This window comes from Microcoleus sp. w2-18bC1 (assembly GCF_036700365.1).
GTDB lineage: Bacteria > Cyanobacteriota > Cyanobacteriia > Cyanobacteriales > Microcoleaceae > Microcoleus.
Map to the genome: position 1 here is coordinate 1 of NZ_JAUBOS010000019.1, position 57671 is coordinate 57671.

Annotated in this window: 43 protein-coding genes, 1 tRNA gene and 1 CRISPR repeat array; of the genes, 14 read left to right on the forward strand and 30 right to left on the reverse strand. The window is 46.0% G+C overall.

The window, feature by feature from the left end:
* The first annotated feature begins 88 nt into the window (after window positions 1–88).
* Window positions 89–2891: a CRISPR direct-repeat array (repeat unit 37 nt; unit sequence GTTTCAATCCCTGATAGGGAGTTTGGTTAATTGCGGC).
* A gap of 279 nt (window positions 2892–3170) precedes the next feature.
* The 5 genes from QT979_RS12845 to QT979_RS12865 form a co-directional block, all read right to left on the reverse strand.
* Window positions 3171–5288, reverse strand: coding sequence for a DNA-binding protein (locus tag QT979_RS12845; protein ID WP_333310342.1), 2118 nt, complete (start codon window positions 5286–5288; stop codon window positions 3171–3173).
* 264 nt (window positions 5289–5552) lie between these two features.
* A complete protein-coding gene (locus QT979_RS12850) occupies window positions 5553–7322 on the reverse strand; it encodes an NACHT C-terminal helical domain 2-containing protein (RefSeq protein ID WP_333209345.1) in 1770 nt (589 codons plus the stop codon).
* A 349-nt stretch (window positions 7323–7671) separates the two neighbouring features.
* Window positions 7672–8364, reverse strand: coding sequence for a hypothetical protein (locus QT979_RS12855; RefSeq protein WP_333209346.1), 693 nt, complete (start codon window positions 8362–8364; stop codon window positions 7672–7674).
* A 203-nt stretch (window positions 8365–8567) separates the two neighbouring features.
* Window positions 8568–9353 carry a PP2C family serine/threonine-protein phosphatase gene (locus QT979_RS12860; RefSeq protein WP_333209349.1) on the reverse strand — a complete coding sequence of 262 codons (786 nt, stop codon included), beginning with the start codon at window positions 9351–9353 and terminating at the stop codon, window positions 8568–8570.
* A 218-nt stretch (window positions 9354–9571) separates the two neighbouring features.
* Window positions 9572–10234, reverse strand: coding sequence for a VWA domain-containing protein (locus QT979_RS12865; protein ID WP_333080292.1), 663 nt, complete (start codon window positions 10232–10234; stop codon window positions 9572–9574).
* A gap of 244 nt (window positions 10235–10478) precedes the next feature.
* Between QT979_RS12865 and QT979_RS12870 the strand changes: the two genes are divergently transcribed.
* Both QT979_RS12870 and QT979_RS12875 read left to right on the forward strand, forming a co-directional pair.
* Window positions 10479–11081 (forward strand): Uma2 family endonuclease, encoded by a 603-nt coding sequence (locus QT979_RS12870; protein ID WP_333209351.1) that lies wholly within the window; start codon window positions 10479–10481, stop codon window positions 11079–11081.
* 52 nt (window positions 11082–11133) lie between these two features.
* On the forward strand, window positions 11134–11388 hold the full coding sequence (locus tag QT979_RS12875; RefSeq protein ID WP_333209353.1) for a DUF6737 family protein: 255 nt from the start codon (window positions 11134–11136) through the stop codon (window positions 11386–11388).
* Window positions 11389–11570: 182 nt separating this feature from the next.
* Here QT979_RS12875 and carB read toward each other — a convergent pair whose 3' ends face one another.
* Window positions 11571–14882, reverse strand: a complete 3312-nt coding sequence (carB, locus tag QT979_RS12880) for a carbamoyl-phosphate synthase large subunit (RefSeq protein ID WP_333310402.1) — start codon at window positions 14880–14882, stop codon at window positions 11571–11573.
* A gap of 593 nt (window positions 14883–15475) precedes the next feature.
* Complete coding sequence (locus QT979_RS12885; protein ID WP_333228519.1) at window positions 15476–15715, reverse strand: hypothetical protein; 240 nt, start codon at window positions 15713–15715, stop codon at window positions 15476–15478.
* A gap of 591 nt (window positions 15716–16306) precedes the next feature.
* Between QT979_RS12885 and QT979_RS12890 the strand changes: the two genes are divergently transcribed.
* From QT979_RS12890 to QT979_RS12905, 4 genes are all read left to right on the forward strand, one after another.
* On the forward strand, window positions 16307–16561 hold the full coding sequence (locus QT979_RS12890) for a hypothetical protein (RefSeq protein ID WP_333046692.1): 255 nt from the start codon (window positions 16307–16309) through the stop codon (window positions 16559–16561).
* Window positions 16554–17777 carry a murein transglycosylase A gene (locus QT979_RS12895; RefSeq protein WP_333310344.1) on the forward strand — a complete coding sequence of 408 codons (1224 nt, stop codon included), beginning with the start codon at window positions 16554–16556 and terminating at the stop codon, window positions 17775–17777. The genes QT979_RS12890 and QT979_RS12895 overlap by 8 nt, the downstream gene beginning before the upstream one ends.
* Before the next feature lie 166 nt (window positions 17778–17943).
* Complete coding sequence (locus tag QT979_RS12900; RefSeq protein WP_333209359.1) at window positions 17944–18651, forward strand: tetratricopeptide repeat protein; 708 nt, start codon at window positions 17944–17946, stop codon at window positions 18649–18651.
* Between the two features lie 225 nt (window positions 18652–18876).
* Window positions 18877–19764 (forward strand): ROK family protein, encoded by an 888-nt coding sequence (locus QT979_RS12905; protein WP_333209361.1) that lies wholly within the window; start codon window positions 18877–18879, stop codon window positions 19762–19764.
* A 183-nt stretch (window positions 19765–19947) separates the two neighbouring features.
* Here the strand turns inward: QT979_RS12905 and QT979_RS12910 are convergent, their stop codons facing one another.
* From QT979_RS12910 to QT979_RS12925, 4 genes are all read right to left on the reverse strand, one after another.
* Entirely contained in the window at window positions 19948–20370 is a 423-nt protein-coding gene (locus QT979_RS12910) for a hypothetical protein (RefSeq protein WP_333080303.1), read from the reverse strand.
* 477 nt (window positions 20371–20847) lie between these two features.
* Window positions 20848–22506, reverse strand: coding sequence for a CTP synthase (locus tag QT979_RS12915; protein WP_333209364.1), 1659 nt, complete (start codon window positions 22504–22506; stop codon window positions 20848–20850).
* Window positions 22507–22613: 107 nt separating this feature from the next.
* On the reverse strand, window positions 22614–23570 hold the full coding sequence (locus tag QT979_RS12920) for an Rpn family recombination-promoting nuclease/putative transposase (RefSeq protein WP_333209366.1): 957 nt from the start codon (window positions 23568–23570) through the stop codon (window positions 22614–22616).
* Between the two features lie 50 nt (window positions 23571–23620).
* Entirely contained in the window at window positions 23621–23758 is a 138-nt protein-coding gene (locus tag QT979_RS12925) for a hypothetical protein (protein WP_333209367.1), read from the reverse strand.
* Between the two features lie 111 nt (window positions 23759–23869).
* On the opposite strand from QT979_RS12925, the gene QT979_RS12930 reads away from it, so the two are divergent.
* From QT979_RS12930 to cutA, 3 genes are all read left to right on the forward strand, one after another.
* Window positions 23870–26395, forward strand: a complete 2526-nt coding sequence (locus QT979_RS12930; protein ID WP_333310347.1) for a VIT domain-containing protein — start codon at window positions 23870–23872, stop codon at window positions 26393–26395.
* A 253-nt stretch (window positions 26396–26648) separates the two neighbouring features.
* On the forward strand, window positions 26649–27545 hold the full coding sequence (locus QT979_RS12935) for a pentapeptide repeat-containing protein (RefSeq protein ID WP_333209371.1): 897 nt from the start codon (window positions 26649–26651) through the stop codon (window positions 27543–27545).
* A gap of 194 nt (window positions 27546–27739) precedes the next feature.
* Window positions 27740–28060 (forward strand): divalent-cation tolerance protein CutA, encoded by a 321-nt coding sequence (gene cutA / locus QT979_RS12940; RefSeq protein WP_333209447.1) that lies wholly within the window; start codon window positions 27740–27742, stop codon window positions 28058–28060.
* A 67-nt stretch (window positions 28061–28127) separates the two neighbouring features.
* On the opposite strand, the gene QT979_RS12945 is transcribed toward cutA, so the two are convergent.
* The gene (locus QT979_RS12945) at window positions 28128–28667 is read right to left on the reverse strand and encodes a DUF2231 domain-containing protein (RefSeq protein WP_333054314.1); all 540 of its coding nucleotides are present in this window, start codon (window positions 28665–28667) and stop codon (window positions 28128–28130) included.
* A 51-nt stretch (window positions 28668–28718) separates the two neighbouring features.
* Entirely contained in the window at window positions 28719–28997 is a 279-nt protein-coding gene (locus tag QT979_RS12950) for a hypothetical protein (RefSeq protein WP_333209373.1), read from the reverse strand.
* A 210-nt stretch (window positions 28998–29207) separates the two neighbouring features.
* Between QT979_RS12950 and QT979_RS12955 the strand changes: the two genes are divergently transcribed.
* On the forward strand, window positions 29208–30455 hold the full coding sequence (locus tag QT979_RS12955; protein ID WP_333209375.1) for an FAD-binding oxidoreductase: 1248 nt from the start codon (window positions 29208–29210) through the stop codon (window positions 30453–30455).
* A 14-nt stretch (window positions 30456–30469) separates the two neighbouring features.
* Here QT979_RS12955 and QT979_RS12960 read toward each other — a convergent pair whose 3' ends face one another.
* The 7 genes from QT979_RS12960 to QT979_RS12990 all read right to left on the reverse strand — a co-directional run bounded on the left by QT979_RS12960 (window position 30470) and on the right by QT979_RS12990 (window position 43649).
* The gene (locus QT979_RS12960) at window positions 30470–31588 is read right to left on the reverse strand and encodes an ATP-binding protein (protein WP_333310350.1); all 1119 of its coding nucleotides are present in this window, start codon (window positions 31586–31588) and stop codon (window positions 30470–30472) included.
* Between the two features lie 4 nt (window positions 31589–31592).
* Window positions 31593–35300 carry a PAS domain S-box protein gene (locus QT979_RS12965; RefSeq protein ID WP_333310352.1) on the reverse strand — a complete coding sequence of 1236 codons (3708 nt, stop codon included), beginning with the start codon at window positions 35298–35300 and terminating at the stop codon, window positions 31593–31595.
* Window positions 35301–35383: 83 nt separating this feature from the next.
* On the reverse strand, window positions 35384–38170 hold the full coding sequence (locus QT979_RS12970) for an adenylate/guanylate cyclase domain-containing protein (RefSeq protein WP_333310354.1): 2787 nt from the start codon (window positions 38168–38170) through the stop codon (window positions 35384–35386).
* Between the two features lie 57 nt (window positions 38171–38227).
* A complete protein-coding gene (locus QT979_RS12975; protein WP_333310356.1) occupies window positions 38228–39784 on the reverse strand; it encodes a PAS domain-containing sensor histidine kinase in 1557 nt (518 codons plus the stop codon).
* Window positions 39781–40317 carry a Rab family GTPase gene (locus QT979_RS12980; RefSeq protein ID WP_333209385.1) on the reverse strand — a complete coding sequence of 179 codons (537 nt, stop codon included), beginning with the start codon at window positions 40315–40317 and terminating at the stop codon, window positions 39781–39783. Before QT979_RS12980 ends, QT979_RS12975 begins: the two co-directional genes overlap by 4 nt.
* Before the next feature lie 2 nt (window positions 40318–40319).
* Window positions 40320–43034, reverse strand: a complete 2715-nt coding sequence (locus tag QT979_RS12985) for an OmpA family protein (protein WP_333167162.1) — start codon at window positions 43032–43034, stop codon at window positions 40320–40322.
* A 6-nt stretch (window positions 43035–43040) separates the two neighbouring features.
* Entirely contained in the window at window positions 43041–43649 is a 609-nt protein-coding gene (locus tag QT979_RS12990) for a hypothetical protein (protein ID WP_333167164.1), read from the reverse strand.
* 993 nt (window positions 43650–44642) lie between these two features.
* On the opposite strand from QT979_RS12990, the gene alaS reads away from it, so the two are divergent.
* Window positions 44643–47294 (forward strand): alanine--tRNA ligase, encoded by a 2652-nt coding sequence (gene alaS / locus QT979_RS12995; RefSeq protein WP_333310357.1) that lies wholly within the window; start codon window positions 44643–44645, stop codon window positions 47292–47294.
* Window positions 47295–47439: 145 nt separating this feature from the next.
* On the opposite strand, the gene moeB is transcribed toward alaS, so the two are convergent.
* The 5 genes from moeB to QT979_RS13020 form a co-directional block, all read right to left on the reverse strand.
* A complete protein-coding gene (gene moeB / locus QT979_RS13000; RefSeq protein WP_333209392.1) occupies window positions 47440–48612 on the reverse strand; it encodes a molybdopterin-synthase adenylyltransferase MoeB in 1173 nt (390 codons plus the stop codon).
* Window positions 48613–48691: 79 nt separating this feature from the next.
* On the reverse strand, window positions 48692–49171 hold the full coding sequence (locus QT979_RS13005) for a M67 family metallopeptidase (protein WP_333209393.1): 480 nt from the start codon (window positions 49169–49171) through the stop codon (window positions 48692–48694).
* A 135-nt stretch (window positions 49172–49306) separates the two neighbouring features.
* Window positions 49307–49918, reverse strand: a complete 612-nt coding sequence (locus tag QT979_RS13010; protein ID WP_333310359.1) for a Uma2 family endonuclease — start codon at window positions 49916–49918, stop codon at window positions 49307–49309.
* A 181-nt stretch (window positions 49919–50099) separates the two neighbouring features.
* A complete protein-coding gene (locus QT979_RS13015) occupies window positions 50100–50327 on the reverse strand; it encodes a ferredoxin family protein (protein WP_333164293.1) in 228 nt (75 codons plus the stop codon).
* Between the two features lie 144 nt (window positions 50328–50471).
* Complete coding sequence (locus tag QT979_RS13020) at window positions 50472–51707, reverse strand: ATP phosphoribosyltransferase regulatory subunit (RefSeq protein WP_333310361.1); 1236 nt, start codon at window positions 51705–51707, stop codon at window positions 50472–50474.
* 255 nt (window positions 51708–51962) lie between these two features.
* On the opposite strand from QT979_RS13020, the gene QT979_RS13025 reads away from it, so the two are divergent.
* Window positions 51963–52088, forward strand: a complete 126-nt coding sequence (locus QT979_RS13025; RefSeq protein ID WP_333209399.1) for a hypothetical protein — start codon at window positions 51963–51965, stop codon at window positions 52086–52088.
* A gap of 77 nt (window positions 52089–52165) precedes the next feature.
* Here QT979_RS13025 and QT979_RS13030 read toward each other — a convergent pair whose 3' ends face one another.
* From QT979_RS13030 to QT979_RS13045, 4 genes are all read right to left on the reverse strand, one after another.
* Entirely contained in the window at window positions 52166–53089 is a 924-nt protein-coding gene (locus QT979_RS13030; RefSeq protein ID WP_333310364.1) for a tetratricopeptide repeat protein, read from the reverse strand.
* Window positions 53090–53190: 101 nt separating this feature from the next.
* On the reverse strand, window positions 53191–54006 hold the full coding sequence (locus QT979_RS13035) for an inositol monophosphatase family protein (protein ID WP_333310365.1): 816 nt from the start codon (window positions 54004–54006) through the stop codon (window positions 53191–53193).
* A 240-nt stretch (window positions 54007–54246) separates the two neighbouring features.
* On the reverse strand, window positions 54247–54762 hold the full coding sequence (locus QT979_RS13040) for a thermonuclease family protein (RefSeq protein WP_333310367.1): 516 nt from the start codon (window positions 54760–54762) through the stop codon (window positions 54247–54249).
* Between the two features lie 34 nt (window positions 54763–54796).
* Window positions 54797–55165, reverse strand: coding sequence for a 2Fe-2S iron-sulfur cluster-binding protein (locus QT979_RS13045; RefSeq protein ID WP_333310369.1), 369 nt, complete (start codon window positions 55163–55165; stop codon window positions 54797–54799).
* Between the two features lie 214 nt (window positions 55166–55379).
* Between QT979_RS13045 and QT979_RS13050 the strand changes: the two genes are divergently transcribed.
* Window positions 55380–55464, forward strand: a tRNA-Ser gene (locus tag QT979_RS13050).
* Between the two features lie 289 nt (window positions 55465–55753).
* Here the strand turns inward: QT979_RS13050 and QT979_RS13055 are convergent.
* Complete coding sequence (locus QT979_RS13055; protein WP_333310371.1) at window positions 55754–56563, reverse strand: pentapeptide repeat-containing protein; 810 nt, start codon at window positions 56561–56563, stop codon at window positions 55754–55756.
* Between the two features lie 71 nt (window positions 56564–56634).
* Here QT979_RS13055 and QT979_RS13060 point away from each other — a divergent pair, with 71 nt between their 5' ends.
* Window positions 56635–57561, forward strand: a complete 927-nt coding sequence (locus QT979_RS13060) for a phosphodiester glycosidase family protein (RefSeq protein WP_333209408.1) — start codon at window positions 56635–56637, stop codon at window positions 57559–57561.
* Window positions 57562–57671 lie beyond the last annotated feature (110 nt).

Sequence of the window (57671 nt, forward strand, 5' to 3'; positions counted from 1 at the left end):
GTTTACATTTTGACATATTTGTTAAATTGATTTTACGCCTTTAACTATTGATTTAGCATAGTAAGTAAGGAAGAACCGAAATTTATTAGTTTCAATCCCTGATAGGGAGTTTGGTTAATTGCGGCTTTCCGGTTTGGTGTCGGAGTCAAAGGCGATTATGAGTTTCAATCCCTGATAGGGAGTTTGGTTAATTGCGGCCTTTGAATGATTGTTGTTCCACTGCGAGGGCATCCGTTTCAATCCCTGATAGGGAGTTTGGTTAATTGCGGCATTCTGGTAAAGCCCGCCCGTCAAGAGTTGGGGCGTTTCAATCCCTGATAGGGAGTTTGGTTAATTGCGGCTTCGGATTCGACTCGGTTCGATTCACTGACAATTTCGTTTCAATCCCTGATAGGGAGTTTGGTTAATTGCGGCTAAAGGAGATTCAATCGAACTTTTTCCAAAAACATCGTTTCAATCCCTGATAGGGAGTTTGGTTAATTGCGGCCTTGCCCCCATGGGTTTTATGGTTACACTTCGAGTGCTCGTTTCAATCCCTGATAGGGAGTTTGGTTAATTGCGGCTTTAGAAATTGAATGGCTACCAATCCAGCAGCCACGTTTCAATCCCTGATAGGGAGTTTGGTTAATTGCGGCTTTGTTCATCCTTTCTGCTTGTTCAATATCAAGATCTTGTTTCAATCCCTGATAGGGAGTTTGGTTAATTGCGGCTGGGTTGGAACATCGATTGAGAATCAAGAAGTCGTAGTTTCAATCCCTGATAGGGAGTTTGGTTAATTGCGGCGGCCCGGCCAGTCAGGTTTGTTAAAAGGATTAGGTAGGTTGTTTCAATCCCTGATAGGGAGTTTGGTTAATTGCGGCTGAATATATCATTTGGCAAGTCTTTCCTCAAAGTTTCAATCCCTGATAGGGAGTTTGGTTAATTGCGGCTTTGATATGTTGACGCGGGGCATTGGAAACAATGTTTCAATCCCTGATAGGGAGTTTGGTTAATTGCGGCTCTGTCGGCAGCAAGCAATCCTATCGCTCGCTCGACACTGTTTCAATCCCTGATAGGGAGTTTGGTTAATTGCGGCCTGAAAGTGGCATAATTTATAGGCTCCAAGCGTTGTAATCGGTTTCAATCCCTGATAGGGAGTTTGGTTAATTGCGGCTACGCTCGCGATGACGCTGAGCTGACGCGCCTTTTTGTTTCAATCCCTGATAGGGAGTTTGGTTAATTGCGGCTTGAGCGAGAACCACGTCCGCACGTTCCTTTCACCGTTTCAATCCCTGATAGGGAGTTTGGTTAATTGCGGCCCACGGCGTTCAACCATAAACTCCCCCCCACAATTCCGTTTCAATCCCTGATAGGGAGTTTGGTTAATTGCGGCATTCACCGATCGTATTTTGCGGGGTGTCTCAGTTTCAATCCCTGATAGGGAGTTTGGTTAATTGCGGCGTACAGAGAAAACCGAAACCTAATGGGTTTCGGTTTCAATCCCTGATAGGGAGTTTGGTTAATTGCGGCATAGAGCAAGCCTCAGCAATCCGCGCCGCAGTGTACAAGCAAGTTTCAATCCCTGATAGGGAGTTTGGTTAATTGCGGCAGGTATCGGACGCTGCCAGTTTTGGTAGATTTTCTGTTTCAATCCCTGATAGGGAGTTTGGTTAATTGCGGCCTGATAAATATATGGTAGCCTATCTGTTGTCTCGCGTTTCAATCCCTGATAGGGAGTTTGGTTAATTGCGGCCCGATCGGGAGGAAATTGAAATTCAGCTCGCTGACCTGTTTCAATCCCTGATAGGGAGTTTGGTTAATTGCGGCTCGTATCAGAAAGTCTAGTTTCTGGTGATGACGGGTGTGTTTCAATCCCTGATAGGGAGTTTGGTTAATTGCGGCCATAAGTTACCTACCCGTTACCTACCCGTGTATGTGTTTCAATCCCTGATAGGGAGTTTGGTTAATTGCGGCCAGCAACCGAGGCGATTGAGGCTCGACTAACAGGTTTCAATCCCTGATAGGGAGTTTGGTTAATTGCGGCATGTAAAGGGGAAAACCAACAATTGATGTAGTTTTTAGTTTCAATCCCTGATAGGGAGTTTGGTTAATTGCGGCGAGCCAAAATGAAAAACTTGCTGCTTCTCGATAAAGTTTCAATCCCTGATAGGGAGTTTGGTTAATTGCGGCAAGGGTAACAGCCTGATCTGGATGGCTGTAAACGTTTCAATCCCTGATAGGGAGTTTGGTTAATTGCGGCCATCTCGAATCGATTCGCGAATCGATTCGGATTCGTTTCAATCCCTGATAGGGAGTTTGGTTAATTGCGGCTCGGCGTTGATAGGTCTGGGGGTGTTTTTATGCACTTAAGTTTCAATCCCTGATAGGGAGTTTGGTTAATTGCGGCTGCTAAGTGGACTGAATTGTGGCAATCGTGTCTTAAGTTTCAATCCCTGATAGGGAGTTTGGTTAATTGCGGCAAATCGAAGTAGATGATGATCCTTACGGCTACATGTTTCAATCCCTGATAGGGAGTTTGGTTAATTGCGGCAAGCCTTCCTTAGTAATCAACTTATTGATAGTGGTTTCAATCCCTGATAGGGAGTTTGGTTAATTGCGGCCCTTGAGCGCATCAATTTCTGCGTCCGGCCAACCACGTTTCAATCCCTGATAGGGAGTTTGGTTAATTGCGGCTCAAATTGTAGCTGTAATGCAGATCCTCCCCTGAGTTTCAATCCCTGATAGGGAGTTTGGTTAATTGCGGCTCTTGGGATACAATGCTTCACTGCCATTTTTATTAACGTTTCAATCCCTGATAGGGAGTTTGGTTAATTGCGGCATCACCCATGCCGACGGCAGTATCGAAGAAAAGCCAGTTTCAATCCCTGATAGGGAGTTTGGTTAATTGCGGCAGCCCGTTCCAGAAGCTTTGCTGTATTTGGTTTTCAAGGTTCATTTGCGTCTGCATAAAACAAAAGTACCATTTCAGCCTTCGACGTGTCAATACCCAACTTTTCATACAGCCATCAAACCCTTGTCCTGCATAGATTCCAGCGATTGCGTCTACCATTGTTAAGCTTGAAGTGCCTCTAACCCTTAGAGCATATACATTATAGCCCCAAAATTTAACACCTCGATTTTTACACCTAGGCATAGACGCATTTTCCACCCAAAAACAGACATCAAGCGAATCACCACTTCCCCAAAGCCCCCCAAACAGTACCCGAAACCACCCCCCAAATTGCCCCCAAACCAGCCCCCACGATCGCCCCCGCCACAGGCCCCAACTCCACCGGCACCCCAGCGTTAACAGCCGGAAACATCGCAGACACCCCCGCCCCCAACACAGTACCCGCAAAAGTCCCCAAAAAACTGCCCCAAATCGCCCCCAAACTCCCACCATTGACACCCGAAGGCTGAAACGAAATCGGCAACTTCGGCGCAAACCCGCAAAAACCCAACAAACCCCCAGAAACCACACCCCCAACAGAACCCACACCAGCCGCCACGATCGCCACACCCAGCAACAAACCAGCAAACTCATTCACCGGCCGCATCTGGACACCGTATTGCTGCCAAACCACCAGCCCAGCCCCCAAAAAAACACCAGCCAGAGTCCCCACAAACGAGCCCCAGACCGCCCCCAAATACCCTCCCCGCCGGCCCCACACCCTCCCCATTGGCAGCGCCAGAGGAGGCTGAAAAGTTGCCCAAACACAGCCCCAGAGAGCACCAACCCCCGCCCCAGCCAAAATCCTCTCCCCGATTCCCGGAGTGCTATTGATCGCGCCAAACACCGCACCGCCGATCGCCGCCAATAAAAAAGCCCCCCAAGACGCCCCCACCAAAACTCCGCCCCACTTCCGCCAAATCTGATTCGGCGGCAAAGTGAAAACCCCCCACATCACCCCAAAAAAACAGCCCCAGATCGAACCAACAAAAATCGCCCCCAAAATAGCACTGCCGCCCTCAGCTATTGCCGAATAAATCCCCCCGATCGCCGCCAAACACAAACTACCCCAAACACCACCCCAAGCAGCATCCTGAAAAATGCGCTCAAACTTGCCCACCGGAAGCTGAGGCGCAGGAGTCCGACTCCGAGAAGACATCGGCATCGGTAGCAACGGCACTGCGTACTGGCCGATTGGGCGTGATAGCCCTGTGGATGGCTGTTGCCGACGCACTGCGGGCTGGGGTACGACGGGCGGTGGTTGGGGCTTTTTACGCTTGGTTTTCGCGGGCTGCAAGTGCAATCCGTGGCTGATTGCTTGCCGCGAAGGAAACGGATCGCGCCCTTTCAGGAGTTTTGCCCGATCGCACCAAGGGCACCGACTGAGATGATTTCCGTATTTATGCTGACTATTTCTGCTGCAAGTTACTAAAGCATCTTCGGCTTCCCGAATCGCATTCACCCAAGTTTTCGCATCCGGGCGCGCCGCAGGATTGCTGTGCCCTTCCTCAAAACAGCGGATAAACAGTTGCCGCAGTCGGGGATGCAGCATCTCGAAAGGAGGCGCAGCGGGCATCGGGCGGTAGGGAATCCGTTTCGTACCTGTAGGGAAATGGCCCGATCGAATTCTCGCTTCCAAAGACGGTGGTTCATCGCTACCGAGATAAACTCCCGAAAACGGATGCGTACCTTCCATCAGCAATTGAAAAATTAATACCGCTAAACCGAACAAATCGTGCTCTGGAGATCGATCAATATCGCGGAAAGTCTGCCCCTGCAACTCCGGCGGCGTAAACTCGGGTTTCCCCACGGGACACCGATAAACGTAACCCGTATAAGGATCGCGGACTTGAAACGAATCCGTGTCTACCAGCGTTACCAACGCCGTATCCGTGACCAGAATGTTCGACTCGTTTACGTCACCGATGACGTAACCCCTGACGTGGAGGGCATTTACAGCCGAGGCGAGATTTCTGGCGGTACGGTGGAGGTAAAGATAGCTAAATAGCGGTTTTTGTTCGCGCCTGGTTTTGGGAGTGTAGAAAGTGTGTACCGGCATCACTTTGTTGACGCGCGGCATCACAAAACCGACGATTTTTTCTCGCCCGCCGACAGTATGCAGCAAATCGATCGGCCAAGCAATGGAAGCGTGTCCCGGTTCCGCGATCGGTGCATCCGGCGGCATACTGAACATGACTGTGAGTTTGTCGCCGTCTTCGTCTGTCGGTTTGTGGTAGATTTTTGCTACAAGGGACGAGTCTTGGGCGATCGGGTAGATGCGACCTTCACCCCCACTGGCGATCGCGGTTTTGGTGTCGATCGCAATCAGTTGTCCGCTAAATTGGCGCTGCAACTGCATAGAATTCCGTTATGGGATACAGGATTTGGAAGCCATCACTTAATAAATTTGACTTGCCCATTAAATCTTACCCTTCTTATGACTTAGGCACGGGTGAGGAGAGACCGAGTTTTTCACCAAAAGACGCATTGCAGCCCGCAGATTCGGTAAAAAACCCGATTTCTTGGGTGGGAGTCGGTAAGCCCTGTTGCTGTTAGTGGGATGGGCGTCCCGCCCGTCCATCCATTAGTGGGATGGGCGTCCCGCCCGTCCGCGCTATCCAAATTAAATATGAACCAGCTTCAAATCCACCGATAATAACAACATTTTATCCTCAATTTTTTGTCTGACGGCCGGTGTCACCTGACAATTATCGCTGTTGAGGCATTCCACCAGCAAGTTGTGGGCATAATAATACTGTTGCAGCAAAGTTTTCTGTTGGGGGCCCAAATATAAATTGTAGCCGATCGCAGTTTTGAATTTTGCCAGCCAAGTGCAACCGCACTCTTTGCGCCACTTTTTCCAGTTTTGCAAATCTGGCATCTCAGTCTGAAATTGTGCCAGCAATTGTTTAAGTTCTGGTTCAATATCCAGCGCCCAAATGCCAACCAAGATACACGCCACATCCTCATTATCAAAAGCCAATTTCAGAGACTCGTTAGCATCTGCAAATTCTACATTTTTGCCAGCCTTTGCCAAACAACTTCGCAACTTACAAACTTTCGATCTATCAAACTTCAGACTCGGATCGAGGACGCGAGTCAAAGCCAAATCAAGTACGCAAACTAAGGCTACATAAAAAGCGCGAATTTCGACTGGTTTAAAATTCCTTTGCACTAACTGAGACTTGTGATTTGCCCAGATTAGCAACTGCTGCAAAGTTTCATCTTTAGCCACCATACTGTCTAATTTTTGTTGCATCAGCAGCAAAAGTTCGTCAGCAGGTTGCAAAATGCTGACAACTCTCACAAATTCATTTTTCCACTTTTTGTCTGTAATCCGGCTGACCAATTCTGGCAGCGATTCCGGGTTCGCACTGTCAATCACATATTCTGGTTGAGTTTCGCTTTCCTCTAGCAGTTCGTCAACTGCGGTTTTGATAAAGTTATCCACCAACCAGTCGCGGGTACGCGAGAAATTGCTTTCCAACTCTAGGTAATGACCGCCTAATTTGGCCTTAAACTCTTTGGGAAAAATCTCTTTGGCCACTAACATATTTTTCCAGCGAGTTAGCTGGCTGGCGTTGCGTTCGGGAAAGCGGTTGTACAAATAGTCGATCGCGATCGCATCTAGAATATCCGCCCCCAGGATTTCCCGCCGTTTCACCTCGTTTTCGGACCCTATTTGTCGCCCCTGAGTGAGATCCAGATGCTGGCTAACGTTTGGTTCAATCAAGTGCTGAATCAGCCAGTTTCCCCCACGGAAAAAATCGCGATCAAACTCCAAGTAAATCGCGCCAAACAAAGCTTCACCAGTCTCAGAAAAAACTCTATTGTACTCGCTTTCTTCTGTTTCTTTCCCATTCCATACGCCCCAACTGAGTTCGTTTAATTTTAATTTTTGTGCAAAATCCGCAAGTTTTTTAGGTTCTGCTAAACGAGCTTTTAAGGTTGAGATAGCATCGGGATCGAGTTCTGGATATTCGCGGTAGAGGTAATCGCTAACAACAGCAGCGAAAATCGCTCTCCCTAAGAGTGACAGCCGTTTGTACTTAACCTCTTGCCAAGCGGGAGACTCCTCTGGGCGATCGGAGTAATAGCTGGTAGAATAACGGCAATTTAAGGCAATTTCCAGTAGTTTTGTCTGCTGAAAGCTGGGAATGTCGATCGCTGCTTTGACTGCTTCAATATCTACCTTTTTATTTTTTATTAGCTCTAATTCTTCTTCACATTTACCCCACTTTTCCAACCAATCACCGCCCGCATCTTCCACATACAAATCTACAAAATCTACCCCGTAATTCATCCATTCATCCTGCATTTTTCTGGCTGCTTCCAGTTCTTCCCAGACTTTTTGCAAGTTATTTTCAACGGTATGTGTACCTTGTACTGTCATAGTATTTGATTTTGATGTAATTAGATTTTATTTCCAACAATTTCACCGCAATTAAATCAAATCTCAATTCAATTTAGGCCGAGTTGCTAGTTATTTCACCCGATTGATTGCTGCGGTAAATGTTCCCATTGCTTAGCCTTCGTATCAAGCACCTCTTGCCAGTGTCTGGCAAACCCCTCCCGGAGACAGAAAAGGAGAGGAAAAAGCTTGGTCTGTTTTCCCTTTTCCAGAAGCAGTCTGGGGGTTAGGTTTTTGGCTTTGTCGAAAATTGTGCAATAGGTGAGTTAGTCAAATTTTTTTCACCAAGTTTTTAGCAGTCGAACTATTCTCAGCAGCAGATATGCTTGATTTACGGGAACTTGAGGTAACGACCTGCGGGCAAATTATCACTATTATATAATGCAATGTTAACTAACTGATTCAGGAAATTTGCATCGTTTTTATCATAACTTAAAAATAATCCTCTGTCAATCCCCCAATCTTGAAGAGTTTGTTGCCAATTCTGATATTTTTGTTCAGAGAATTCATCGGAAAGAGTTGTGACTTGAATGCAGAGGGGCTGCTGTTGGCGGCTGCTAACGATCGAATCGGTTGCCATAGAAAGATCTGCAACATATCGATACAAAACAGTGCCTTGGCGATCGACAATTCGGGCTGCGATCGCACGAATCACGATATCATCACCCGGATCGAATTTGCCGGCCTTGAGTTTTTGTTTCCAGATATAAAATTTGCGATCGTTTTCGCTCAGCCATTTAGGAAATAGATAGCTATACCAATACCTTTCCCCCGGCGTCATTAACTCAAACGCGGCTTCCTGTTCTCTTTCCGAAGGTAGAGATTGAACTGCCAGCCAAACCTGAGAATCTCGGATAAGCTGCAGCAAAAAAGCCATCACAAATTTTTTAGCCGTTAGCGAACCGGGTTTAATATCTTTCACCCAGCGATTGATTTCATCCAATCTTCTCGCCAAACTCGGATCTATTAGATCTGCGTCGCTAATTAGGGAGTTGAGCTGATCCTTAATCTCTTGTGCTTGCAAATGACGACCTACTGTACAAACTAAAGCAGAATTGTTGACACCTCGATTTTATTATAGAACCGCGCCAAATTTTCACCGCTGATGAGGTTGAACGCATTAGACTTGTTGCAAAATTCAGAATCGGAAATTTTTAATCGCAAATCAACGCCAATCCACGCAGAGGGGTGTTGGCTTTGGCAAAATGTCTATCAAAATGTCTATTTTTAATTTTCCTGTGCCTCCGAACTCGAAAAAGTTGCTAACAATAATGTTAAGTCATCATCGGTGCGTTCGGAAACACGGGGCGATCGCAAAAATGACTCTAACTGTTGTTTCGCATCTTCCTCTTCTTTCCACTCGCCAGAAAACCGAAACAAAGGCGCAAAAAACGGCCCGTGCGGCGTGCCTTCCGGGATTTTGAGGGCTAGCATTTGCAAGCCGTCGGAAAAAACGGCCAAGTGTCGCAGTTTTTCCCGCAGTACCTGAAATTGCGCTGTTTCTATCGCATTCGGCGAAATCAAAAAGATAGTTTCGTTGATGTATTCGCCGCAGGGAGGTACAGTCAGGGCGATCGCATTTCCTGCACTATCACCTGCTACCGCCGCACCGTCGCCGATTTGAGCAACTGCGATTAATTCCGGCGTAGCAACAACCGCAATTAAAGTGCAGGCTAAATCTCTCGCCGCCACTTCCCGCACTGCCGCTTCAGCTTCCACCTGTGCCCGCGCAACTTGCAGTGATGCTGTCAAGAATACCTGCCATTCATCGTCATTTTCAGGCAGCCTTTCCTGTTGCTGGCAAATCGTTTCAACAACCGCTTCCACAGCAATTTTTGCTCCAACTTCTGCGAGTGCTGCGGAACCCGCACCATCGGCAACCGCTGCCGCTAAAACACCGTTTGGCAAGAGACGCCAGCAGTGGGCATCTTGACAAGGCTGCGATCTTTTTTCGTGGCTCGTACCTATCACCGATGCCGCTACAACTTGCCAATTAAAGGATGAATTCTGCATTAATAACTCTTTAACTCAAAACTTCGTAAATTCACAACTCTGCAAAGTCTGAACGGGTTTATTTATCCCTAATTACAGCACTTTTCTGGGTTCGTAGGTACTAGCCATTCTAGGGACACGACAGTGCCGTAGGGACACGGCACTCTTACTAATGACCAATGACTAATGACTAATGACTAATGACCAATGACCAATGACTAAGGACTAATGACTAATACCTAAACAGTTCCCCATCCGGGTGGTGGCAGTGCTACTTGTTCATCAATTTTTGAGTGAGAAACCCTCTGCATACTAGCCGAAAGCCAGATGAACATCTCTCTAAAGTCTAGTCCTCTCAACTTTACAGGCGTGCGCTCGACAATTTGCGCCAGACGGGTGATATTAGCACCTTCCACTCCGACTGCAAAAAATGCCACGCGCTTATTAATTTCTTCCTCTTTAATCCGCTGTGCTGCTATTTCCACAACATCGTCTGATTCACCTTGAGGTTCGCCGTCGGTAATCATAAATACCCACGGGCGGTAGTAGGTAATGCCGTTGTTGCGGTATTCGGATTTGCGGGCCGCAATGGTATCTAATGCTAGCTGAATCCCTGCGCCCATGTGGGTTTGTCCTTGAGCTGTCAGCAGTGGCGTCTCGAACTGGTCGGCGGTCACGAAGTCTTGCACGACCTTGATATGATTGTCAAATGAAATAATCGCGACTTCGACTCGCTTTTTAGCTAGTTCGTCTTTAATTAGGTCATTCCTAAAAATTTCCAGCCCCTCATTCAAGGCATCTATGGGTGCGCCTTGCATGGAGCCGGAGGTGTCCAGCAGGAGGACGCAGGGACAGCGCGGCTCTGGGTTTTCGGCAAATTCTACGGCTTCGTCTAGTCTCATGGTTCGGGGTTGACCTGGGAGTGGCTCGATTTCTAGGTTTGTTACTTTACTGTATCAAGTCAGTAACAAATTTAAGTGCAAATTGCTAGGGCGATCGCATTTTACCACTTACCTGAATCGATTTTTGATTTTTGATTGTATATTTTAGATTTGAGAATTGGATGTCTGCCGTCACAAAAACAAATTTCTTCCTGCCTGTGGTAATATAGACTAATAGTATTACTGCAAAATAAGGATAAATCTTATGATTGCAACAGTCACGCAAAAATTAACCTTTGACCAATTCCTTGTAGAATGTCCAGAAGATGGACTCTATGAACTGGTAAATGGAGAAATTGTAGAGATGAATTCCACAAGAAATCATGAGGATGTTGCTGATTTTACCTCTGACTCATTTAAAGATGAAATTAAACGGCTAAGTTTAAATTATGTAGTCAAAAATACCGCCGTTATCAGAACTGTAAGTAAAACCGGCATCGAACAAGGGCGGAGGCCGGATGTCAGCGTCATCGATCGCGATTTGTGGCGATCGAACCGTTCTGCTTATGCTGCATTGCGGGAACCAATTCAATTGGCAGTGGAAGTGACATCAACAAATTGGGAGGACGATTATATAGACAAATTGGACGAGTATCGGCGCCTCCGAGTTCCTGAGTATTGGATTGTCGATTATTTAGCAATTGGCAGCAGGGAATTTCTGGGAAATCCCAAAGTTCCAACTGTATTTGTTCACCTTTTGGATGCAGATGGCAACTATCAAAGAAGCGCGTTTAAAGGCAGCGAACGAATTGTGTCGCGGACTTTTCCCGAATTAACGTTGACAGCAGAAGAGGTGATGAATGTTTAACTTCCGTTAATCCAGCTAGTCAGACTATTCTCCATAAACAATCACTAAAAATATGAAATCTATTTCTGATAAAAAACTTTCTAATCAAAAAGCTATGAGTCCTTGGAGTTACAAACCTTGGTGGTGCCAGCCTTGGTCGATTCTTTTAACTGGTACTAGCCTGATCAGCGGTAGTTGGTTTTTATTAAAAACTGTTTGGATAACTGTTTTAGTCGCGATTCCTTTATTAGCTTGGATGGGTTTTTTCTTGTTAGTTTGGCCGAGGTTGATGCTGTCTGGCGAAGTTTTGGATTCCGATGCAGATTAGGTTTTAGTGGCGCGCACCCTATGTTTACCGCTTAACCCCACACTCCGGCAGGGATTTAAACCCCTGCCGGAGTGTGGGTGTTGCCTTAAGTTGAGACCAATGGTTTGGGCGGTGCGCGGTACACACCCTACGTTGTAAGTAAGGTGTACACTGCACGCCCTAAACATAGGGTGTTTCGCAGTCTAATTTTGCGGGTAATAGTCTTGAATTGCTTTTACTTCCATCGGGTGGGATTTGAGCGATCGAATTCCCGCTGCTGTCGCTTTGGCACCGGCTATTGTGGTAATAATCGGGATTTTGTAAGTCAAAGCTGTGCGGCGGATAAAGATGCCGTCGGATCGAGATTCTTCGCCGGAAGGTGTGGTGATAATTAGTTGAATTTTCTCATTCTTGATCGAATCCAACAAATTCGGCCGCCCTTCGTGCAGTTTCAATTCCAAATCTACCTCTAAACCTTGCTCTCGCAAAACTTTGCGTGTTCCGTGAGTTGCGACTACTCTGAAACCCAATTCTAAGAATTCCTTGACAACGGGTACAACTGCTAGTTTGTCCCGATCGCGCATCGAAACCAACACAGTTCCCAACAGCGGCATCATTTGTCCAGCACCTAATTGAGCTTTGGCAAAGGCTTTGCCAAAATCGGTGTCAATTCCCATGACTTCGCCGGTCGATCGCATTTCTGGCCCTAACAAGGTATCAGTTCCCGGAAACTTAGCAAAGGGCAATACAGCTTCTTTTACCGAAACATGAGTGGGTATAATTTCTTCAGTAAAACCCAAAGCTTCTAGAGTTTTGCCAGACATGACTCGCGAGGCCATTTTTGCTAAGGGAACTCCGATCGCCTTGGAGACAAAAGGCACTGTTCGAGAAGCGCGGGGGTTAGCTTCCAAAATGAAAACTTCTTCCCCTTGAACAGCAAATTGAATATTCATCAACCCGATGACTTTCAGGGATTTTGCTAATTCTACAGTCCAGCGGCGGATTGTTACCAAAGCTGCATCAGGAAGCGTTTGGTAAGGGATAGAACAAGCAGAGTCGCCGGAGTGGATTCCCGCTTCCTCGATGTGCTCCATAATACCGCCGATCGTCACATTGCCAGTAACATCGGCGATCGCATCGACATCCACCTCGATCGCATTCTCCAAAAACTTATCAATTAAAATCGGATGATCTGGTTCTACTAGCACGGCATAGGTCATGTAACGTTCCAATTCCGTATCGGAATAAACAATTTCCATTGCTCGCCCGCCTAACACGTAACTCGGTCGCACCACTACCGGATAACCGATCCGTTGAGCTACTATTAAAGCATCCTCAAAACTACGGGCTAAACCGTTAGCAGCTTGCTGAATATCCAACTCCCGCAGAATCTTTTCAAATCGCTCCCTGTCTTCAGCAGTATCAATGGAATCCGGCGAAGTTCCCCAGATTTTTGTTTGTACATCGGGGTGATTTTCGAGGGCTTTTTGTAAAGGAAGCGCTAATTTCAGCGGGGTTTGTCCGCCAAACTGAATAATTATTCCTTCCGGATTTTCGGCTTCGATGATGTTGAGAACATCTTCTTTTGTTAGCGGTTCAAAATACAGGCGATCGCTCGTATCGTAATCCGTCGAAACCGTTTCCGGGTTCGAGTTGACCATAATTGTCTCAAAGCCGTCTTCTCCTAGGGAATAGGAAGCGTGACAGCAGCAGTAATCAAACTCAATTCCCTGTCCGATCCGGTTCGGGCCGCCACCTAAAATCATCACTTTTCGTTTGCTAGAAGGCAAAACTTCCGACTCCGGCGCGAGACTGTGGCCTACAGGCGAAATCTTCTTTTCTTCATCGCCCAATTCCCAAATTGCCGCTCCCGCCTCGTAGGTGGAATAATAATACGGTGTAAACGCTTCAAATTCAGCGGCACAAGTATCGACTGTTTTGTAAATCGGAATTACGCCTAACTGTTTACGGTAAGCGCGGACTTGATCTTCCGATGTTTTGGTGGCGTAAGCAATTTGGCGATCGCTAAAACCCAATTGCTTTACTTCAAACATTGTCTCTTTTGTCAACTCTTCCAACCGCGTTCGTTTCAAGAACTTCTCAGTTTCCAGCAATTCCTGCATTTTATCCAAAAACCAAGGATCGATTCCTGTAAACTCGAAGATATCTTCCACCGACATTCCCATCATCATCGCGTGGCGAACTGTAAAAATGCGATCGGGATTTGGCGTCCGCAATCCGGCGCGAATTTGTTCCAAACTCGGCAATTTTTCCGGTTTGTCGCACCCGAAACCTGCGCGGCCTGTTTCCAATCCCCGCAGGGCTTTTTGGAAGGATTCATTGAAGCTGCGCCCGATCGCCATTACCTCCCCAACAGACTTCATTTGCGTTGTTAGAGTCGGTTCGGAACCGGGGAACTTTTCAAAGGCAAATCGGGGAATCTTCGTCACCACGTAGTCAATTGTCGGCTCAAAAGACGCCGGAGTTTTCTTGGTAATATCGTTGGAAATTTCGTCTAGGCTGTAACCTACCGCTAATTTTGCCGCCATTTTTGCAATAGGGAAACCAGTTGCTTTCGAGGCCAAGGCGGAGGAACGGGAAACCCGAGGGTTCATTTCAATAACGATGAAATCTCCGTTAACAGGATTGACGGCAAATTGAATATTGGAACCGCCGGTTTCAACTCCGATCTCGCGAATAATTTTCACCGAAGCATCTCGCAGGCGCTGATATTCTTTGTCTGTGAGAGTTTGCGCCGGGGCGACGGTGATAGAATCGCCGGTGTGGACGCCCATCGGGTCGAGATTCTCGATCGAACAAATAATCACCACATTATCTGCCAAATCTCGCATTACTTCCAGTTCGTACTCTTTCCAACCAATCAAAGATTGTTCGATTAAAATTTGCGATACTGGACTGGCATCAATCCCGCCTTGTGCCATTTCTTCAAATTCTTCTTGATTGTAAGAAATGCCGCCTCCCGTGCCTCCCATTGTAAAAGCAGGACGAATAATTAACGGATAACTGCCGATTTGGTGACCAATTGCTTTGGCTTCGTCGAGAGTGTTGGCAATTCCAGAAGGGCAAACGGCGACACCAATTCGCGCCATCGCTTCCTTAAATAATAGCCGATCTTCTGCCATTTCAATTGCTGGCAACTTAGCACCAATCAACTCGACGTTGTATTTTTCTAAAACGCCATTTTTAGCGACGGCAACTGCTAAATTTAGCGCCGTTTGACCGCCCATTGTTGGTAAAATTGCTTGAGGTCTTTCTTTAGCAATGATTTGTTCGAGGATGGCAGGTGTTAGAGGTTCGATGTAAATGCGATCGGCAGTTTCCGGATCGGTCATAATCGTTGCAGGGTTGGAATTCACCAACACTACTTCAAAACCTTCTTCTCGCAAAGCTTTGCAAGCTTGTGTCCCTGAATAGTCAAATTCGCACGCTTGACCGATAACAATTGGGCCGGAACCAATAAGAAGAATCTTTTTTAAGTCTTGACGACGGGGCATAGGTTCGTAATTAGTAATTGGACAAGGTGGAGGATTAATTTGATATTTTGCATCAGTCTTAGAAACAGGCTTTCTAAGCTGTTCCCCCCAAAGCTTACTCAAAATAGTGCAAGTTTTGTTGTTAATTTGAAATTGTGCACCATTCTCAGCATTTTGGAAGCAGAACCTCGCAACTCCGGCCCACAGACACCCCCAGCTAACCAGAAATATTGATGAGAAAAGGGTGCAGTCGATCGGTAAATCAAGACTATTTTAAGTGTTGCGGTCAAATCGTGTTCTAAAATACACAATCCCTGTATTCCGCACGATTAATCATTGTAGAGACACTCCAAGAACCCATTGGTGCCAACTTAACGTCTAACCCAATCACAGACTGTTGTTTGAGTATTAAATCTAGATCCCCCCTAGCCCCCCTTAAAAAGGGGAGTAGGGGGTGGGACAAGAGTATTCTCAAAGTCAACCCCTACTCCCCTTCTTAAGGGGGATTTAGGGGGATCTAGACTTAGCTAAAAGCGAGATTTATCAATGGTTTCAGGCGATTGTTGACACGAAGAAGGGATCTTGGAGTGTCCCTACCGCATTTGATCCTATTTTTAGGCTTTGCGCGATCGGCGAATGAGTACGCTTATCACTTGTCCCGGCTTTGCACCTCGCTGTGGCGGGCTCCAATCGCCGACTTGGGCAAATCCTAGTCGGTACAAGGTGTGGATGGTTTCTAACACGGCTGCGCGGGAACCGACAACCGTGATCCGCACGACTTCCTGTTCGGATAATGCTGAGTCGTCATTTGGACGCGCGGAAAAGTTATCGTCAGGTAGGAATTCCTGTGACATAATATGGTCTCCTGGTTTTTGGTTTTCTAGGAAAACCCAAAAACCCAGCCGCCCCGCACGTTAACACAGAGCAGGGCGGCTACAGAGAATGTTAAAATTCTCCATTAGCCTCCATACTGCTTACTCAGTTTGGCGGTAGCTGTCCATTGCTGTTGGTAGCAGCTTTGGGCAGTGCAACTAGATTTTTGAGCGACGTGGGCTGCTTCCTCTTTGAGCAAAGCAGCCTTAATTTCACAGCGTAGCCGCAGATGGGGGCCGCCGTCAATCGATTTTAGATTTTAGATTTTAGATTTTAGATTGAGATTTTCCTGCAACAACTCTCCGGTCTGTCCCACCCTCCGCTTCTCCCACTCTCCCCCTCTCCCGTCTCTCCCTCTCCCTCAATCCAACCTACTAGATGAGGGAATGCGCCGAGGAAGAGGTAAAATATGGAATCGTTCCAAAAGCTTAAAATCAAAAATCTGAAATACAGATATGCCTAGAACTCAAGTGCGAATATTCCGTGCACCTGCTGCTTGAGGGCAACCACATCAATTTTAGATTTTAGATTTTAGATTTTAGATTGTCCTGCAACAACTCTCCCCATCTCCTATGCCTAGAACACCCAGCGAATATTCCGTACACCTGCTGCTTGAGGGCGGCCACCGCGAAGAAATCCGTTTTTCAACGCTGCAAGATTTTCAACAGTGGTATAAAACTCTGGTTCCCAAACAAGATTCGTCAGAATTTGTTAATGTCCCGATCAAAAATATTCAAGGCGAATACATGGTAGTTCGGCCTACCAGCGTTCTCGCAATTCGCGTGGAACCGGTATTTACTTCTAGCGTTGAGAGATTCGATGAATAAGGAAAATAATCAATTGAGTAGGAAAGATTGGAAATTGAGCAAAATTTTCCGCTATCAGATATTAGCGCTCGCCTGTTGCGTTTTGGCGATCGCTTTTTCGGTGCCCGCCGTTGCAGTTCCATCTCTGCAACCAATGAGTGTAAATCAATTACAAGCGAGTGAGTTGGAGTCGATCGCCTTTGACGCTCAAATCTGGGGCGAAAATGGCAAACCGGGCGATAAAGAATTGCTGTTAAGGTCGATCGACCACAGCCTCCGCTATCTCAATACATCGGCCGCCGCCACTGCTTACAGCCGCTATCCAGTAGCAGGAGTTACGCGCGATCGAGTTCGGCGTTCCCTCGATCGATTCCGCCAATTAGTTGTCAGTTCCACAACCCCCGCACAACTTCAGGAATCAGTCAAGCGCGAATTTGTATTTTACAAATCTACGGGCAAAGATGGCAAAGGAACAGTCGCATTTACAGGTTATTTCGAGCCGACTTACGCAGCATCTCGCACGCCTAATTCCGAATACCGTTATCCCCTGTACCGGATGCCACCAAACATGGCATCTTGGCCGAAACCTCACCCGACAAGATTGCAATTAGAAGGCGAAGATGCTTTGCAGGCAAGTAAAGGATTGCTGCGAGGATTAGAATTAGTTTGGTTGCGCGATCGATTCCAGGCATTTCTCGTGCACGTCCAAGGTTCTGCGAGATTGCAGCTAACAGATGGTAGTGTGATGACCGTCGGTTTTGCAGGCAAAACCAGTCACAGTTATACAGGTGTCGGGCGAGAATTAGTTAAAGACGGAAAGTTTACTTTAGAAGAGTTAAATTTGCCGAAACTAAGGGAATATTTCACCAACTTTCCCGCAGATATGAACAAGTATTTGCCGAAAAATGAAAGCTTTGTATTCTTCCGGGATACTAATGGAGTTCCAGCCACAGGAAGCATTGGAGTGCCAGTAACTGCCGAAAGGTCGATCGCCACCGACAAAGCCTTAATGCCCCCCGGTGCACTAGCATTAATTAGTACAAAACTCCCTTACCCGAATGCGGCGGGACAACTCGAACAAAATGCCGTGAATCGGTACGTTTTGGATCAAGATACGGGCGGTGCAATCAAAGGCGCGGGGAGAGTTGACGTATTTATGGGAACGGGGGATTTAGCGGGCGATCGGGCCGGTTATATCAACTCAACAGGAGAACTGTATTATCCGCTTTTAAAGTAGATTAATTCTAATTAATTAATTCTACTTCATGTGATTGTTCGCGGTGCATCGCAATCCCGGACACGGCATTGCCGTGTCCCTACAGATATCGCGGACAATCTATATGTAATCCAAGTTTTGATAATTGCTATAAAATAGAAAATACCCCACCCTCTCAACCTCACAAATGCTCAACAAAATTCTGCAATTCTTCAAACGACTAATTCAGCGGCTGTTCGGAACCCCAACCCCACCCACCCCACCGCCGGGAAATACCCCCATCCGCCCAACCGTAACTGACGCGGAATACGAGTCGAAATTCATGGAAATCCTGGAAGGGGTGAATGCTGGCTGGAGTCGAGGCGATGTAGCGGGATTCTTAATCGCAAAACGCCTTAAAGATGGTGAATTGGCTGCTTGGCTGCGACGGTTTGGGGAAAGATTGTTAGAGGGAGAACATGATGATACCGCTGCTACGGATGCGGTGGCATCGCTTCAGGAATTAGCGCAGCGGCTGGTATTGTTAGGTAGAATTGGCAGCGGGGAATTGTCAGAGGTGGCGAGGCAAATTGGGCGGGAGATATTGACACGGTTTCCGCTGCCGGAGGTTGAGGAGGAGGATACAAAGGGGAGGGTGATTGAGGCGGTGTTTGTTGGGGATGGTTTGGGTTTTTCTGGGGAATTGAACCGCAGAGGCGCTGAGGCTGCGGGGGAAGAATTGGAAGTTAATGTAGAGGCTGAGGCGTGGTGCGATCGAGGGAATGAGCAGTATAATTTAGGAAGATTTGAAGATGCGATCGCATCTTATACCCAGGCAATTGCTCTCCAACCAGACTATCACGATGCTTTGCACAACCGAGAGGTAGCGCAACGTAAGTTAGGCGAAATTCAATAGGCGAACTCGCTTGTATCCAGAATTTTTGCTAGGGATTGCGATCGGCATGATACTATTAAGAATTAAGCGCAGTTTCCGTCGCTAATTATCATACAGTGAAAATAGGAGTTTTAGGACTGAAGTCCTCACTAGAAACTTAATTGATAAGAGGTGCATGGCGCACCCTACAATAGGTTTATACTATTAGGATTAATCCCAGATCCTTGCATCCCAAACCCAAATCGAATGACACAAGTAATCGGCATTGACTTAGGCGGAACCGCAATTAAACTCGGCAGATTTAGCGAAGACGGCATTTGCCACCAATCCTTAACTGTCCCAACCCCTCAACCGGCAACGCCAGAAGCAGTTTTAGCTACAATGACCGATGCTATTTTACAACTGAATCCGACCGAAAATGCTGTAAGTGCGATCGGCATCGGCACTCCAGGCCCCGCAGATGCCACCGGCCGCATAGCCAGAGTAGCAATTAACCTCAAAAACTGGCATAACGTCCCCCTCGCTGACTGGTTAGAAGCTAAAACCGGACTGCCGACAATATTAGCAAATGATGCCAACTGTGCCGGATTGGGAGAAGCTTGGTTGGGTGCAGGAAGGCACTTTAAAAATCTAATTTTACTAACTTTAGGTACAGGAGTCGGCGGTGCAGTTATCTTAGACGATAAACTATTTGTAGGTCATCAAGGCGCGGCCGGAGAACTAGGATTGATTACTATAAATCCCGACGGCCCGGAGTGCAACAGCGGCAATCGCGGTTCTTTAGAACAGTATGTTTCGGTGCAAGCCATTCGCCGGGAAACGGGTTTGGAACCTATAGAATTAGCAAATTTAGCTAAGTCTGGAGATGCCCAAGCTTTAGAATTTTGGCAAAATTACGGGAGCTATCTGGGTATCGGTTTGGCAAGTCTCATTTATATTTTGACGCCGGAAGCTATTATTATCGGCGGTGGAATTAGTGCAGGTGCAGAATTTTTCTTGCCGAAGGTTCGAGAAGAAATTGAGCAACGTGTACTGCCGAGTTCTCGCGAAGATTTACAGTTATTGGTGGCTGAATTGGGCAATCAAGCAGGCATGGTAGGGGCAGCAAAATTAGCTTGGCAGCTTGTTCAATAGTTAAAATTTAAAAAAGCAGCGCATTTTACTGCGCTTTTTTAATATCTAAAACTAGGGTGCCACCTAAGCACTTTAGCTAAAAAAAATAAAATGAATGTGAGGAGTTACTAAACATAGCCTCCGTTCATCCTTCATTGTTCATGCTTCTAACTAATGACTAATGACTAATGACTAATTACTGCTTCATGGCAGAGATTGTCCAGTCGTATTTTTAATGTATTCCTGAATTTCTTGATAAGTTTCCGGGTTGTTTTGGCGGAGGATAATAATATTAGTTGCGCTGTCAGGCAGGCAAAAGCTTAGCCGACCGTTCTGTTCGCAAGCAAAAGAGCTAATTCGACTCATATCGATCGCAAATTCTTTGCGGTCATAATGAATTTTAATCCACGAACCTCTCGAATTGCGATCAATGGTTTTTTTGAGGTAATCGAGAACTTGCTTGTAAGCCTCATAATTGCCTTGGGGATTGAGGATAATCGGCTGACTGCTATTAGGCAGCCAAAAGGTGAGACGCTTGTTATCCAGTTCGCTAGAAAAAGCACTAATAGTGTCAAGGTCAATTATGTATGTACTTTTCTCATAAGTAATTTTGCTCCAATAAGCCACAAAGCCTCCTCAAACCTGTGTTTCCTGGTATTTTAGGATAGTTTGACAACTCCTACCATTTTAGATTTTAGATTGTAGATTTTAGATTGGGCATGACTGATGACTATCTGGGCTGGGAAGTTGCCTAAAGTTGCATTTTTTTGGGAAACTGGTATCACCCTTGAAATCCGTAAAAAGTTAAGTAAAAATATCAAATTTTTACCTTCTGCTTTCTGCCTTCCGCCTTCTGCCTTCTGCCTTCTGCCTTGCGGTACTAGCCCCCCAGCCCTAGTATAGGGGTTGGGGGGTGAGGTCTTTCACTCGTTGAGAATGCTGCCCGATATCTAGTCCGATAAGTGCGACCCCTATCAAATCCTATTGGTCTGTTGGGCGGGTTTTGTAATGTCCATTGTCGGGGCGATTTGAATATTGTCTACTCTGAACCGCCCCTACAGACATCTAATATATCAGAACTAATCGATCGCACATGATATGAGATCAGTTTGCGACAACTTTCCCAGCCACCAAGTCGCGACCCTCATCTTCTAAAACATCCTGCTTTCCCTGGATGCTAGCGGCCTGGATAAACCCTTGAAACAAGGGGTGGGGGGTGCTAGGTCGAGATTGGAATTCGGGGTGAAATTGGCAGGCTATGAAAAAGGGATGGTTGGGAAATTCGATCATTTCTACTAATCGGCCGTCTGGAGATGTACCGGAGACTGCATAACCTGATTCTAAGAAAAGATTGCGGTAGGCGTTGTTAAATTCGTACCGATGGCGGTGCCGCTCGTAAATCACTTCTTTCTGATAAAGTTTGAAAGCTAGCGTGTCTGGGTTGACACGGCACGGATACAAACCCAGTCGCATTGTACCGCCCAAATCGACTACATCTTGCTGTTCTGGCAATAAATTAATTACCGGATTTGATGTATCCGGGTCAAATTCAGCGCTGTTGGCATCCTCTAGTTGTGCGATGTGGCGCGCCCATTCAATCACAGCACACTGCATCCCCAAACACAATCCTAAAAAGGGTATTTTATGGTGTTTGGCATATTCGATCGCCGCTATTTTGCCGTCCACTCCCCGAACCCCAAAACCTCCCGGTACAAGAATGCCGTTGATATCTTTGAGATAATTATCGAGGTTTCCCGATTCTAAATCTTCTGAGTTAATCCAGTGCAAATTTAGGTCGCAGCCGATCGCAATTGCCGCGTGTCGCAAAGCTTCGACTACCGAAAGATAAGCATCGTTCAACCGCACGTATTTGCCAACTAAAGCAATATCAATTTTGTGATTGGGACTGTAAAGCCTGTTGACTAAAGTTTGCCACTGATGCAAATCTGGCTGGCGATGTTCCATTTGTAGTAAATTGAGCGTTTGTTGGGCCAAACCTTCCTGTTCCATCATCAGGGGTACTTCGTAGATACTTTTAGCATCTTGAGATGTGATGACGCATTCTTCCGGGACGTTGCAGAATTCCGACAATTTCTGTTTCATGCCCAAAGACAGGGGGCGATCGCACCGACAGACTAAAATATCTGGTTGAATGCCGATCGACCGCAATTCCTTCACCGAATGCTGAGTCGGTTTAGTTTTCATCTCCCCAGCCGAAGGAATCCAAGGTATCAGCGTCACGTGCATATACACAACATTTTGCCGGCCGACATCCTTGCGAAACTGGCGAATTGCCTCCAAAAATGGCAAAGATTCAATATCTCCCACTGTTCCGCCGATTTCCGTAATCACGATATCGGGATTAGTATTTTTGGCTACTCGGTGAATTCGCTCTTTAATCTCATTAGTGATGTGCGGAATCACCTGCACCGTACTCCCCTGATACTCGCCGCGGCGTTCTTTGTTGATCACCGCTTGATAAATGGAACCCGTGGTGACGCTATTGAGGCGAGACATGGAAGTATCGGTAAAACGCTCGTAGTGCCCCAAATCCAGGTCAGTTTCCGCACCGTCTTCCGTCACGAAAACTTCTCCGTGCTGAAACGGGCTGAGAGTGCCGGGGTCAACGTTAATATAGGGGTCTAGCTTCAAAATCGAGACAGAATAGTCCCGCGACTTCAATAGGCGGCCCAAGGAAGCACCGACAATACCCTTGCCGATGCTGGAAACCACGCCGCCAGTCACAAACACAAATTTGCTCATAGGATTTTCGACTTTAGATGTTTCAATGTCAGGTCAGACTCAAATGTGACATAGGTAATCCATAAGGGCAACCACGGGGGATTGCCCCCTACACCCATTTGACCAAATTATTGACGATTGTTATGTGCTTGCAACCAAGTTGTCAAATCTGACACACTGGCAAAGTCTAATAGCGCCTCTCCTAAACTCTGTAATTGCTGAGCGGATAACTGAGCGATGCGAGTTTGAATCTCCGGCGACAGCACGCCGACACTGTGCTCCAACTGACGAACAATTAATGTCACATTTCCTTGTTTAATGCCTTGTTCGATGCCTTGTTCGATGCCTTGTCTGATTCCTTGTTCTATCCCGATTCTGGTAGCTTTGGTAATTGCCCCGCGCTGGTCTTGAATAAAAATTTCTCGCCTTTCTAAATCTTCCAATTCATCCGGATCGAGATTCGCTTCATTGGCAATTGCAAAAGCTTTGCGGAGTTCCGGTACATTTCCCAACTCTTCCGGCACAGACCTTAAAGTCCGAGCGGTTTTCATGAAATATATCCACTTGTCAGTCAGAGTCTCTAATTCTGCTAAAGTCTTGTCAAATTTGGGCAACTCAACAAATACAAATTCTAATTCATCCGCCAAATACTCGACCCGATTGTTTTTTTCTTTGATACAAAACCGCGAAATCACTGTTTCCAGATGCTCAAACATTTGGAAATCTGTAATCGTCAAGGCAATCACGGGATTTAACAGATTGTAGTTTTCTCCGCTTTTCAATTGCACTGAGTAAGCTTTGGTAGCATTGTATAAAATCCGCTTTTCAAAGGATTCTACATTCAATACCTGCATTTCAATTATCACTGTTTTGCTGCCACCAATTTTAGCTTTAACATCCAAGTAAGTATCTTTGACTCCTTTGATTTTGGGAGCTAAATAAGGGTCAAGAATTTCTAAATCTTCGATAACTGGCTGCGCTTCGTAGAGGATGGCATTTAAGAAACTAATCAAAATGTCTTTGCTGTCAGCAGAGCCGAATATTTTTTTAAATGCAAAGTCGGTTTTGGGGTTAATAAAATTCATGGCTTTTTCAATTTATTAGAGATTGAGAGGTTGAGGTTAGAGTGATTTAATTATTTAACTATCATACAATCTTCTAGGTTGGGTTCGCCGACGATCGCCCCAACCGACCTCACCCCAATACGGATGGAAGCCCACAGCAGTCTAGACAAAAGTTCCAGTCCCCGATTAGCGCCTGTGGAGTCAATCAAAAATCAGCCCTACGCGCTCAGTCATTTTTCCCAAAAAGCTAACTCAGGAACGTTTTGCAAAGGGTAAAGTCATGGTAAACAAAGCACCTCAAGTCTGCTAAAAAAACAGCTATGAAGTTTGTCTGCGTTCTATCCCCTCAACGGTTGCTTTGTACTGGTATGGCATTGCTCGCTGCGATCCTCTTCGAGGGCTTCGCTAACGAGTGTAGCGCGTGGCTCGCTCCCAATGCAGCGCGAGCAAAAGATCCTGGAAAAAATTATTCGTCTGTGTCGCCGAAAATCATCGCTAGTAACGATGTTAATTGCAATGGCGGACGATCGCCCAAAACTAGCTGTCGAGTCGGCGGTTTGTTCGTCAAAACTCCCAATACTACTCCAGAACAAGTCTTTCCTCTCAAGCAGACTGAAGTTAAAGCCAAAATAGCTGGCAATATCTCCCGCGTCGAAGTTGTTCAGAAGTTTGAAAATCCTTTTCCTGAATCTATAGAAGCTGTTTATGTATTTCCTTTGCCCGACGAAGCGGCGGTGGATGATATGGAAATTAAAATAGGCTCACGAATTATTAAAGCTGATATCAAACGCCGCGAGGAAGCTTTGGAAATTTACGAACAAGCCAGAAAGCAAGGCAGGACTGCTGGTTTGTTGGAACAAGAACGCGACAATATTTTTACTCAGTCTCTCGTTAATATCAAACCAGGAGAAAAAATTGAAGTTACGATTCGCTACACGGAAAGTCTCAAGTTTGCCGGTGGCGATTACGAATTTGTGTTTCCAATGGTGGTTGGGCCGCGTTATATTTCGGGAAATCTGACCCCCCCCTTAGCAAGGGGAGGCTATAGTTCTGCTGCCGATCGCATTAACCCGCCTGTTTTGCCTCCGGGAACGCGATCTGGTCACAATATTGCTGTGTCGGTAGAAATAGATGCCGGAGTTGCGATCGGCGATGTCCGCTCTACTTCCCATCAAATTACAACTGACCGCAGCGGCAATATTGTGCAAGTCCAATTAGCCAATTCAGACACAATTCCCAATAAAGATTTAATTCTGCGCTATCGAGTCGCGGGCGAAAATACTCGGGCAACTATTTTGACTCAATCGGACAAGCGGGGCGGTCATTTTGCTACTTATTTAATTCCGGCTTTAAACTACCAAACTAATGAAATTGTACCTAAAGATGTGGTGTTCCTGATGGATACTTCCGGTTCTCAGCAGGGCGAACCGCTGGCAAAATCTAAGGAGTTGATGCGCCGCTTCATTCAAGGGCTCAATCCCAACGATACTTTTACTATTATTGATTTTGCAAACACTGCTAAAGCGCTTTCAACAACTCCTTTAGCAAATACTCCAGAAAATCGACAAAAAGCAATTAATTATATCGACAAATTGCAGGCTAACGGTGGCAGTGAATTGTTTAACGGCCTTCAAACAGTGATGAATTTTCCGGCGGCGGCAACGGGAAGGCTGCGGAGTATTGTATTAATTACTGACGGTTACATTGGCAATGAAAATGAAGTGCTGGCTCTGGTTCAGCAGAGTCTGAAACCTGGAAATCGACTTTATAGTTTTGGTGTTGGCGGTTCGGTGAATCGGTTTTTGCTCAACCGTTTGGCGGAAGTGGGAAGAGGCACGTCTCAGGTAATTCGTCAAGATGAACCGTCGGCAGAAGCAGCAGAAAAGTTTTTTCGGGAAATTAATAGTCCGGTATTGACTAATATTCAAATTAGTTGGGAAGGAATGGGGGAAAAACCGCAGATTTATCCGATCGCACCTCCAGACTTGTTTGCGAGTGGGCCACTGGTTTTGTTTGGCAAAAAGACCGATCGAACTAACGGCCAACTTCGCATCCGCGGCACTCTTGCGGGCGGCAAAACTTACGAGCAAGTTTTACCTGTTAATTTTGCTCCATCCGGCGGCGGGCGGCAGCGGGAGTCAACATCAGTCGCAGCAACCGCTACGGATTTTGGCAATTCGGGGGTAGCTCAGCTTTGGGGTCGATCGCGCATTAAAGATTTAATGAATCAAATGTTTGGTGGCGAGACTAAATCTCTGGTGGAAGCTGTAACTAATACTGCTCTGACTTATCGGTTGCTTTCGGAATACACGGCTTTTGTGGCTGTGAGCGAAGAAGTGCGAGTCGCCCCAGATGGATCTCGTCGCCGCGTGCAAGTGCCTGTGGAATTGCCGCAGGGTGTCAGCTATGAAGGTATTTTCGAGTCGGAGGGGGCAGAGCAAACTAGGGGTGGCACTCGCAGCGTTACCTTGACTCCCCGCCCGGCACCGGTGAGTCCAGCTCCTGCTATGCCGCGGCAGCCCGGTTACGGTGAGTCGCAACGCCCGAAGTCTTTGGTCTCTCGCCTCCAAGTAGTTAGCGCCGAAGGGTTGGATGCCGGGGCAATCGCCGCTTTGACTCAATACCTGCAATCGGTTAATCTCCCGGCGGGGGTTAGCGGTGAAACGGTGTGGGAGTTATTGGTACAAGACGGCCGCGTTGCCCGAGTGGCGATAGATACTCAAACCTCGACGCTGCAAGCAACAGACGCCGTAGAAGCTCTCAAGAGGGCCTTGAGTTCCTGGCAACCTCCTGCAGGATTCAAGGGCACGCTGCGCCTGAAGTTGCGAATTACGGTTGAGCCTTAAGGAATGACTTTCTATGTCAAGAAACATTAACTTTTAATTCAAAAATACCGAAAGCGCGATCGCTACCGCGTGGAAGATATAAAATCTTTATTAAGAGATTGCCTTTAAACAGAAAGTGATGTTAATGAAATTTATACCGTTTGAGGCAAACGCTAAAACAGTTTCCTTTCTGAAACAGTTTCCTTTCTGAAACAACCTTAACAGTAAAGATTTCTGGATCGAAACCCCCCAATCATAGAAGGTATGATGCCCTATGGAAGTTAGTGAACTGCTCAACAATTACGAAAAAGGAGAAAGAGACTTTACTGGAGCCGACCTCAGCGGGAAAGACCTCAGCGGAGCAATCTTAATCGGAGTCAACCTTTCGCGAGCTAATCTTTCCGGGGCGAACCTCAGCAGAGCGTTTCTCACCAAAGCAACACTCAAAGATGCACAGATGCAAAGAACAAATCTGACTTTTGCCAAAATGGGCGAAACCCAACTTTCGGGTGCAGATTTGACAAAAGCTAACTTGAGTGGAGCTTTTTTGGTAAAAGCAAAATTGCCCAGAGTAAAGTTAAGCGGCGCAACTTTAACTAGCGCCAACCTGCGGGGTGCTGTGTTGTGGAATGCCAATTTGTGCAGCGCCGACTTGCAATTAGTTAACTTACTGGGCGCGAATTTGACGGGCGCTAATTTTAAGTGGGCAAACCTTTACGGTGCAAGGCTCAATAGTGCAAAACTTTTTGGAGCTCAATTAACCGGAGTCAGTCTGCGGCGAGCGCAGTTGACAGGGGTAAATCTCTGCGGTGTAGATTTGAGCGGCGTTAACGTGAGCGAAGCTAAACTCATGGGAGCTAATTTGGAAGGCTCGAATTTGGCGGGGGCGAATTTCAGCGCGGCCCAGTTGCGTGGGGTGAAGTTGGCGGGTGCAAACTTAACCGGGGCTAAGTTGAGGGGAAGTTGTTTGAGAGGGGCAAATCTGAATTGGGCAAAGTTGTGTCAAGCAGATTTGATGGCGGCAGATTTGAGCGAGGCGACGTTAATAGGAGCTAATTTAGATAATGCTTTGTTGACGGGAGCTATTTTGCCAGAATCTACTAGGCGCTATTTTTCCTTAGCTGGGGCTGGCAAAGTCAATTCTTGGGAAGTTAATGAGATTAACGGTTGATTGTTGACTGTTGACTGTTGACTGTTGACTGTTGACCGAAAGCATCCAGGATACAAGCCCCCGGATTCATCTGTGGAGAAAGAAAAAACCTGTATCCGATAAAGGAGCCCCCGAATTTATCTCGTGCAAGTCAATGCTTAAATCTAAAATCTAAAATCTAAAATCTAAAATCGATTGACTGTTCACTGATGACTATGACAATTAATTTTGGGGTGGTGCTGGTAACTGCGGCATCGGAGGTGGAGGCGGAGAATCTGGCAAAATCTCTAGTTGAAAACAAGCTGGCTGCTTGTGTGAGTTTGTCACCAATTCGCTCGATTTATAGTTGGCAAGGCGAGATTCATTCCGAGTCAAAGTGGCAGTTGGTGATTAAAACTGATTTGGCTAAATTTGAGGCTTTAAAAACAAAAGTTCAGGAACTCCATTCCTATGAAGTTCCCGAAATTATTGCTATTCCTATTATCGCTGGCAGCGATGCTTATCTCAATTGGCTGGGACAATCTTTAAGTTTGTAGTCAAGATTTTTGTCCTAAATTATCCAATGAAGAGGGACGGAATTCTCTACTAAAAATGGTCAGAAACCTAGGAATTATGACTGGTAGGGCCGATGACGCCGATTTTGTGGCGAAAACTTAGTTCGCCGCCGAACCAGCCTGTAATGCCCAGCAAGGTTGCCACGACGATCGATATAGCTAAACCTGTGTATACGATCGGCTCAGCCGGATTTCCTTGTCGCAACAGCAAGTTAATCAGGGTAAGTACCATAACCGCCACATTGCCGCCCATGTGCAACCAACCGGCACTGCGATCGCGCACTCTTTTAACTTTGAAAAAATCTAAAAAGCCCGTGATTGCTGCCAAAATCCCCGCAGCAAAACCGACACCCATCAGCCAAACCGAAGCTCTGGCCCAAAACGGATCGCTTGTGAGCCAATAACCGATGTCCGTGCCCGCGGCTCCTACTAAAAAGGCTACCGGAAAGATGACGATGATGGGGTGGATGGGATGGCCTGCAACTGAAAGCGTACTCGTAATGCCGGCGTCGCGATACTCTCTGTCGTCACTTTCTAGAATCGGCGGAATATTGGGATAAGGGGTACTATTTCTTTGATTTGTTTCCATGATTTCTAGCGATAAATTTTGTACAACAAAGCCGTTTTTATTGGATTGAACTTAATCCCAAATCCGTTCGCCATTTTCGTCAACGCGGGCCTGCCGAATTACGTCAGAAATTTCGTCGGCGTCTTTGACGTGGTGCAAAGCTTTCTTTTCCCCATCGGGTTCTTCGACGATCACATAAGTTGGAACTGTAACAACATCTCCCACGATGTCGGGTACGTGGTCTACCGCCAGTTGCTGTGCTTTTTCTTCAATGGTTTGCGGTTCGTCGGAAATACGATCGCCCGGATTGACCGTGCGCTCCATATCTTTGCCTGGTTTGTCGATACTCATAAAAACCTCTCTGGTATTTCTAATTTTTTGCTGACTCTAATTCCTACTATTGAACGAAAAATATCCCTGCACAAACATCTCCCGACGGGTGGAAGTTTCAGTTAGGGCGATCGCAGGCAGCCTCTTCCTGTAGGTAGAGGTTTTTCGATTTGTTCGGAAAAAACTAAGCTAAAATCTAAGCATGATATTTTCCTTCCCTTTGAGTTGCCCATGAAAAGTTACGATTGGATTGTTGTCGGCGGCGGCATTACTGGTGTGGCACTGAGTTACGAACTGGCAAAAAAAGGTTTTGCTGTGCTGCTTTTGGAACGAGATGCTACCATGCAAAATGCTACTCGTTTTAGTTATGGCGGCTTGGCTTATTGGTCGGGAACGACTGATTTAACTCGGCAATTGTGTCGGGAAGGTATCGAACGCCACCGCCATTTATCTGCCCAATTAGAAGCTGATACTGAGTTTCGCGAGTTAGATTTGTTGCTGACAATTGATGCGGGCAATGATACCGAAAAAGTGGCGTCTAATTACGCGCATTTTGCGATTGTTCCGCAGCTTTTGAGCGTTGCAGAAGCTGGCGAGTTGGAACCTTTGCTGAATAAAAGTGCGATCGCCGGAGCTCTGACGGTGCGTCACGGTCACATTTCGCCGACTGCCACAAATAAAGCTTATTGTCAAGGGTTTCTGCGGTTGGGAGGAACTATAGAATTTGCTGAAGTAATTGGGTTTATAGAAGAGGGCAATCGGATTTCGGGAGTCAAAACGGCACAGGAAAGTTATACCTGCCAAAATACGGTTATTTGTGCTGGAGGTGGGAGTCGGAGTTTGCTGAAAGCTGCGGGTGTTTCTGTGGGAGTTTATTTTACTCGCACGGAGATTTTGGAAACTGCACCTGTGGATTTGAAACTCAGGACTTTGGTGATGCCTGCGGTATTAAAACGTTTTGAATTGGAAGCTAAATCTAGTAAAAATGAGGTGGATTTTCTTTGGGATGAACCTGGTAAAGAGTTACAGCCACCGATTTTAGATTCGGGTGCAATTCAATTTAATGATGGGAGTTTGCGGATCGGGCAATTGTCGCGCACTTTGAGCGATTTGAATGCTAAAGTCGATCGCGAAACCAGCGAAACGGCAATTCGTGCAGGAATCAGCAAGGTTTTGCCTGATTTGGCAGGTTTACCGGCAAGTTGGCACGAGTGTAGTGTGGCATTCAGCGCGGATAATTTGCCTGTAGTGGGGCCGATCGCCGATCGCCCTGGATTGCACGTTTTTTCTGGTCTCAGCAATCCTTTGACTATTGTACCTGCTTTGGCTGAGCGATTTGCGAAGGCGGCGGGGGGAGAAGAAGATAGGGCGATCGCACTTTTGTCTCCCCATCGATTTATGGCAGAAGGAAGTTCGGCAACGCATTCTGTAACGGATGTCAGGAAGAAGGAAGAAGGAAGAAGGAAGAAGGATAGATGACTAATCACTAATGACTAATCACTAATGACTAAAAAAGGCAGCGCGACAATAAATGTAGTACCTTTGTCGATCGCACTTTCCACACTTATTGTACCGCCGTGCAGGTCAACGATGTGTTTGACAATGCAGAGTCCCAAACCCGATCCTTTAATCTTGCCTACATTAGCACCCCGTTCAAACTGCTGAAATAGTTTTCCTTGATATTCCGGTGTCATCCCAATTCCCTCATCTCGAACGCACAAAATTATTTGTTGGTTTTCGCAGCTTAAGTCTAAACTGACCTTCCCACCGTTGGGAGAATATTTAATAGCGTTTGAAAGCAAATTAGTCAGAAGGTGGTGCAGTAGTTTGGCATCGAGATTGGCGTGCAGCGGATTTGTGTGACTGCGGAAATATAGTAGGTGTTTGTCGGTGACGATAGGTTGCAGTTCTTCTAAAATAGAATTGCATAAATCCGTCGCATTGATCGGATTTAAGTTTAAGGAAATTTTCCCGGATTCTGCTTTGCTAAGCATTAAAATATCTTCCAGCAGCCCACTCATATTACTGACGGCTTTTTTAATTCGGTCAACATTTTTATTGCTAGTTCCAGGGTTTCTCTGCAAGTCGCTATCTTCTAACATTTCAGCCGATAACTGTATGGTAGTTAAAGGAGTGTTTAAATCGTGGTAAGCCATTGAAATAAAGCGCGATCTATTTGCGCTTTTTTCTGCTGCCAACGCCATTAATTTTTTCAACCTGACTGCTTCTTGATGTTTGCTCAATGCTATCTTGATAGTGGCGTGCATTTCTCTTTCTTTAAAAGGTTTGAGTAGGTAGCCGTAAGAACCAGTATTTTCGGCTCGCTGCAAAGTTTCGTCGTCAGCATAGGCAGTTGTATAGATAATTGGTATATCTAATTCTTGATTAATTATTTCTGCTGTTTCTATGCCGTCAATGTCGCCTTTGATAACTATATCCATTAAAATTAAATCGGGTCTTAGTTCGTGGGCGCGCTGGATTGCATCCGCTCCTGAAGAAACTATATCGGCGATTTGATATCCCAATTTCTCTAGTTTTGGGGATAAATTTTTAGCAATTAACAGTTCGTCTTCGACAATCAAAATCTTAATTAGTTTTTCGTCAAAACTCATATTGTTACAATCTTTGAAAGTAGTTTAATTCGTTAAATTTTAAGTGAAAGGATGTACCAAATTCTCGGGATATTTCGATAGTTCCTTCTAACTGCTCGGTTAAAGTGCAGACAACTTGAAACCCCATCGAGTGAGTTTTCCGAAAATCTAAGTTTTGAGGAAAGCCAATGCCGTTGTCCTTAACTAAGAGGTTGATTTCTCGATCGCCCGTTTGATAACATTCTACACTAACTGTACCAGTTGTGCCATCAGGAAAAGCGTGTTTCAGCGTATTTGAAACCAATTCATTGGCAATTAAACCGCAGGGAGTAGCGGTTTCAAGATTTAGGGAAATTGGCTCAGCTAATACCTGCAACTGAATTTGGTTGTTGCTAATATTGTAAGAGTGAAACAAATTACTTACCAAATCTTCGAGATATTCACCAAAATTAATTTGCGCTAAATTAGTCGAACGGTACAGTTTTTCGTGAATCAGAGCCATAGAATAAAGGCGATTCTGACTTTCTTCAAACATTTTGCTTACTTGCGGATCTGCAACTGTATTCGATTGCAATTCTAACAGGCTAGCAACTACGCAGAGGTTGTTTTTGACGCGGTGGTGAATTTCTTTGAGCAAAATTTCTTTTTCTCTGAGGGAGTTTTTCAAATTTGCTTCCGCTTGTTTGCGATCGCTCAGTTCAGCTTGCAGTTGCTGGTAAAGTAGAGATTGCTGAATGGCGATCGCCAATTGATTCACCAACTGCTGAAATAAATTGATTTCCCATTCTTTCCAATCACGAGGTCGATCGCATTGGTGGGCAATCAGCAATCCCCAAAGTTTGCTGTGCTGAATAATCGGCACTACTAACTTTGCCTTAACTTGAATTTGTTTCATAAACTCCATCACACAAGGTGTAATGCTGGGAGAATCCAGTTCGGAAATTGCAGAAATTCGCCCTTGCAAATAAAGCTGATAACTGTCAGGGGGAAAAACCTCTTCGCCAAAACATCTATCTATGAGTTGGCTGCATCCTTCTGCCACGGCTTCAGCAATGACTCGCCCGCCGCTTTTGGGTAAAAGTTGATAAACCAAAACTCGATCGGCTAATAATACTTGCTGGAGTTCGGCAACCGTGGTGTTAAGAATTTCCTCTAATTGCAAAGACTGGCGGACACGACGGGCGATCGCCTCCACAAGCCGTTCTTGCTCGAACTGCTGCCCTCTAGCGAGTTCGGCGTATTTAGAATTGCTAATATCAGCGGCATAACCAATAATTTCGATCGGAATGCCCATGCTGTCAACCAATAATTTTAGTTCCGTCCTTAGCCAGCGGTAACTTCCGTCTTGGTGTAGAAAACGATACTCGCAAATGCAATTTCTTTCCTCGGACAAATCCAAAAAATTTACTAGAAATTGTGGCCTATCTTCAGGGTGAATCCGGCTCGACCAAAATTTACAATCTGCTAACAATTCTTGGGGATAGTAGCCAACGATTGTCTGAACGTTGTCGCTGATGTAAGTAGTACAAAAGTCCCCCGTCGGTGCGGCGGTAAAAATTACCGCCGGATTAGAACCCAGCAAAAATTGCAGGCGTTCTTTTAACTGCTGAAATTCCATTTCTGCTCGCTTACGATAACTGATATCTTCGATCGCCCCCATACTGTAGAGAGGAATGCCCTCGCGATCGCGGATCAGCGTCACCGTTAAGTTTGCCCACATCAGCTCGCCATTCTTCTTAATCAAGCGTTTTTCCCTTTGGAAGCGAGAAATCTTGCCGCAGATCAACTGCTTGACTTCCTCTACATCTGCGTGTACATCTTCTGGATGCGTGAGTTCACTAAAAGTCATGCTAGCCAACTCCGAATCGCTGTAGCCCAACATCTGGCGGTGAGCTTCATTCACTTTGATCGTGCGGTAGTCGCGCACGGTTGCCAAACCAAGCGCGATCGGAGCATCGTCAAATAAGTTGCGAAACTTTTCCTCACTCTTTTGCAATGCAGCTTCTGCGTGTTTGCGAGCGGTAATGTCTCGGGCTACCCACATCACCCGATCACAATCCAGTGGCGAAATACTGGCATCAAACCAAAATAATTTGCAGCCAATTTCCATGCTGTATTCAACTCTGTGGGTTTCCCCAGATGCTAATGTTTGGCGAATGTGGGCGAGGGCAAAATTAGCTTCCGCTTCTGGGAAGATTTCGGCGAGGGTTTTGCCCAGCACTTCCGGAGCAGGTTTGTACAGCAGTTCGGGAGCCGTGGGGGCGATTTTGAGGTAGCGACCGCTTGCATCGAAAACCAGCACGATATCCGTCATGGCGTTAAACAGCGCCAGCAGTTCGGCTTCGGAGTTTTGAAGTTTTTCTTCGGTCAATTTGCGATCGGTAATGTCGGTGTCAGTGCCAGTCAGGCGTAATGCCTTGCCAGAAGGCGATCGGATCGCGCTGCCGCGGGCAAGTATCCAGCAGGTGCTGCCGTCTTTACGCACCATCCGGTGTTCTACTTCATAAATTTCTGTCACACCCTCTAGATAAGCATTTACTGCTTCGGCGACGGCAACTTGATCGTCGGGATGAACGTGAGACGCCCAATTTTCCATGCGGTTAGGAATCTCTGCGTCCTGATAGCCCAACAAAGCTTTCAAAGACGGAGCAATGTAGATTTCGTCGGTTTCCAAATTCCAGTCCCAAACCCCCACTTTGCCGGCCGATACTGCCATTTCATACCATTGTGTCCGCTGCTGCACTCTCCGTTCTAACTCTGTATTGAGCTGCTGCAAAGCGATTTCTGCTTGTTTGCGATCAGTGACATCCCGGCCTGCTGCTTGATACTCGACGATTTGTCCGCTCTCGTTGAATATAGCCCGATCGATCCACTGCTGCCAGCGAATTTCCCCGCTCGGCAAAATTACTCGATGTTCGCAGGTAAAAATAGGGTTTTCGGGAGACACAGAAGTATATTGCTGTTGAAAAATTTCTCGGTCTCCTTCTGGCAGCAGCGACATGAAGCATTTGCCGAGTAAGTCGAACTGCTGCAGGCCGAAATAACGGCAGTAAGCTTGATTGACAAAAGTTATTTTACCGTTGGGGAGGTAGCGGCAAATCAGTTCGGTTTGGTCTTCCACAATCGCCAGGTAGCGCGCCTCGCTCTGCCGCATGGCATTTTCGGCATTTTGGCGATCGCTGACTTTTTCTAGTTCACAATTACCCTCTAACAGTTCGCATTGTTCCTGGAGTTTTGCCACTTCTTGATGCAGTGCCTCTATCCAGCTATACATTGCTGGGCGAATACTTTTTTCACTGATTAAACCTACGAGCTGGCCCCGTTCATCTACAATTGGCAAGCAATCGATCGAGTATTGACAAAATAGCTTGAATGCGGTAGTAATATCTGTAAATTCTGATTCTTGTAAGACAATTAAATTCCGCGTCATTGCCTCGGCAACTTTCATGCCTTGCCATCCGTATTCGGCCGCGGCTAAGTTCAGCACATCTTCCGGGCTTAGCAGTCCGACTAGCTGATTTTCATCGACAACTAAGACGCAACTAATCGATGCTTTTAAAGTTTCGTTTGAGTCGGGAAGTGCAGGGGCATTAGGCAGTGGGCAAGGGTCGATCGCCCGACGCATCAGGGCGATCGCCTCTGGGAGCGAAGTTGAGGGATCAACCGTCACAGGGTGGCGATCGACAGCTTCGTCGGGCGATCGTAAATTGGCCGACAAATTAGCAAGTTCCATTAGTCTTGGTCAAAAAGTATTGCTAATTAACTTTAGCAACACTTTTCGTCATCAGCCAGATGACTGAGGAATGATGAGCTGCCTTATTTTATGCCAAGGAGAATATAAGTTTTCATTCCCCCTTTGCCCTTAACTTCAATAGTTCCCCGCTCCTGAAATACATATTTGTGTTCCAATAACTTATAAGTAGTTTCGCTGACTTGAATCCGCCAAGGCAAACCGTGAGATTCCATGCGAGAAGCAATATTTACTGTGTCGCCCCACAAATCGTAAATAAACTTTTTTATGCCAATTACTCCGGCAACAACCGGGCCGCTATGAATCCCGATGCGGATGCTAAAATATTTATTATGGCTAGCATTAAATCGGGCTATTTCTGCTTGCATATCTAGGGCCATTTGGGCGATCGCCTCTGCGTGGTCTGCCCTGGGTTCAGGGAGCCCTCCCACCGCCATGTATGCGTCGCCGATGGTCTTGATTTTTTCTAGGCCGTGCTGTTCGCACAAAAGGTCGAATCCTGAGAAAATCTTATTTAGGATCTCCACAAGGTCGATCGGATTCATGACGGCCGACAAAGTAGTAAACCCCACAATGTCTGCGAACAAAACAGTCACTTCAGGAAAGTATTCGGCAATAGTAGTTTCGTTTTGCTTGAGGCGTTCTGCTATTGCCTTGGGCAAGATATTTAACAGCAGCTTTTCTGATTTTTCTTGTTCTTCCCGCAGGGCATCTTCTGCTTGCTTGCGTTCCGTAATGTCGTGGTAACTCCAGACTCTCCCGATAATTGTATCTCCCAGCCGCTGCGGTTGCGAATAGCGTTCAAAAAACCTGCCGTCTTGAAATTCCAACAAGTCGTAACTTTCGGCTTCTGGCTGATCGTAAAGCGATTCTATTCTCTCTTGGAATGCTTGGGGCTCTTTGAGTTGGTTCAGGACAAAGGCGATCGTTGTGGCGTCGTCTCGCAGTGCCATCACTTCATCGGGTATGCCCCACATTTCCACAAATTGTCGATTGAAAGTGACAATTTTTCCACTCCTGTCAATCGCTAAAATACCGTCCGCAGTAGAATCAAAAGTTGCTAGCAGTAGGGACACAGATTTTGCTAGAGCGTCTTCGGCCATTTTTCGAGCAGTAATATCTCGCAAAATAGCGCGAATTGCTACTAGCGAGCCTGCCGCAAATTTACAGCTTATGCTACCTTCTAGCAAAATCTTTTCACGATGTTTAGTGACAAATATTAGTTCAATCGAGTCTGGATATAATGTATTTTCATTAACTGTTTTTTGAGTGATAGCTTGATATAATATATCCAGATATTCGGGGGAACTGTTCGGATGAATGATATCAAAAACAGTCATTTGATCAATTTCTGCTTCGCTGTAGCCCAGAGTTTCTCGCCAAGCCCGATTTACATACAAAAAATGACCGTCCTCTCCAATACTTTGAATCAAATCAGTAGCATTTTCAAATAAGTCTCGCAGTTGTTCTTCGCTTTCCCGCAAAGCTATTTCCGCTTGCTTACGCTTAATAAATTGACCTAGTTGGGAGCCGATAGTTGCCATTATCTGGAGCAATTCTTCATCAAAACACTGCACTTCGCGGCTGAATAAAATCATCACCCCCAACACAGACTTTGCAGAATTTTCAGGGTCATAGTCGCCCCAAATTGGGAAACCAAAAGCTCCGTGTAGTCCTTCTTCAGCAGCGATTTCGCGGCGCATACAACTGTCGCTTTTTGTGACATCGGCAATCCACTGAGAGGAACCGCTGGCCCAAACAAAACCGGGTAATCCTTCGCCAAACGCACAAGTCATTTGTTCGGTAAATTCGGCAAACTTGGGGATAGAAACTGAGCGTTTTGTCCAACTGGCGACGCACCGAAGCAAATTGGGATCGGAAACCGCAGTTATTCTCTTAGTTTCTGACAGCAGTTTTTCCCCAGATTCGGGCATCCAAAGTTCGGCCGTATCCCATCCCAAGCTGTCGCAAATTACGGGGAGAATTGCTGCTATAGCTTTTTTGATGGTTTCGGATGCCGACAGGATGCGAGTGGCGACGTACTGAGTTATTTGTCGCTGGCGGGCGCGCTGTCTATCTGTGACATCGCGGCCGATGTACACGAAATCTTGAAGGGCGGGTAAAGAGCCAGAAATACCTTTAATGTCAGTCGAAATCGCCGTACAGGAAAACGAAACTGTTAGCTTTTCTCCGGTTTTTGCCGTGCAAATTACTTCCGCGTGAGTTTGCGATTGTTGAGGCTCATCTTGGCTAACTGCTTGCAAAGAGGAGCCAAAAGCAGCAAGAGTGTCTATTTGCTGGCCTACTAATTCTGATTCACTGTAACCGAACAAATCTTGAGCAGCTTGATTGACTTTTTTAATTTTTCCCGATGCTGTTGTTACCAACAAAACTTCGGCCATTGAACTAATAATTTTTTCAACATAATTATTAGTAGCCGCTAAGGTACTCAATAAAATATCCATTTCATTGGTAGCTTGGACGAGAGTTTGTTCTAAAGCCATCCTGTCGCTTACGTCTTGAAAAAATATAATTAATCTATGATGATTTTCCTCATTGGTGAACTCGACAATATACATATCAAAATAAAGCCGCGAACCATTCTCTAATAGTCGCGTGATCGCTTTTAATTCAAAATTTGGCAACCGTTTTTCAAAAATATCGATTAAAATTTCTTCAGTTCCCACTAATTCTGGAAAGGGAATGCGAACATCGTTGCCGGCGACTACTTCTTCGGGACAGTCTGCAAACCGCTGCACTTGCAGAGAGATTTCTTGGATTAAAAAGTTTTTATCCAGTGCTAGGTACTCCAAGTGGTGTGGAACTAACAGTTTTTTTAACAAGGTTTTCATGTGAGATTTTTAGTGTTGAATGCGCCCTCTGGATCTAATTATCGAAAGTGAATCTATTTATCTCTGTTTCTCAAAGGGAATTCTGACTAAAAAGGTAGTGCCTAACCCTATCTTGCTGGAAAATTCGATTTGACCTCCGTGCAAATCTACACACTGCTTGACTATCGATAAACCCAGTCCTGTACCCGGTATTTTTCCGACATTTTTGGCTCGATAATAAGATTCAAAGAGTTGTTCTTGGTCTTCTAGAGGAATGCCAATGCCTGCATCTTTAATTTTAAATTTAGCTTCTTCATTATTCTGACAATTTAATTCAAAATAAATATGGCTGTCGAGGGGCGAATATTTGACCGCATTTGACAGCAAATTTGTCAAGATGTGCCGCAACAATTTGGGATCTAGTGCGGGCAACTGTTGCGTTTCCTGCGAGTCGATATCATTTTGTGTCGCGGGCGTAACTAATTCTTGATAAATAAAATTAATTGTATGATTTTTTCCATAACTAATTTTAATTGATTCTACTAACTCGCTGCAAAATTTTTTTAAGTTGACTGGTACGGGATATAATTCGAGTTTTCCTGCTTCGGCGCTGCTGAGCAACCGCACGTCATCTAATAGCTGAGCCATTTGTTGAGATGCTGATTTAACGTGTTGCAGGTATTGTTGTTTTTCCGCGTGGGTGAGGTCGTCGCCGTAGTCTTGGAGAATTTTAGTAGCAAACAATACTGTACTTAAAGGATTGCCGAATTCGTGAGCAATCATCGAGAAAAAACGAGATTTTACCTGTCTGAGTTCTTGCTCTTTTGCCAAAGACCGGCGAATTTCTATTTCTTGTTGTTTGCGTTCTGTGATGTCCCTACCTATATAAATGAAATCGTAAAGTCCCTCTAATTCTGTCTGAATTGCCGAACAGGAAAATTCTACCCAAATTTCTTCTCCTGCTTTAGTAGTGCAGACTATTTCTAGTTCTCTACGCAGCTCTTTTTGAGACAAAATATAGCTATGGCGAGCTTGGTAAATTAATTTTTCTTCTGCTAGTATTAAAGACAGGGGTTTGCCAATGAATTCTGCTTCGCTATACCCAAATAACCATTGTGCCGATTGATTGATTGTTTTGATAGTTCCTAATGTAGTTGTCACCAACAAAGCATCGCCCATCGAACGAATAACTTTATCTATATAATCTTTAGAAGCGGCTAAGGCACTAACCAAAAGATTAGCTTCATTCGCCCTCTGAATCAACGATTGCTTCATTACCATCTTTTCGGTGGTATCTTCAATCAAAATTAGCAATTTACTTGGCAAATCTTCTTGTTCCTCTTCATATTTGATAGCCAACATATCAAAGTATAAAGGGCGGTTCTGGTCGGCAAACCGAGCGATACCTTTGACTTCAAAACCGGGCAGCCGTCCCATAATGATAGACATGAGGATATTTTCAATGCCAATCAGTTCGGGAAAACTCAGGCGAGCATCTGCACCGGGTATCGCGTCGCCCGGAGTATCGGCATAATGCTGCACTTCGGCGGAGGTTTCCTGAATGATGAAATGGTGATTTACTAGAAAATACTGTGTTTGTCGCGGGCCCAACAGCTTTCTTAACAGGGGGTTCATACTTGTTCTACCATTGTGTAAGCTAGTTTGTAGAAAATTTCGTCAACGTCTTTGCCTGTTTTAGCAGATGTTGTGCAAACTGCTATTACTTTGTCTTGACCTATCGAATGGGACATTTCCACTAGCAGCGCCAATTTTTCCTCGTCAACCAAGTCTACTTTGTTCAAAGCGACGATAATTGACCCTTTAGGGTTGACCGAAGAATAAAGCTGAATGTGTTCGGAGATTCGCTCAACGGTTTCGGAGCGGCTGACATCGGCAACTATTAAAACGCCGCTAGCTCCCTGTAAGTAAGTCGGTGCTATTCCTTTGAATTTTGTATGTCCTTCTAAGTCCCAAATCAGCAACTTTGCAGTCACGTTTTCCCGCTGTTTTACCCCTTCTAATTCTACGATTTTGCTAGAAATTTTTACTCCCACAGTGGAGAGGTATTGGTCGCTGAATTGCCGATCGACAAAACGGCGGATTAGGCTGGTTTTGCCCACGCCAAAATCGCCGATCATACACATTTTTTTAGATATAGTAACTGACATAATTATTTACTGTTTACGGTCTTAGTTATTGGTTCAAATAGCACGCACCTGCTTAAAATTCGCGGTTGATTGGGTTCCACGTCGGCAGGAGGATGGGGGATGCCAAGCGTTTGGAGGCGCTTCGGATCAGCACCTTGCCGCACTAAAGCATCTCGCACTGCTGCGGCACGCCTGAGCGACAACTGTTGATTTGTAGCAAGTTCTCCACTTTGATCGCTGTGCCCAATTATCTTAATCTGTTTTTGAGGATATTGATCCATGATTTTTTTGACACTGGCGATGATTTCTTCATCTGTTGAGTCTAATTTGGTCGTTCCTTGCTCGAAGTAGATGCGGGTTGTAATCTTTAGCGGCTCTAATTTAATCGTACTGATGACCGACTGAACACCGGGAATTTGCTTCAGGGACTGAGCTATGTTCTGTGCCTCTGTACCGTCTCTAACTCGGCCTTCTACTGTAAGTTTACGATCGCCATACCGACTAGAAATAGAAACGCCCTCTCTCTGGTTCAAAACGGCGGTAATCCGCTGCACCTCTGCTGCCGTCAAAACTGGATCTGGGGGGACATCGACAGCTATAATTCTATTATCTAATTGCAATTTCGGTGCAGTTGATGCGGCTATTTTTGCAGCTTGTGCCCGCAATTCTTGATTTGGCAACTTTCCGGTTAGCTTTAAAGTTTTGCCATCAACTGCAACATCTAAGCGGTAAACTGCTAATTCGGGAGTGGATGCTAAAGCTGCGATGGCATTTGCTTCGAGGCGGCGCTCAACACTGCTGCGGTACTGATAAATTCCCCAAGGTACTAAGATTAAGCTCAAGGCGGCTAAACTGATAGCGGCTAGGGCGATCGGGGGTTTTGTTGATTTTTCCGTTTGTAGCGGGTCGAATAAAGTTTTTATAGACGGGTGCAGTGACTCCGGTATAGTACCGGGGTCGCCGTTAAAATCGTGAATGACTTGACCATAATTAAGGATGAGATGACTAACGGTTTGTCGTATTTTTTGGATGAAAAAGTTTGGCGGTTCTCCTTTAATCACGACGGCCATGTAGCAATATCCAGCTACTTCTAGCAGAATTTTTGAGTCGCCGTATTCAATTTGATTTAGTTCGGAAGATTCTCCCGGCTGCACGATACACTCGTTAACAAAGCTGCGAATAGCTGTGAGCATTCCTGCTACCATTTCTGATTCTAACTGGTAGCTTTCTGAGTTTTGAACTTCGGAAATTATTAAGCCTGATGCTTTGTGAATTAAGAATGCTGCTTGAACGGTGAAGGGTACTGATTCTTGGAGGATTAATTCAGCTTCGGAGACTCCTTGTACTTTGGAGCGAATTTTTCTTTTGAATCCTTCGACGCTGATGGCATTTGACACTTTTTCATTGATTGTCTTGATAGCTTCTGCCATGTATCGGGAAATTGTACTGCCAATTACGGGATAGAGCGCATCCACCATAGAGTCGCGTTCGAGTTTTATTTGGGCTGTAATCGCTTTACCCATTTCCGGTGCGATCGCCTGGGCGATCGACTCTTGGTCAAGGCGAATTTGCTCTTTAATTGCCAGACCAATTTCTGGGGCGATCGCCTTAGCGATATCCGCTGGCGAATTCACTATTTGTTGAGCAAGCGCCTCGGGAAGCAACTCAGCTATTGCCGCACTCATTGCCGACTTGTTTTCGACAGTTTTTGCCCTAATCACTTCGTCAATAATGGGGACGATCGCGTTGACAACTTCTTCTCTGGAATCGGCAATTTTTCGGCTAAGAATTTCTGCGATCCAAGGCAGCATCAACTCAATCAACTCTTGGGGTTCGTAGATTTGGTGCTCCAATTTTCCTAATTTATCGTCGATTGTTGCCATTAGGTGGCGCACCCCCGGCAAGTCGTTTTCTGCCAGCAGACTTTTCACTTGCTCGATATCAGAGATTTGAGAGCCGAACATCAGATTTTGCAGCCTTGCCATCGCGCTGTCGGCTTCATTTAAATCCTGTTTAATTTGACCTAATATTTCTGCTGGCTGCGATATCGGTGTGGGCTGTTCTACCAAGTTTGGCATCGATTGAAGCGAAGCAACCACCGGATCTAAATATGCAGTTTCTGGTGGCTCTGAGACTGTTGAAACTATGAAGTCATTGGGAATTTCCGAGGATTTTGACTCGGTTTCGGAACCGGAAACATCTTGTTGCCGATCGAACCCGTAGAATTTTTGAGTCTTGACTTCCTGTAGAGAATCTTTCATTGTCAAGTTAGACAATTTTTCGACAGGCTTTGATTCCTCCTCCAAATCCGGCTGGGCGATCGCGGAAACATCTATAGTTTTAGCTGAGGAATAGTCTTTTTCTAGTTCTGAAGTGTTGAGTTTGTGAGTAGCCCATAGCAAACTTTTGAACTCGTCTGCAACAGCCGGGGCATGGCCGGACTCCGGTTGGCGATCGCCAGTTTCGGGTACACTCGCTGCAACTTCCTCTGGCCCTTGCTCAGAAATACCTAACAAATCCATCAACCCGCCGAGGGCCCCAGCTTGATTGTTTTCGTCGCTGCTGTCTTCTTCGGGCTCTGCATTTTGCTGGTTGGAACCAGCAAAAATTTTGAGATCTACTAACAGATTCAGCAAGGGTTCTAGCTGGGTTGCTGCATCGGCAGCAGAATCGTCAGGTTGAGAAACAAAACCCTCTAACTCATTTTCGTCAGCCGGATTTTCTTTCGGTAAAGCCATGCGTTATTATCCGTTATGGTGGCGCTCCGGCAACAGAAATTCGGTATTTAACTTATTATCCGCAACGCCTTTAAGTTCGGGTACAAATTCTGTGCCTTTGAGTCTCATGCCGAGTTCAAACAGAATTTCTGCCATGTCGTCTCTAGAAACTTTAACATCTCGGAGCATAGAAAAGCGACGATCGAGCTCTTCAAAAACTTGTGTTTTCAAAGTGCGGCTTTCTTCAGATAGTCGATCTCTGGTTTTGGAGAGTTCGTCGCGAAGCGAACTGGTTTGATTGTCGATCGCCTCGTCCAGGGCTTCCATGCTGCTGGAGAATTTGCGGTTAACGCGATCGACTTGCTGACGAATGTCTGCGCTTTCTTCTTGGGTGTTTGAGGTGAGCGATTTTACTTTCTTTTCTAACGAATCTACTGCCGCCTTCATTTCTCCTGAAAGAACTGTTTTTACTTGTTCGATGCGAGTTTGCATATCTTGCTGCATCATGGACAAGTCGGAATCTATTTTATCGAAGCGATTGTCGTATTCTCTAAGCTGCGCTCCAAAAATTATATCCCGGATCTGGTCAATATTTCCCAGCCGTTCGCGCATTTCTTCTTTAGTTATTTCTGCCATACTTGTACCTGGAATCTCCGAAAATTGTGAGTTTAAGAACTGTGCTAGTGATTTACTACCGTTGTTGGTGGCACTAGCTTTTTTGAGTGGGTGGGCTTTTATTGTTTGAACTCTCACCCCTGCGTCGGGGATGGGATTATTTAGAGTCAAGACTCTAAATATCCTGAGATTCAAATTTTTGAGCCTGGTCTTGTCACCAAAAATGGCGATTTGCTATCCTTGGCTTGCAGCAAGCTCATAGAAGCGTAGATTTTACTGCTATACAGTACAGCGGGGTAGATTTTAATGTCTTGTACTGACATATTCAATCATATCGCATCTTGACATTGCCTCATACCACAGCGCTTGATCCCCGGCAAAAAGCAGGCGGGCGCGGGCGCACACGTCCAATTATACATAATATATAACTCAAAAGCTGCACCGATCGCTCGCCGATCGGCTCCGAGGGATGTTGCCTTTGACCTGAAAGCACTTATAAAGTCGAACTCTGCTCCTGTGATCCTGCGATCGCCCTATAACAATTCATAGGGCCCGATCGACAGCGACCAGACCCAATAATATGAGAACTTTGTTTTTTCTAACAAACGAGATGTGTTTCCGGTTGAGAACTTTTACTTACTAGGGTTTACAACTTGTGCAGCTTTACTTTTAATCCGCAACGACAACTAAGTCTGACTCGACTGCGGTTTGGCTTGACTGCTCGATCGGCAGTTCGCCACTATTCCAAGTTGTGTTCGGTTAATTTCTGCTGCGCCTGGGAATCTAGACCGGAGACACCATGTCTATATCCTAGAATTTTCTTTCTAAATATAGCGACCTCCTTTCTCTTTCTGTCCGGGTGTCTATTATTAAGTTAGCACGAGCTTTAGGAGGAGTAAAGCACTATTTGCAAAACTTGATAGGTCTTTACATTACTAAGTATAATGATATAAATATCCACATAGATGTAAGTTCTATTGCTGCTACATCTTTACATACTTAACTGTTTTTGTCATGTCTATTTCTCCTAAGTTTCTCAGTGGCAGCCAAATCCGCCAAACATTCCTCGACTTTTATGCTCAGCGGGGACATAAAATCTTGCCGAGTGCTTCTTTGGTGCCCGAAGATCCGACAGTGTTGCTGACGATCGCCGGAATGCTACAATTCAAGCCGATATTTCTCGGACAGCGCACCGCCGAATCACCGCGCGCCACGACTTCTCAAAAGTGTATCCGCACCAACGACATCGAAAACGTCGGCCGCACCGCCCGCCACCACACGTTTTTTGAGATGTTGGGCAACTTCAGTTTCGGGGATTATTTCAAGAAACAGGCGATCGCCTGGGCGTGGGAACTTTCCACGGAAGTTTTCGGTTTACCAGCGTCCAATTTGGTTGTTAGCGTTTTCCGAGAAGATGACGAAGCTTTTGCGATTTGGCGCGATGAAATTGGCATTCCGGGCGATCGGATTCAGCGCATGGGAGAAGATGACAATTTCTGGCAATCCGGCCCGACTGGCCCCTGCGGCCCGTGTTCCGAGATTTACTATGATTTTCACCCAGAAAGAGGCGACAATATTGACCTCGAAGATGATAGCAGGTTTATTGAATTCTACAACCTGGTTTTCATGCAGTACAATAAAGATGCAGAGGGCAATTTAACACCGCTGCAAAATCAAAATATTGATACTGGCATGGGACTGGAACGGATGGCGCAAATCCTCCAGAAAGTCCCCAATAATTACGAAACAGATTTGATTTTTCCGATTATTCAATCGGCGGCGGAAATTGCCGGGATTTATTACCACAATAGCGATGAAAAAGTCAAGGTTTCGCTGAAAGTAATTGGCGACCATATTCGGGCTGTGGTGCACATGATTGCGGACGAAATTCGCGCGTCGAATGTTGGTCGGGGTTACATTTTGCGTCGGTTGATTCGCCGGGTGGTGCGCCACGGGCGACTGATTGGAATTCAGGGCGAATTTACGGTGCGGGTGGCTGAAAGTGCGATCGCCCTTTCGGAAGCTGCTTATCCGAACGTGCGGCTGCGGGAAGCTCAAATTAAGGCGGAATTGGCAAGGGAAGAAGCGCAGTTTCTCAAGACTTTGGAACGCGGAGAGAAGCTGCTGGAGGAAATTGTCGATCGTACAAAACAGCAAACCAACCAACAAATCAGCGGTCAAGATGCTTTTACTCTTTACGATACCTACGGTTTCCCCTTAGAACTGACTCAAGAAATTGCTGAGGAACAGGGAATAACTGTCGATTTGGACGGCTTTGAAGCGGCGATGAAGGAACAGCAAACTCGGGCTAAAGATGCTCGCCAAACAATCGATTTGACGGTGCAGGGTTCTTTGGATAAGTTGGCTGAAACAATCCAGGGAACTGAGTTTGTCGGTTATGCTGAATTGTCGAGTTTAGCTGAGGTGGAAGTTATCTTGGTGGACGGCAAATCTGTGGAAGAAGCAGCCGCCGGTACTGAGGTACAAGTTGTTTTGAACCAAACGCCGTTTTATGCTGAATCTGGCGGACAAATTGGGGATAAAGGTTATTTGAAAACGGGAGATAATGGTGATGGTTTGTTAGTAAGAGTTGATGATGTGAAGAAGGAATCGGATTTCTTCGTGCATTTCAGCTTTGTGGAACGGGGAACGCTGAGAGTGGGCGATAGTATTACTGCGAAAATTGACAATAGCGGTCGCCGCCGAATTCAGGCTAACCACACAGCAACTCACTTATTACAATCAGCTTTGCGAAAAATTGTGGACGATTCGATTTCGCAAGCTGGTTCGCTGGTATCATCTGAGAGATTGCGGTTTGATTTCAATTCTCCGCGCGCTGTCACAGCAGAAGAGTTGCAGAAAATTGAGGATTTAGTTAATAGTTGGATTGCTGAGGCGCACGCTGCGGTCGTTGCAGAAATGCCGATCGCCCAAGCGAGAGAAAAAGGCGCGACTGCGATGTTTGGCGAGAAGTACGGCGACGTGGTGCGGGTTATCGATTTTCCCGGCGTTTCGATGGAATTGTGCGGGGGGACTCACGTCAGCAATACCGCAGAAATCGGGCTGTTTAAGATTGTTTCCGAAGCGGGGGTAGCGGCGGGAACTCGCAGGATTGAAGCGGTTTCCGGTCAAGCTGTTTTGGACTATTTGAATGTGCGCGATAAGGTGGTGCGCGATTTGGGCGATCGATTTAAGGCGAAGCCTGAAGAATTACCGAACCGGATTACTAATTTGCAGAATGAGTTGAAGGATACTCAGAAACATTTGGCTGCTGTGAAGTCGGAATTGGCGATCGCAAAATCCGACCAGTTGCTGAGTGCGGCTGAGGATCTCGGCGAATTCAAAATCATTGTAGCTCAATTGGGAGATGTGGATACAGAGGCGCTGAAAACTGCGGCGGAAAGATTGCAGCAAAAGTTAGGAAATGCTGCGGTTGTTTTGGCATCAATTCCTGAACCGGATAAGGTAAGTTTGGTGGCTGCTTTTAGTCCTGAAGTTAATAAGAAAGGATTGCAAGCGGGCAAGTTTATCGGGGGAATTGCTCAAATTTGCGGCGGAAAAGGCGGCGGGCGACCGAATTTGGCGCAAGCTGGGGGACGCGATACAAGTAAGTTGCAGGAAGCGTTGGAAAGTGCTCGCAATCTGTTAGTTGAAGGATTGGGGTAATCGGCCTTTTGTGTGGGGACACGATTCCGTACATTAATGTCAACAAACACGTCAAACCCGCAGTCCGACAGGGTTTTAACCCCTGTCGGGCTTTCGGCTTAAATTGACACGACGAAAGGCACAGTGCCGTGTCCTGCTTTGCTACTTAATATTGAGGTACAGACGGGTCTACTTCTTCACTCCAAGCAGTAATTCCGCCCTTAACATTAATCCCCTCAATTCCAGCTTCCTTCAAAATCCCCAAAGCCTTCGCAGAACGCCCGCCCATTTTGCAGTGTGCAATCAAGCGGTGGCCGTTCAACAATTCCTTAACCTTAGCGACACCTGCGCCGTGTTCGATATCCGGCAAAGGAACCAAAACCGACCCAGGAATTTGACAAATTTGATACTCGTTGGGATTGCGAACATCCAACAATACAAAATCCTTCGCACCGCTGTCGATTAACTCCTTAAGTTCTTTGACAGTCATCTCAGGAATTTTCGTTTGCTGGCTTGCTTCCTCCGCTTTTGCTTGAGGAATGCCGCAGAATTGTTCGTAATCGATTAACTTTTCAATTACCGGACGCACTGGATTCGGCCGCAGTTTCAATTGCCGGAACGTCATATCTAAGGCATTGTAAAGCAACAGTCTGCCGCTCAAAGTAGTGCCTTGACCTAAGATAATCTTGATAGCTTCCGTTGCTTGGATAGAACCGACAACTCCGCACAAAACGCCTAAAACGCCACCTTCTGCACAAGAAGGAACCATCCCTGGCGGCGGGGGTTCCGGGTACAAATCGCGATAATTCGGGCCGCCTTCGTAGTTGAAAACTGTTGCTTGCCCTTCAAATCGGAAGATAGAACCGTAGACGTTGGGCTTGTTTAAAAGCACGCAAACGTCGTTCATCAAATAGCGAGTCGGGAAGTTGTCCGTACCGTCGATAATGATATCGTAAGGAGTGGCAATGTCGATCGCATTTTCCGAACTAACGCGAGTTTCGTACAAATCAACTTGACAAAAAGGATTAATTTCTAAAATCCGATTTTTAGCCGACTCAATCTTCGGTTTCCCAACCCAAGAAGTGCCGTGAATTACTTGGCGCTGCAAATTGGAATGGTCTACAACATCAAAGTCTACAATCCCAATGCGGCCAACACCGGCGGCTGCTAAATACAGCAGCAACGGCGAACCGAGACCTCCCGTACCGATGCAGAGCACGCTGGCAGCTTTGAGACGCTTCTGCCCATCCAATCCAACTTCTGGCAGGATCAGGTGGCGAGAGTAGCGTTCGTATTCTTGTTTGTTGAGCTGGATCTCCTCCAGATTAGGATTTAGCATGATATTGTGTGTAGCGCAGATTTTGAATTACATCCTATCTGAATCTTTCGCATTTTTACGTGTTTGTTATTTTTACTAATTATTTCTTAATCTCAGTCGGTTCCACTAGGCGAATTTCCTCTGCTTGAAAGTTCCCCTCTCCGTCAAGACTCCAACTGCGGAGGTCTTCTGAACAGCCTTGTCGGACTGACACAATGATGTAAGAGTATTGGGCCCAGGCCAATGTTCGATCGCACTCTGAAGGCACTGCGGGACAATCCGTATGGGAATGATATATACCGATAATATCCAGAGTGCGATCGCGCCCGTGTTTCATCGCCTGCAACATATCTTCGGGCTTTATAGCATATCTGCGTTTTTCTGTCAATTCTTTTTGGTCAGGCCAATTCTCCTGGGCCTCAGCACTCCAAGCATTCTCAGTCGGCCAAACTTCTACTATATTTTTAACATCGCCAGTAACTCGACCGAGCAACAAACCGCAGCATTCTTCAGGATAAGCGCTTTCGGCGTGGGTACGCATGGATAAAATATGAGAGTCGGAAAGTGCGATCGGCTGCATAGGATTTTATTGTAGATTTTATTGTAGTTTTTTTTGTAAAGTGCGATTCCCTGCGGGATAGCTACGCTTCACGGGCTTTTTTTTAATTGTGGAACAGGCATCTTGCCTGTTCAATAATGGATTTTCTGGAGATGTCTATTGATTTGACATTCCTGTAGCTGTTTGCAAAATACTTCTATAAGCAATAACAGCTTCTGTTTGGTTAACATATCCTACATATTGACTCAATACAGAAAAGTCTAACTCAGGCAAAAATTCACTGCTGGAAATTAACTCATAACCAGACTCCCGCAAGTGGTAAAGAGAAAATTGATCGTTAGCCCAAAACCAGACTTCAGGAACCTGCAAACCGCGATACACCTCCAGCTTGTCAACACCGCCGCTAGTCAGAGCAATTTCTATCACAATATCCGGGACTTCTGCAAGTAAACCTAAACAGTAACACTCATCTGGTTCCGCACCCCGTCTCACAGCTTCGCGGCGAAATGTAGTATTTCCGTAACCGTTGAGATTAATTAGCCTTTCAAACGCATAAGTTTCTATCAACCGGGCAATAATTGTTTTAAGCCTTTCATGTTCTGGCGAATTTGTCATAATAATTTCTAACGTTCCTTCCAAGTACGTCATTCTGGGAAATTCATCGACAAATATATCGGAAAGCTGCTCGTATTGTTCCCAAGTCACATCATATAGAATGACGCGCTGTTCAGTCGCTGGAGCGAGAGTTTTTGGATCTAAAACTAGCATAATTAATAACCTGCACTTAAGATATCTCAACGTTAGATTTTTTCGTTCCTTCTCAACTTCTTCTCTGTGTCCTCTGCGGCCTCTGCGGTTCGTTAAAAAAGTTCCTATATAAATTTAACGAACCGCGAAGACGCTTATGACACAAAGGAAGAGAAGAGAAGGGGAAAAAGAGTTAATTCAATCAAGTCGGAGTTTGCTGCAACTCAGGCCGCTCATCTGGAACGATCGCACCTTCGACAGGACACACCTGCAAACAAATACCGCAGTCAATACAGGTATCAAAATCAATCCAAAACCAATCAGTCCCCTTGACATTTTTGCCGGGGCCGGGATGAATACAAGCAACCGGACAAGCGCCAACGCAATCAGCAACTCCCTCGCAAATATTCGTAACAATAGTGTGTGCCATAGTGTTCTCTCTAAAGATTTTAGGTAGATAGGGAATTAGCAATTAGTAATTGGCAAAACCTTCTCTGAATCAGCAGGATACATAATATCATATCGGGTGATTTTTAACCAATTACCAACTACTAATTACCAATTACCAATTAGCCTAATTTACCGTTTCAATTGTTGGCAATCCTTCGACATTTACCCAAGCAATTTGAGCAATTCGTCGATCGCGCGCGTATTCCCGCGCCCCCTCCTCCGTCTCCCGACTCTCCAAATCTATTTCCACCCGAACTAGGTGAGTAGACTCTCGGAGTTTGCGAGCGTAAGCAAACGCGGCGGCACTAGCTTCAGGAGTTTGAGCCACAACCAACCAGTCGCTAGCTGGCGTCTGGCTGGGCAATTGCCCCTCTGTCAGCAAAACTTGGTGCAACTCTTCAATATTTAGACAAAACCCAATGCCGGGGGAATTTTGCCCTTGCGGGTCGAACAGTCCCAACAGTTGGTCGTAGCGTCCCCCTTGTCCTAAAACTCGCTGTCCTGTCTTGCTGCTGCTGACAACTTCAAACACAATTCCAGTGTAGTAGTCAAATGTTTGAATTAAACTCAAATCGAGGTGAATGTGAGATTTGAGATTGGGAATTTTTGACTGACATTGGTGCAGCAATTCGATCGCTGATTTGAGATTATTTAACGCGGCTTGCTGCGGCAAATCTAAATCCAGCTTGGCAACAATTGGCAACACCTCTTCGGGGCGGCCGCGCAAGTCAAATAACAGCAGTGCTCTTTCTCGCAATTCGGTTGACAGCGGCAAAGTTTCCAAGGCAATTCGATCGAGATTGGCGATCGCCCCCCGAACTTTTTGGCGCACGTTTGGCGGAAACGGTTCCAGCAATCTTGCAGTCAAGCCCGCTTCTCCCAAAACCAAATGCCAGTCATCAATTTCCAAGCTCTGCAAGCACTCAGACAGCAGCAGCAGCACTTCCGCATCCGCAACCGTCCCCCCCGCGCCAAGCAGCTCTACGCCAGCTTGATAGAACTCCTGTTGCCCGCCTGAGCCAGTATCTGGGCCTTTGCGGAACACGTTAGCGTTGTAGTAGAGGCGCTGAGGCTGCCAGCGAGTCCCTGCCATCCGCATTGCAGCCGCGCGCGCGATGGATGCTGTCAATTCCGGCCGCAAACCAAGTTCTCCATCCTCGGCGTCTTGCAATTGAATTAAGGTCGATCGGTCGATCGCGCCCCCAGCCATCAAAGTCTCCAGCCTTTCTAGAGTAGAGGTAATAATCCGGTGATAGCCCCAGCGGTGAAAAACCTGCTGTAAGCGCCGTTCGATCGAAATTTTTTGAGCAACGTCAAGGGGCAATAAATCTCTTGCACCGGATGGGGGTTGGTGAACCATATCAATTTTAGATTTTAGACTTTAGATTTTAGATTGGGCTTAGAAGCTTAGCTTTAGGGGACGGTGTGAAAGTCGAACCAGGCAAGCTTAACATTCGACTTTAACAAATTAATGTGTCATATCAATTTTAGATTTTAGATTTTAGATTTTAGATTGGGCTTAGAAGCTTAGCTTTAGGAGAGGCTGTTAAAGTCGAATCAGGCAAGCTTAACCTTCGACTTTAACAAATTAAGGCGTGATAGCGTTTTGGTTTGCATGGGAATAATCATTTTCCCCGTCAGTGCGATCGTCCCGCTCTTTCTGGAGCAGCCACGATCGCGGGACGATCGCACTGACGGTACAATTCCGATTGGGTTCCGAGGTGATCTCACCAGTTCTTGATGCTTTTGAGCGAGATCACTTTACTGCTGAGCAGTTTACCAATTTCTAAATATTCCCGACTCACAACTCACAACTTCTCACTTCTTCTTCCCACCAAACAAACTTGCAAAAAATCCTGGTTTCTCGTCACCTTTTTTGGCTTTTGCGGAAGCTTGTTCCAGCTTTTTCTTAACCTCCAAAGCCGTCGGTTCTTCAGGATTTGATGCCAAAGCTTTGTTCATCTCAAGTTTTGCCATTGTGGCTTGATTTTGTTCAAGGTAACACATTGCTAACATAGCGTGAGCCTTGCTTTGTTTTGGATCGCGCTTCAGGGCTTCCCTCAACTCCAAACTTGCTTTAGCGTAATTTTTGCTGTCCATAAATCCTTGAGCTCGGCGACAATAGGCGTCGGTTCGCGGGTCTATGACCGGAATTGGGGTTGGGGTTGGGGTTGGGGTTGGGGTTGGGGTTGGGGTTGGGGTTGGGTTTGGGGTTGGGGTTGCATCTTTTATGGGTGAAGCGGGTGTAATCCCAACACCACCAAGGCGCTCTTTTCGCAGCAAATAAACCATGTTGAGTTCGCTAATTTGATCGATCGCCTCTTGCGTTTCCTTAACTGATTCGTACTGCTTGAGAGCGAGTTTGCTAACTGCTGTTTTGTAAGCTTCTTCCCAATCTTTAGCGGTAGCTAACTGTTTGGCTGCTTCGCTTTCAATGTGCATTTTCGCCTGTTCTTTAACGACGCGCTTGGCGATGGCTGCTAATAGCAGGCTGTATTCTTTGCGATCGCTTTCCTTAGAGAATTTGTTGTAAGCCGGATTGACTACTTTTGACAAAAATTGGTTAGCCCAATCTTTATCTGCTTGGCTTTCAAAAGAGCAAGTATCCGAATGCAACCGGCGGGCGATTTTCATGTAGCGCTTGCGGATGTCGTTAAACTCGGCGTCTAAGGGAATTCCCAAAATTGCGTGCTGATCTGTAAAGTCATACTTGAACAGCCCTTTTGTCATTTCAAAAGACATAACTTTTACTCTTCCTTTCCTGGCTTTTCACTATTCTTTAATGTAGCTTGAGTCAAGGGGTTCTGACCCCCGTACTACCCCCGATCTATTGCTGGGGGGCGCTACTTCCAAGAAGATAAGGGAGGAACTGCTAGCAGTGCGCTGCTGAGTTCGGCGTGTATTTTGCCGTTTGTGGCCAAAATCCGACCTGAGTTCATCTCAAAGGCACTACCGTCATAAGCTGTAATTTGACCTCCGGCTTCGGAGACGATGAGTACACCGGCGGCTACGTCCCAAGGGGCGAGTCCCCGTTCCCAGTATCCGTCCGATCGCCCCATCGCGAGGTGTGCGAGGTCTAGGGATGCGGAACCGCTGCGCCGCACGCCTTGGGTGAGGTGGGTGAGGTGACAGAATTCGGCATAATTATTGTCTGCTGTTTCGCGGCGATCGTATGCAAAGCCAGTGACTAGCAAGCTGGTTCTCAATTCTGAGATTTGGGAAACTTCGATCGGCAAACGGTTGCAGGTTGCTCCTAATCCTTTGCCTGCCCGAAACAATTCATTATGAAAAGGGTCGTAAATTACTCCAATTTGTGGTATACCGTCGATTAAAAGTCCGATCGACACGGCCCAAAAAGGATATTGGTGAGCATAATTTGTTGTGCCATCCAAAGGGTCGATCGCCCACAGGTATTTGCTGCTGGCATCTCCTAATTTGCCGGATTCTTCGGCGAGGATGGCGTGGTCGGGTACGTGGCGGCCCAGAATTTCTAAGATGACCGCTTCTGAGGCTTTATCGGCTTCTGTGACTAAATCGCCCGATCGGCCTTTTTCTTGAATTTTTTCTAAATTTCCGCAGAAAGATTTCAGGACGGAACCGGCGGCTAGGGCTGCTTCGGTGGCTATTTCTAAGAAGTTTTGCAGTTGATTGTCTGTCATTTGTTAGTTGTCAGTTGTCAGTTGTCAGTTGTCAGTTGTCAGTTGTCAGTTGTCAGTTGTCAGTTGTCAGTTGTCAGTTGTCAACAATTCCCAACTGACCGAAAGCATCCACGATACCCGCCACGTGATTCATCCGTCCAGAAATAAAAACCTGTACCCGATGAAACTTGCCCCCCGAATTTATCGGTGGGGTCAATGCTTCAATCTAAAATCTAAAATCTAAAATCTAAAATCGATTGACTATTTCCGATTTTGCTGGCGAAATTCTGCGGGAGTTTGGCGCAAAGCTCGTTCTGGATTCCACAAGCCTTTACCCATGAGTCTCGCCCATTCTTGAGCGTTGATGAGTCGCTGCTGATATTTGGTGTTGGGCGATCGCACCGAGGCCAGGGCATAACCTTCTTTGACTAGCTGTTCGTTGAGCAAATTTTTATCTTGCCACAAGTAGGCTAGTTTGCGATCGAACTGGTCTTTCTGTTCCATGTCGGATTCTAACAATACCTGTTTTCCCCTAGTTAGCTGTTCTAGTCTTTGTTTGGCTGCTTCTCCCCAAGGCTGCTGTTTTAAATCCGGTGCATCAATACCAATCAGCCTGATTTGTTCTAATAAGGCTATTTTGTCGGCTGTACTGATAACTTCGATTGTTTGCCCGCTGATGGCCCTTTCTACTTTGGCGATCGTACCTTGGGGCATTTCTGGTTTTTGGCAGCTAGCTAACAACAGACAAAGGGCGATCGCACATAATCGATAAAGCATGGATAATTGGTAGTTGATTATTTATCAAATTGCCTTATTCTTCATCCAACGGCAAACCGGCTTTAACTTTACCTTTGCCGAAGTAGCGACCGAATTGCAGTTCGTACACTTCGTCTTCGTCTTGCGTCTCTACCTCGATGTTGGAACGGGGATAGCTGACGCACAGCAGGGCATAACCTTCTTTTTGCAGTTCCACAGAAAGCCCCATTGCTTCTGGCTGGTGCAGTTCCCCCGAATTGACGCGCACCGCACAGGCGGTACAAGCGCCGTTGCGGCAGGAAAAGGGCAATTCTACTCCTTGGTTTTCGGCGCTTTGAAGGATGTAGCGGTCTTCGGGTACTCGCACGGTGTGGCGCTCGCCTGTCTGTCTGTTATGAATTTTAATTGTGTAAGAGTCAGTCATGGAATTTTAGATTTTAGATTTTAGATTTTAGATTGGGGTTTGGCGGGCAAACTCCTTTAGATGAAGGGGTTTGCGACATAGGTAGGAGAATCCAAGCCGGCTCGTTTGACACCCTATCCACATTAAACAGTAAATTTATGCCGTTACCCCTTCCCAAATCAGATTTGTTCTGTTAATATAGTTTAGCTGTGGCTAAATGAATTAATTTAGCCCTGGAGAGGTGGCCGAGCGGTTGAAGGCGCACGCCTGGAAAGTGTGTTTAGGGCAACTTAACGAGGGTTCGAATCCCTCCCTCTCCGTTAAACAAGCTGTTCAGGCAAAAAAAACAGCTTGCAAAAAAAATCTCTGATATGAGATAAATAGTTTGATTAGAGCGAGATCCCTTGAATTCTTTGAGAAAAATCAAGGGATCTCGCTTTTATATTTTTGAGTGTAAATTACGGGCGATCGCGCCGAGAATAAACACCCAGATATAATGCCAATAGTAGAAAACCATAGTGACCTACACCAATCGCCACCGTTTGCAGCAAAGCGTCGCTTTCTGCTGGCTCAATTGCTGTTTGAATGTCAATTAGGGAATTTGAGATTTTAAATTTTAGATTTTAGATAGAGGTAATTTATATCGAACTTAGCATCAGCGAGATTTGCCCCTCTGAACGAAGTACCCTCAGCATTTCCAATCTCTCGAACAATAGCCGAGAAAGACACAAACGCAAACCAAAGATACAGCAGCGACAGCAAACCGAAACACATACCCCAAAACAGTTTGTGAGTGCTCAGAAAAGCGCTCGCCGTTGCACTGAACAAAAAAGCCGCTGCGTAAGTCGCCACACTTCCAGCCGATGCGATCGCAACCTGTGCAAATTGGCTACGAATCCGGGAATTCACAAAAAACATTAACACCCCGCCGATCGACATTCCAGCAATAGCAGCCTGGGAATTATTATTAGTTGCAGTGCCAGCATAGAAAAATCCCAACAAAGCTCCTGATAGAATAGGAGAAATTGTTCGTGCCAATCTACCCGCTTTTGAGGTTTTTGGCTGTTTGCTGGCGATCGCCGAAGCGAAACCAGCAGCGCTCAAAACCCCGTACAGCAACAGAACAAAAGGCCAACTGGGAGAGTCCGGTAGTTGTCCTTGGGCTCCCAGAATCATTCGAGTCAGAACATCGCCCACAACCAAACAAATCGCGATCGCCCCAGCACTCAAAACAGCTATCTGTCGCCTAGAAAGCCCGATTTTCGCACCGAGAAAATTCGCACCCGCTAACTGAGCATTTCTAAAATTGCAGCCTCGAACATCCGCACCGCTGAAATCAGCACCGTTAAGAACTTGCCCTTGGAACGATCGATTTCGTAAAATTTGATTGCTAAAATTATTGGAATCCGAATACTTCATATTAGTACAGGATGCTGGAAAATATATAAATCTGTCAGTTTTCCCCTCCCCGATCTCAAATCTAAAATGGTATGACTTATCGGCCCACGTTCAAACAAATTTGGCATATTCTCGGTCTCGGAATATTGCTCGCACCAATACTACTCTACAACATTCCCTACTTTTTGCGTCCCCAACAAACCAACGAAGCCCGATCGCTCTTTCAAGGAATAGCCTACCGCAGGGAATTTCGGACTAATCCGCGTCCCACCCTAATTCACATTGTTAGCATCGACCTAAAAGCGCCGGGAATAGGAATTTTTGTCACTCCCGGAAACCCAACACCCGATTTAACAGAAACCCATGCCCGCACGGCTACTGAATTCCTGAAAGAATTTAAATTGCAATTAGCAGTTAACGGCAATTTTTTTTATCCCTGCATCGAGGAAGCACCTTGGGATTACTATCCCCGCAGTGGCGATCGAGTAAATAATGTCGGACACGCCATTGCCAAAAGCCAAGCTTATTCTCAACCACATTCAGGCTTTCCAGCCCTTTGTTTTGATGCCAAAAACCGCGCTCAAATAATCGAAAACGGCACTTGTCCTTCGGGAACAGCCTATGGAGTTGCCGGAGATACTTTGCTGGTGAAAAATGGCAAAGCCGTAGCACAAAGTCAGGAAGAACGCAAACAGGATAAACCCTATCCCCGTGCAGTCGCGGCGATTGACAAAACAGGCGACAAGTTGTGGTTAATTCTGGCAGACGGCAAGCAGAGGCTTTACAGTGAAGGGCTGAAATTGAGCGAAATAACTGATATTTCGATGCGGTTGGGAGCCGAGACAGTGCTGAATTTAGATGGCGGCGGGTCGGTAACTTTTGCAGTAGCATCGCCGTCAGGAGCGAAACTGTTGAATGCTCCGATTCAGAATAAAATTCCCATGCAGGAACGTCCAATTTCCAATCATTTGGGATTTTACGCGCGAGATAATGATGCCTCCGCATACTCAAATAAATAGGGTACTGATTGCCTTAATTACTAATAGAAAAGTTCGCTTAAATACCCACAAAATTTCTTGTTCAGCAGTAATTTTTTTTTTAAATCTGCCCAAAATCCGGGAATAATTGC

Bases quoted from the DNA above. Each gene is read 5' to 3' on its own strand.
- QT979_RS12860 (WP_333209349.1), bottom strand. From the start codon at position 9,353: ATGCAGAATTCATCCTTTAATTGGCAAGTTGTAGCGGCATCGGTGATA.
- QT979_RS12865 (WP_333080292.1), bottom strand. From the start codon at position 10,234: ATGAGACTAGACGAAGCCGTAGAATTTGCCGAAAACCCAGAGCCGCGC.
- QT979_RS12885 (WP_333228519.1), bottom strand. From the start codon at position 15,715: ATGTCACAGGAATTCCTACCTGACGATAACTTTTCCGCGCGTCCAAAT.
- QT979_RS12990 (WP_333167164.1), bottom strand. From the start codon at position 43,649: ATGGCAGAAATAACTAAAGAAGAAATGCGCGAACGGCTGGGAAATATT.
- QT979_RS13015 (WP_333164293.1), bottom strand. From the start codon at position 50,327: ATGGCACACACTATTGTTACGAATATTTGCGAGGGAGTTGCTGATTGC.
- QT979_RS12935 (WP_333209371.1), top strand. From the start codon at position 26,649: ATGGAAGTTAGTGAACTGCTCAACAATTACGAAAAAGGAGAAAGAGAC.
- QT979_RS13035 (WP_333310365.1), bottom strand. From the start codon at position 54,006: ATGACAGACAATCAACTGCAAAACTTCTTAGAAATAGCCACCGAAGCA.
- QT979_RS12960 (WP_333310350.1), bottom strand. From the start codon at position 31,588: ATGAGTTTTGACGAAAAACTAATTAAGATTTTGATTGTCGAAGACGAA.
- QT979_RS12955 (WP_333209375.1), top strand. From the start codon at position 29,208: ATGAAAAGTTACGATTGGATTGTTGTCGGCGGCGGCATTACTGGTGTG.
- cutA (WP_333209447.1), top strand. From the start codon at position 27,740: ATGACAATTAATTTTGGGGTGGTGCTGGTAACTGCGGCATCGGAGGTG.
- QT979_RS12870 (WP_333209351.1), top strand. From the start codon at position 10,479: ATGATTGCAACAGTCACGCAAAAATTAACCTTTGACCAATTCCTTGTA.
- QT979_RS12950 (WP_333209373.1), bottom strand. From the start codon at position 28,997: ATGAGTATCGACAAACCAGGCAAAGATATGGAGCGCACGGTCAATCCG.
- alaS (WP_333310357.1), top strand. From the start codon at position 44,643: ATGTCTATTTCTCCTAAGTTTCTCAGTGGCAGCCAAATCCGCCAAACA.
- QT979_RS12850 (WP_333209345.1), bottom strand. From the start codon at position 7,322: ATGACAGTACAAGGTACACATACCGTTGAAAATAACTTGCAAAAAGTC.
- QT979_RS13020 (WP_333310361.1), bottom strand. From the start codon at position 51,707: ATGGTTCACCAACCCCCATCCGGTGCAAGAGATTTATTGCCCCTTGAC.
- QT979_RS12970 (WP_333310354.1), bottom strand. From the start codon at position 38,170: ATGAAAACCTTGTTAAAAAAACTGTTAGTTCCACACCACTTGGAGTAC.
- QT979_RS12890 (WP_333046692.1), top strand. From the start codon at position 16,307: ATGCCTAGAACACCCAGCGAATATTCCGTACACCTGCTGCTTGAGGGC.
- QT979_RS12845 (WP_333310342.1), bottom strand. From the start codon at position 5,288: ATGCAGTTGCAGCGCCAATTTAGCGGACAACTGATTGCGATCGACACC.
- QT979_RS13010 (WP_333310359.1), bottom strand. From the start codon at position 49,918: ATGCTAGTTTTAGATCCAAAAACTCTCGCTCCAGCGACTGAACAGCGC.
- moeB (WP_333209392.1), bottom strand. From the start codon at position 48,612: ATGCTAAATCCTAATCTGGAGGAGATCCAGCTCAACAAACAAGAATAC.
- QT979_RS12980 (WP_333209385.1), bottom strand. From the start codon at position 40,317: ATGTCAGTTACTATATCTAAAAAAATGTGTATGATCGGCGATTTTGGC.
- QT979_RS12965 (WP_333310352.1), bottom strand. From the start codon at position 35,300: ATGGAACTTGCTAATTTGTCGGCCAATTTACGATCGCCCGACGAAGCT.
- QT979_RS12985 (WP_333167162.1), bottom strand. From the start codon at position 43,034: ATGGCTTTACCGAAAGAAAATCCGGCTGACGAAAATGAGTTAGAGGGT.
- QT979_RS13005 (WP_333209393.1), bottom strand. From the start codon at position 49,171: ATGCAGCCGATCGCACTTTCCGACTCTCATATTTTATCCATGCGTACC.
- QT979_RS12900 (WP_333209359.1), top strand. From the start codon at position 17,944: ATGCTCAACAAAATTCTGCAATTCTTCAAACGACTAATTCAGCGGCTG.
- QT979_RS12930 (WP_333310347.1), top strand. From the start codon at position 23,870: ATGAAGTTTGTCTGCGTTCTATCCCCTCAACGGTTGCTTTGTACTGGT.
- carB (WP_333310402.1), bottom strand. From the start codon at position 14,882: ATGCCCCGTCGTCAAGACTTAAAAAAGATTCTTCTTATTGGTTCCGGC.
- QT979_RS13040 (WP_333310367.1), bottom strand. From the start codon at position 54,762: ATGCTTTATCGATTATGTGCGATCGCCCTTTGTCTGTTGTTAGCTAGC.
- QT979_RS12905 (WP_333209361.1), top strand. From the start codon at position 18,877: ATGACACAAGTAATCGGCATTGACTTAGGCGGAACCGCAATTAAACTC.
- QT979_RS13060 (WP_333209408.1), top strand. From the start codon at position 56,635: ATGACTTATCGGCCCACGTTCAAACAAATTTGGCATATTCTCGGTCTC.
- QT979_RS12875 (WP_333209353.1), top strand. From the start codon at position 11,134: ATGAAATCTATTTCTGATAAAAAACTTTCTAATCAAAAAGCTATGAGT.
- QT979_RS12975 (WP_333310356.1), bottom strand. From the start codon at position 39,784: ATGAACCCCCTGTTAAGAAAGCTGTTGGGCCCGCGACAAACACAGTAT.
- QT979_RS13025 (WP_333209399.1), top strand. From the start codon at position 51,963: ATGGGAATAATCATTTTCCCCGTCAGTGCGATCGTCCCGCTCTTTCTG.
- QT979_RS13030 (WP_333310364.1), bottom strand. From the start codon at position 53,089: ATGTCTTTTGAAATGACAAAAGGGCTGTTCAAGTATGACTTTACAGAT.
- QT979_RS12915 (WP_333209364.1), bottom strand. From the start codon at position 22,506: ATGAGCAAATTTGTGTTTGTGACTGGCGGCGTGGTTTCCAGCATCGGC.
- QT979_RS13045 (WP_333310369.1), bottom strand. From the start codon at position 55,165: ATGACTGACTCTTACACAATTAAAATTCATAACAGACAGACAGGCGAG.
- QT979_RS12945 (WP_333054314.1), bottom strand. From the start codon at position 28,667: ATGGAAACAAATCAAAGAAATAGTACCCCTTATCCCAATATTCCGCCG.
- QT979_RS12895 (WP_333310344.1), top strand. From the start codon at position 16,554: ATGAATAAGGAAAATAATCAATTGAGTAGGAAAGATTGGAAATTGAGC.
- QT979_RS13055 (WP_333310371.1), bottom strand. From the start codon at position 56,563: ATGAAGTATTCGGATTCCAATAATTTTAGCAATCAAATTTTACGAAAT.
- QT979_RS12920 (WP_333209366.1), bottom strand. From the start codon at position 23,570: ATGAATTTTATTAACCCCAAAACCGACTTTGCATTTAAAAAAATATTC.